This is a genomic window from Burkholderia sp. AW49-1 (assembly GCF_053427845.1).
This window is the reverse complement of record NZ_JBSAXF010000010.1, coordinates 112,669-168,420: the sequence shown is the minus strand read 5'-3', so window position 1 is coordinate 168,420 and position 55,752 is coordinate 112,669. Positions and strand designations below refer to the sequence as shown.

The 55,752-nt window shown below is 67.7% G+C and carries 55 protein-coding genes (2 of these 55 cut by a window edge); 12 read left to right on the top strand and 43 right to left on the bottom strand.

Going from position 1 to position 55,752, the window contains the following annotated elements; genetic code table 11:
• From ACV22W_RS17820 to ACV22W_RS17795, 6 genes are all read right to left on the bottom strand, one after another.
• Positions 1-1,426, bottom strand: the 5' end (the start) of a protein-coding gene (locus ACV22W_RS17820; protein WP_448020785.1) for an error-prone DNA polymerase. 1,790 nt of this gene lie to the left of the window's left edge; the window shows 1,426 of its 3,216 coding nt (coding positions 1-1,426); its start codon is at positions 1,424-1,426; its stop codon lies beyond the left edge, outside the window.
• Positions 1,427-1,432: 6 nt separating this feature from the next.
• Positions 1,433-2,929 (bottom strand): Y-family DNA polymerase, encoded by a 1,497-nt coding sequence (locus tag ACV22W_RS17815; RefSeq protein ID WP_448020783.1) that lies wholly within the window; start codon positions 2,927-2,929, stop codon positions 1,433-1,435.
• Complete coding sequence (imuA, locus tag ACV22W_RS17810; protein WP_059526176.1) at positions 2,862-3,569, bottom strand: translesion DNA synthesis-associated protein ImuA; 708 nt, start codon at positions 3,567-3,569, stop codon at positions 2,862-2,864. The genes ACV22W_RS17815 and imuA overlap by 68 nt, the downstream gene beginning before the upstream one ends.
• Before the next feature lie 244 nt (positions 3,570-3,813).
• Positions 3,814-4,608 carry an ABC transporter ATP-binding protein gene (locus ACV22W_RS17805; RefSeq protein ID WP_448020781.1) on the bottom strand — a complete coding sequence of 265 codons (795 nt, stop codon included), beginning with the start codon at positions 4,606-4,608 and terminating at the stop codon, positions 3,814-3,816.
• Position 4,609: 1 nt separating this feature from the next.
• Positions 4,610-5,506 carry an ABC transporter permease gene (locus ACV22W_RS17800; RefSeq protein WP_059526182.1) on the bottom strand — a complete coding sequence of 299 codons (897 nt, stop codon included), beginning with the start codon at positions 5,504-5,506 and terminating at the stop codon, positions 4,610-4,612.
• 139 nt (positions 5,507-5,645) lie between these two features.
• Positions 5,646-6,611, bottom strand: a complete 966-nt coding sequence (locus tag ACV22W_RS17795; RefSeq protein ID WP_175909312.1) for an ABC transporter substrate-binding protein — start codon at positions 6,609-6,611, stop codon at positions 5,646-5,648.
• Positions 6,612-6,946: 335 nt separating this feature from the next.
• Between ACV22W_RS17795 and ACV22W_RS17790 the strand changes: the two genes are divergently transcribed.
• On the top strand, positions 6,947-7,255 hold the full coding sequence (locus tag ACV22W_RS17790) for a VF_A0006 family four-cysteine protein (RefSeq protein WP_448020779.1): 309 nt from the start codon (positions 6,947-6,949) through the stop codon (positions 7,253-7,255).
• A gap of 110 nt (positions 7,256-7,365) precedes the next feature.
• Here the strand turns inward: ACV22W_RS17790 and ACV22W_RS17785 are convergent, their stop codons facing one another.
• Positions 7,366-8,181, bottom strand: a complete 816-nt coding sequence (locus ACV22W_RS17785; protein WP_059691441.1) for a MetQ/NlpA family ABC transporter substrate-binding protein — start codon at positions 8,179-8,181, stop codon at positions 7,366-7,368.
• 174 nt (positions 8,182-8,355) lie between these two features.
• Positions 8,356-9,924, bottom strand: coding sequence for a methyl-accepting chemotaxis protein (locus tag ACV22W_RS17780; RefSeq protein ID WP_448020777.1), 1,569 nt, complete (start codon positions 9,922-9,924; stop codon positions 8,356-8,358).
• 200 nt (positions 9,925-10,124) lie between these two features.
• Between ACV22W_RS17780 and ACV22W_RS17775 the strand changes: the two genes are divergently transcribed.
• A complete protein-coding gene (locus ACV22W_RS17775) occupies positions 10,125-10,415 on the top strand; it encodes a YciI family protein (protein ID WP_044848209.1) in 291 nt (96 codons plus the stop codon).
• A 151-nt stretch (positions 10,416-10,566) separates the two neighbouring features.
• Here the strand turns inward: ACV22W_RS17775 and ACV22W_RS17770 are convergent, their stop codons facing one another.
• From ACV22W_RS17770 to ACV22W_RS17750, 5 genes are read right to left on the bottom strand one after another with little or no spacing between them, the layout of a single operon-like run.
• The gene (locus ACV22W_RS17770) at positions 10,567-11,184 is read right to left on the bottom strand and encodes an SCO family protein (RefSeq protein WP_059599875.1); all 618 of its coding nucleotides are present in this window, start codon (positions 11,182-11,184) and stop codon (positions 10,567-10,569) included.
• 18 nt (positions 11,185-11,202) lie between these two features.
• Positions 11,203-12,105: a heme o synthase gene (gene cyoE / locus ACV22W_RS17765; RefSeq protein ID WP_006477738.1), complete on the bottom strand. Its 903-nt coding sequence runs from the start codon at positions 12,103-12,105 to the stop codon at positions 11,203-11,205.
• Between the two features lie 8 nt (positions 12,106-12,113).
• The gene (locus ACV22W_RS17760) at positions 12,114-13,226 is read right to left on the bottom strand and encodes a COX15/CtaA family protein (protein WP_059703318.1); all 1,113 of its coding nucleotides are present in this window, start codon (positions 13,224-13,226) and stop codon (positions 12,114-12,116) included.
• Positions 13,227-13,251: 25 nt separating this feature from the next.
• Entirely contained in the window at positions 13,252-13,878 is a 627-nt protein-coding gene (locus ACV22W_RS17755; protein ID WP_448020775.1) for an SCO family protein, read from the bottom strand.
• A 60-nt stretch (positions 13,879-13,938) separates the two neighbouring features.
• On the bottom strand, positions 13,939-14,649 hold the full coding sequence (locus ACV22W_RS17750) for an SURF1 family protein (RefSeq protein ID WP_448020774.1): 711 nt from the start codon (positions 14,647-14,649) through the stop codon (positions 13,939-13,941).
• Positions 14,650-14,733: 84 nt separating this feature from the next.
• Between ACV22W_RS17750 and ACV22W_RS17745 the strand changes: the two genes are divergently transcribed.
• Complete coding sequence (locus ACV22W_RS17745; RefSeq protein WP_044848213.1) at positions 14,734-14,943, top strand: twin transmembrane helix small protein; 210 nt, start codon at positions 14,734-14,736, stop codon at positions 14,941-14,943.
• A gap of 190 nt (positions 14,944-15,133) precedes the next feature.
• Here ACV22W_RS17745 and ACV22W_RS17740 read toward each other — a convergent pair whose 3' ends face one another.
• The 8 genes from ACV22W_RS17740 to ACV22W_RS17705 all read right to left on the bottom strand — a co-directional run bounded on the left by ACV22W_RS17740 (position 15,134) and on the right by ACV22W_RS17705 (position 22,178).
• Positions 15,134-15,991, bottom strand: coding sequence for a cytochrome c oxidase subunit 3 (locus tag ACV22W_RS17740; RefSeq protein ID WP_059819826.1), 858 nt, complete (start codon positions 15,989-15,991; stop codon positions 15,134-15,136).
• A 139-nt stretch (positions 15,992-16,130) separates the two neighbouring features.
• Positions 16,131-16,331, bottom strand: coding sequence for a DUF2970 domain-containing protein (locus tag ACV22W_RS17735; protein WP_006760730.1), 201 nt, complete (start codon positions 16,329-16,331; stop codon positions 16,131-16,133).
• 16 nt (positions 16,332-16,347) lie between these two features.
• Positions 16,348-16,956 (bottom strand): cytochrome c oxidase assembly protein, encoded by a 609-nt coding sequence (locus tag ACV22W_RS17730; RefSeq protein WP_059511915.1) that lies wholly within the window; start codon positions 16,954-16,956, stop codon positions 16,348-16,350.
• 35 nt (positions 16,957-16,991) lie between these two features.
• Positions 16,992-17,132, bottom strand: a complete 141-nt coding sequence (locus ACV22W_RS17725; RefSeq protein ID WP_006760728.1) for a cytochrome oxidase small assembly protein — start codon at positions 17,130-17,132, stop codon at positions 16,992-16,994.
• 69 nt (positions 17,133-17,201) lie between these two features.
• Complete coding sequence (gene ctaD / locus ACV22W_RS17720) at positions 17,202-18,809, bottom strand: cytochrome c oxidase subunit I (RefSeq protein WP_059451501.1); 1,608 nt, start codon at positions 18,807-18,809, stop codon at positions 17,202-17,204.
• Between the two features lie 43 nt (positions 18,810-18,852).
• On the bottom strand, positions 18,853-20,436 hold the full coding sequence (gene coxB, locus ACV22W_RS17715; RefSeq protein ID WP_448020772.1) for a cytochrome c oxidase subunit II: 1,584 nt from the start codon (positions 20,434-20,436) through the stop codon (positions 18,853-18,855).
• Between the two features lie 56 nt (positions 20,437-20,492).
• Complete coding sequence (locus ACV22W_RS17710; RefSeq protein WP_059599867.1) at positions 20,493-21,017, bottom strand: DUF2244 domain-containing protein; 525 nt, start codon at positions 21,015-21,017, stop codon at positions 20,493-20,495.
• A 195-nt stretch (positions 21,018-21,212) separates the two neighbouring features.
• Positions 21,213-22,178 (bottom strand): methyltransferase domain-containing protein, encoded by a 966-nt coding sequence (locus tag ACV22W_RS17705; RefSeq protein WP_448020770.1) that lies wholly within the window; start codon positions 22,176-22,178, stop codon positions 21,213-21,215.
• A gap of 83 nt (positions 22,179-22,261) precedes the next feature.
• Between ACV22W_RS17705 and ACV22W_RS17700 the strand changes: the two genes are divergently transcribed.
• Both ACV22W_RS17700 and trmL read left to right on the top strand, forming a co-directional pair.
• The gene (locus tag ACV22W_RS17700; RefSeq protein ID WP_448020768.1) at positions 22,262-23,074 is read left to right on the top strand and encodes a ComF family protein; all 813 of its coding nucleotides are present in this window, start codon (positions 22,262-22,264) and stop codon (positions 23,072-23,074) included.
• Positions 23,075-23,181: 107 nt separating this feature from the next.
• Positions 23,182-23,652, top strand: coding sequence for a tRNA (uridine(34)/cytosine(34)/5-carboxymethylaminomethyluridine(34)-2'-O)-methyltransferase TrmL (gene trmL, locus ACV22W_RS17695; protein WP_059691434.1), 471 nt, complete (start codon positions 23,182-23,184; stop codon positions 23,650-23,652).
• A gap of 32 nt (positions 23,653-23,684) precedes the next feature.
• On the opposite strand, the gene ACV22W_RS17690 is transcribed toward trmL, so the two are convergent.
• The 5 genes from ACV22W_RS17690 to ACV22W_RS17670 all read right to left on the bottom strand — a co-directional run bounded on the left by ACV22W_RS17690 (position 23,685) and on the right by ACV22W_RS17670 (position 26,609).
• The gene (locus tag ACV22W_RS17690; protein WP_448020766.1) at positions 23,685-24,209 is read right to left on the bottom strand and encodes an O-acetyl-ADP-ribose deacetylase; all 525 of its coding nucleotides are present in this window, start codon (positions 24,207-24,209) and stop codon (positions 23,685-23,687) included.
• A gap of 105 nt (positions 24,210-24,314) precedes the next feature.
• A complete protein-coding gene (locus ACV22W_RS17685) occupies positions 24,315-25,313 on the bottom strand; it encodes an NAD(P)H-dependent glycerol-3-phosphate dehydrogenase (protein WP_059526231.1) in 999 nt (332 codons plus the stop codon).
• 26 nt (positions 25,314-25,339) lie between these two features.
• Positions 25,340-25,822 carry a protein-export chaperone SecB gene (gene secB / locus ACV22W_RS17680; RefSeq protein ID WP_014895954.1) on the bottom strand — a complete coding sequence of 161 codons (483 nt, stop codon included), beginning with the start codon at positions 25,820-25,822 and terminating at the stop codon, positions 25,340-25,342.
• Positions 25,823-25,929: 107 nt separating this feature from the next.
• On the bottom strand, positions 25,930-26,190 hold the full coding sequence (gene grxC, locus ACV22W_RS17675) for a glutaredoxin 3 (RefSeq protein ID WP_012364773.1): 261 nt from the start codon (positions 26,188-26,190) through the stop codon (positions 25,930-25,932).
• Positions 26,187-26,609 (bottom strand): rhodanese-like domain-containing protein, encoded by a 423-nt coding sequence (locus ACV22W_RS17670; protein ID WP_050014781.1) that lies wholly within the window; start codon positions 26,607-26,609, stop codon positions 26,187-26,189. Before ACV22W_RS17670 ends, grxC begins: the two co-directional genes overlap by 4 nt.
• 136 nt (positions 26,610-26,745) lie before the next feature.
• On the opposite strand from ACV22W_RS17670, the gene gpmA reads away from it, so the two are divergent.
• From gpmA to ACV22W_RS17655, 3 genes are all read left to right on the top strand, one after another.
• Entirely contained in the window at positions 26,746-27,492 is a 747-nt protein-coding gene (gene gpmA, locus ACV22W_RS17665; protein WP_059526237.1) for a 2,3-diphosphoglycerate-dependent phosphoglycerate mutase, read from the top strand.
• 250 nt (positions 27,493-27,742) lie between these two features.
• Positions 27,743-29,284, top strand: a complete 1,542-nt coding sequence (locus ACV22W_RS17660; protein WP_448020764.1) for a S41 family peptidase — start codon at positions 27,743-27,745, stop codon at positions 29,282-29,284.
• 112 nt (positions 29,285-29,396) lie between these two features.
• Positions 29,397-30,149 carry a HesA/MoeB/ThiF family protein gene (locus ACV22W_RS17655; protein ID WP_059691432.1) on the top strand — a complete coding sequence of 251 codons (753 nt, stop codon included), beginning with the start codon at positions 29,397-29,399 and terminating at the stop codon, positions 30,147-30,149.
• Positions 30,150-30,232: 83 nt separating this feature from the next.
• On the opposite strand, the gene ptsP is transcribed toward ACV22W_RS17655, so the two are convergent.
• From ptsP to ACV22W_RS17620, 7 genes are all read right to left on the bottom strand, one after another.
• Positions 30,233-32,005 carry a phosphoenolpyruvate--protein phosphotransferase gene (ptsP, locus tag ACV22W_RS17650; protein WP_448020763.1) on the bottom strand — a complete coding sequence of 591 codons (1,773 nt, stop codon included), beginning with the start codon at positions 32,003-32,005 and terminating at the stop codon, positions 30,233-30,235.
• A gap of 201 nt (positions 32,006-32,206) precedes the next feature.
• Positions 32,207-32,476, bottom strand: a complete 270-nt coding sequence (locus ACV22W_RS17645; RefSeq protein WP_006477716.1) for an HPr family phosphocarrier protein — start codon at positions 32,474-32,476, stop codon at positions 32,207-32,209.
• 74 nt (positions 32,477-32,550) lie between these two features.
• Positions 32,551-33,021, bottom strand: coding sequence for a PTS sugar transporter subunit IIA (locus tag ACV22W_RS17640; protein ID WP_059526247.1), 471 nt, complete (start codon positions 33,019-33,021; stop codon positions 32,551-32,553).
• Between the two features lie 231 nt (positions 33,022-33,252).
• The gene (gene gshB / locus ACV22W_RS17635) at positions 33,253-34,209 is read right to left on the bottom strand and encodes a glutathione synthase (protein ID WP_448020761.1); all 957 of its coding nucleotides are present in this window, start codon (positions 34,207-34,209) and stop codon (positions 33,253-33,255) included.
• A 25-nt stretch (positions 34,210-34,234) separates the two neighbouring features.
• Positions 34,235-35,524 (bottom strand): glutamate--cysteine ligase, encoded by a 1,290-nt coding sequence (gene gshA / locus ACV22W_RS17630; RefSeq protein WP_059526253.1) that lies wholly within the window; start codon positions 35,522-35,524, stop codon positions 34,235-34,237.
• 242 nt (positions 35,525-35,766) lie between these two features.
• Positions 35,767-37,284 carry an ammonium transporter gene (locus ACV22W_RS17625; RefSeq protein WP_448020758.1) on the bottom strand — a complete coding sequence of 506 codons (1,518 nt, stop codon included), beginning with the start codon at positions 37,282-37,284 and terminating at the stop codon, positions 35,767-35,769.
• Between the two features lie 33 nt (positions 37,285-37,317).
• On the bottom strand, positions 37,318-37,656 hold the full coding sequence (locus ACV22W_RS17620; RefSeq protein ID WP_006398175.1) for a P-II family nitrogen regulator: 339 nt from the start codon (positions 37,654-37,656) through the stop codon (positions 37,318-37,320).
• Between the two features lie 354 nt (positions 37,657-38,010).
• Between ACV22W_RS17620 and ACV22W_RS17615 the strand changes: the two genes are divergently transcribed.
• Positions 38,011-38,262: an accessory factor UbiK family protein gene (locus ACV22W_RS17615; protein ID WP_059526259.1), complete on the top strand. Its 252-nt coding sequence runs from the start codon at positions 38,011-38,013 to the stop codon at positions 38,260-38,262.
• A gap of 239 nt (positions 38,263-38,501) precedes the next feature.
• Complete coding sequence (locus tag ACV22W_RS17610; protein ID WP_448020757.1) at positions 38,502-40,136, top strand: YifB family Mg chelatase-like AAA ATPase; 1,635 nt, start codon at positions 38,502-38,504, stop codon at positions 40,134-40,136.
• A gap of 333 nt (positions 40,137-40,469) precedes the next feature.
• Here ACV22W_RS17610 and ACV22W_RS17605 read toward each other — a convergent pair whose 3' ends face one another.
• Entirely contained in the window at positions 40,470-41,042 is a 573-nt protein-coding gene (locus tag ACV22W_RS17605; RefSeq protein WP_448020755.1) for a hypothetical protein, read from the bottom strand.
• 164 nt (positions 41,043-41,206) lie between these two features.
• On the opposite strand from ACV22W_RS17605, the gene ACV22W_RS17600 reads away from it, so the two are divergent.
• The gene (locus ACV22W_RS17600) at positions 41,207-41,743 is read left to right on the top strand and encodes a peroxiredoxin family protein (protein ID WP_059526269.1); all 537 of its coding nucleotides are present in this window, start codon (positions 41,207-41,209) and stop codon (positions 41,741-41,743) included.
• 109 nt (positions 41,744-41,852) lie between these two features.
• Here the strand turns inward: ACV22W_RS17600 and ACV22W_RS17595 are convergent, their stop codons facing one another.
• The 9 genes from ACV22W_RS17595 to ACV22W_RS17555 all read right to left on the bottom strand — a co-directional run bounded on the left by ACV22W_RS17595 (position 41,853) and on the right by ACV22W_RS17555 (position 54,845).
• Positions 41,853-43,208, bottom strand: a complete 1,356-nt coding sequence (locus ACV22W_RS17595) for a sigma-54-dependent transcriptional regulator (protein ID WP_448020830.1) — start codon at positions 43,206-43,208, stop codon at positions 41,853-41,855.
• 90 nt (positions 43,209-43,298) lie between these two features.
• Entirely contained in the window at positions 43,299-45,308 is a 2,010-nt protein-coding gene (locus ACV22W_RS17590; protein WP_448020754.1) for a sensor histidine kinase, read from the bottom strand.
• 4 nt (positions 45,309-45,312) lie between these two features.
• Positions 45,313-46,602: a dicarboxylate/amino acid:cation symporter gene (locus ACV22W_RS17585; protein WP_059526276.1), complete on the bottom strand. Its 1,290-nt coding sequence runs from the start codon at positions 46,600-46,602 to the stop codon at positions 45,313-45,315.
• 368 nt (positions 46,603-46,970) lie between these two features.
• Positions 46,971-48,662 carry a cation/acetate symporter ActP gene (actP, locus tag ACV22W_RS17580; protein WP_448020752.1) on the bottom strand — a complete coding sequence of 564 codons (1,692 nt, stop codon included), beginning with the start codon at positions 48,660-48,662 and terminating at the stop codon, positions 46,971-46,973.
• Between the two features lie 11 nt (positions 48,663-48,673).
• Positions 48,674-48,979, bottom strand: a complete 306-nt coding sequence (locus tag ACV22W_RS17575) for a DUF485 domain-containing protein (protein ID WP_059451527.1) — start codon at positions 48,977-48,979, stop codon at positions 48,674-48,676.
• Positions 48,980-49,081: 102 nt separating this feature from the next.
• On the bottom strand, positions 49,082-50,287 hold the full coding sequence (locus tag ACV22W_RS17570) for a CaiB/BaiF CoA transferase family protein (protein WP_448020750.1): 1,206 nt from the start codon (positions 50,285-50,287) through the stop codon (positions 49,082-49,084).
• A gap of 30 nt (positions 50,288-50,317) precedes the next feature.
• A complete protein-coding gene (locus ACV22W_RS17565; protein WP_448020748.1) occupies positions 50,318-51,463 on the bottom strand; it encodes an acyl-CoA dehydrogenase family protein in 1,146 nt (381 codons plus the stop codon).
• 14 nt (positions 51,464-51,477) lie between these two features.
• A complete protein-coding gene (locus tag ACV22W_RS17560; RefSeq protein WP_448020747.1) occupies positions 51,478-52,674 on the bottom strand; it encodes an acyl-CoA dehydrogenase family protein in 1,197 nt (398 codons plus the stop codon).
• 29 nt (positions 52,675-52,703) lie between these two features.
• A complete protein-coding gene (locus ACV22W_RS17555) occupies positions 52,704-54,845 on the bottom strand; it encodes a 3-hydroxyacyl-CoA dehydrogenase NAD-binding domain-containing protein (RefSeq protein ID WP_448020745.1) in 2,142 nt (713 codons plus the stop codon).
• A 250-nt stretch (positions 54,846-55,095) separates the two neighbouring features.
• On the opposite strand from ACV22W_RS17555, the gene ACV22W_RS17550 reads away from it, so the two are divergent.
• On the top strand, positions 55,096-55,752 hold the 5' portion of the coding sequence (locus ACV22W_RS17550; protein WP_448020743.1) for a LysR family transcriptional regulator. Its footprint extends 306 nt past the window's final position; only the first 657 of its 963 coding nucleotides appear in the window; the start codon lies at positions 55,096-55,098; its stop codon lies off the right edge, out of view.

Genomic DNA, 55,752 nt, shown 5'->3' with positions numbered 1-55,752 from the left:
ATTGCTGCAGCAGGTCGCGGCTGCCGTCGAACCAGCGATGCCCCTTCGCGACTCGATCGACCAGCATCGGATCGACGCCGAGCGCCTTGCCGGTTTCGCGCAGCACGCCGCGCGGACGATATGTCGACACGGCGGCCGCGAGCGCGGCGCGATTCTTGCCGTATTTTTCGTAGATATGCTGGATCACTTCTTCCCGGCGCTGATGCTCGAAGTCGACGTCGATATCGGGCGGCTCGCCGCGTTTTTCGCTGATGAAGCGTTCGAACAGCATCGTGCTCTGATCGGGATCGACCTCGGTGATGCCGAGGCAATAGCAAACGACCGAGTTCGCGGCCGAGCCGCGGCCCTGGCACAGGATGTTCTGGCTGCGTGCATATTTGACGATGTCGTAGACGGTCAGGAAGAACGGTTCGTAGCTCAGCTTCGCAATCAGGTCGAGTTCATGGCGGATCAGCTTTTCGACCTTCTCCGGAATGCCCTGCGGATAACGCACGGCCGCGCCCGCCCGCGTTTCCTGTGCCAGGTAGCTCGTCGGTGTGTGGCCGTCGGGCACGATCTCGTCGGGATACTCGTAGCGCAGCGAGCCGAGGTCGAAATCGCACGCGTCGAGCATCGCGCACGTCTCGGCGATCTCGCCCGGCGAAAACAACTTCGCGATCCGCCCGCGCGAACGCAAATGCTGCTCCGCGTTCGGTGCAAGCGCATACCCGCACTCCGAAACCGGCATCCCGACACGAATCGCCGTCATCACGTCCTGCAGCGGTTTGCATGAGCGCTTATGCATCGTCACGTCGCCGAGCGCGACGACGCGCACGCCGCGACGCTCACCGGCCTCGCGGATCTCGTCGCGCTGCGCGCCGTCGAGTGCCCGCTGCAACTGCACGAGCCCGAGCCGCGCGCGCTCGCCGAAGGTCGCGCGAAGCCATGCGACCTGCGCATCGAGCACGTCCGCGCGTACCGGATACGCGGGCACGAGAATCGCGAAGCAGTCGGGCATGCCGCGCAAATGGGCGAACTTGGCCGGCGGCGCCGACAGCATCCGCGGCGTCAGCTTGTACGTGCCCTTCGGCGACGCCATGCGCCGCCACGAAATCAGCTCGGAAAGATTGCCGTAGCCCTCGCGATTCTGTGCGAGCAGCACGAACCCGAACGCGCCAGGGCCCGGATCGTGGCCGGGCACGACATCATCCGGCGTGACATCGAAATACGAACCGATGACGAGCGGCAATCCTTCCGCCTTCGCCGCGACATGCATGCGCGGCGCGCCGGCAAGCGAGCATTCGTCGGTGATCGCGATCCCGCGATAGCCGAGTTCCGCCGCCCGCTCGACCAGTTCTTCCGCATGCGACGCGCCATGCAGGAACGAAAAGTTCGAACGACAGAACAACTCCGCGTAATCGGGCAACAAACTGAATTGCGCAACCATCTTCGTTCACCCGAACAGGCCGTGCAGGAACCAGTGCGGTTCGGACTCGCTCCCCGCCCGCTCCCTGAACACCCAATAGCACGCACCGGCTTCGTCCTGCGCGACGTGGTAATCGCGTGCAGCGAGCTGACCGTCGAACCACCCGGCCTCGATCCGCTCCGGCGACGACATCATCCGGAGCGGCGTATGAAATACCGGCCGCTCACCGCGCATCAGCAGCGGCAGCGGCTCGGCCAGCAGCCACGCGGGACGCGGCGGCGCGGCCGGCGGCCCGCAGGCCGGCTTGCCCGCCTGCGCATCGAGCGGCAGCCAGCGGTTCGCGGCCTCCGGACGGTAATCGGCGACGGGCGCCGCGCGCAGCACGTTGTCCGCGCCGAGCCGCGCGACCAGCAGTTCGAGCAAGCGCGCGCGCGTCTCTTTCGTGCCGCCCGGCTCGGGGAAAAGATCGTCGGCCGGCGGCGCCACCGATTCGACGCGCGTGGCCTTCAGCCGAACCGCGATCACCGCGGCCGGTAATTCGACGCGCGCGAGCCGCTCGCCGAGCAGCCGCATGAAGTGCGTCTCGTCGCGCACGGGCGCGGCGAACGCGAGTTCGAGCGGTGTCGGCGGCACGGCCTGACGGCCGCGCTCGTGCTCGAGATCGAACGTCATCGCGGCCAGCGACAGCTGCCGCGCGGCCAGCCACCCGCAGAGCTGCACGACGAGCCGCCGCGCGGCGAACAGCACGGCTTCCGCGTATTCGACGCGCTCCGGCAACTCGAGCCGCACGTCGAACACGGGCGGCACCGCCATCCACGCAAGCGGCTCGATCGCATCGCCGTACGCGCGATCGAGCGCGGCGAGCAGCGCCGGACCGCAGCGACGCTGCAGCCCCGCGCGCGGCAGGCCGCGCAGATCGGCGAGCGTGCGGCAGCCGAGGCCGTCGAACCAGCCCGCATACGGGCGCGCGTCGGGCAGCAGCGCACACGGCAGACGATCGAGCGTACGGACGAGCGAAGCCGGCCCGGCCACGCGGCGCCGGATGCGCGCACGCGCCGACATGCGTGCGAGCAGCCACGCGCCGCGCCCGGTCGGCGCGGCGGACAGGCGCGCCGCATAGCCGAGCGCCGCGAGCGTCGCGCGCACCTGGCGGCACAGCGACGGCAGGCCGCCGAACAGGCGCAGGCTCGGACCGACGTCGACGATCAGCGTCGCTTCGTCGTCGAGCGCGACGCACGGCGAGAAGCGCAGCAATGCGAGCGCGACCGCGCGCAGCGCATCGGCCTCGCGGGCGGGATCGCGTTCGACGAGCCGCGTGTCGGGCGCGAGCGTCAGCACGCCGCCGCGCTTCATGCCCGCGCGCACGCCCTGCCGGCGCGCGGGCGCATCGGCAATCAGCACGACACCTTGCTCGAGCACCGCGCAGCCTGCGTCGTCTGCGTCGTCCGCCGCGCCGTCAGACGGCGGCGGGGCGCACACGTCGAGCGGCAGGCGCGGCAGATGGATGCCGAGCAAGACGCGCATAGCGGCTCTCCACGATGGGCGACGGCAAATCGAGCGCGAGCGGCTCGCTGCGCGCGGGCCCGCGGCGCTTGACGATGTCGAGCGACACGCCGCCCGGCACCGGATGCAGCGCGACGCGCAGCACGGCCGGCGACGGCTGCCGCGCGGCCGACAGCGGGCGCAGCATCACGAACAGCGTGTCGCCGGTGCGCGCGGCCGCGAGATGCAGGCGCCGCAGCGCATCGGGCCGCGCGTCCTGCCAGAGCAGCAGCGCACCGCAGCAGCCCGTCCTGAGCGCCTGCTCGGCGGCCCACAAGGCATCCGTGCGGCTGCCGGCGCGCAGCCACAGCAGTGCGTCGGCCGGCACGCCGAGACCGGCGAGCGCCGTCGCATGCGGCGACTGAGGCGGCGCGACGAGCGCGAGCGGACGCCGCGCGCTGACGGTGCGCGCGAGCGCGGGCGCGAGCAGCCGCATCTCGCCGCAGCCCGGCTGAGCGGCCAGCAACTCGACGAGCCCGCCGACCGGCCAGCCGCCGCCCGGCAGCTCGGCGGACAGCGGCGCGAAACCCGTGTCGATCGTGCGCGAACCGCCGCGCGCGAGCTGCGAGCCGCGCCAGAGCGACGGATGAAGGGATTCGGGAGAAATGGAGGATGCGAGCATGACGCCACCCACAACTGTATGGATATACAGTATATGGCAATGCGCTCGCGTCGCACAGTCCTGAGGCGAAACCGGTTTTTCGTCAGAGGAAAAACGACGGGAAAACTGGTGCGACCGTCATGTTACTCCGCACCGGAGCGGGCGAGCCGGATCGTGTCGCCCGATTCGCCGGGCCGATGCGCCAACCTCCGGGCGAACCGACACGATGCAGTTCCCCGCACCGCACCGGCCCGCCCGCCGCGCGTCAGCCGAGCAGCAATGCGTCGTCGTCGAGCTGCTCGTGCCGCACCTTCTCGAACATCTGCAGCAGGTCCGGCACGTCGAGCCCGCGGCGCTGGTCGCCCGACACGTCGAGCACGACCTGCCCCTGGTGCAGCATCACCGTGCGGTCGCCGTAATCGAGCGCCTGGCGCATGCTGTGCGTGACCATCATCGTCGTCAGCTTGCTCTCGGCGACGATGCGCGCGGTCAGCTCCAGCACGAACGCGGCCGTCTTCGGGTCGAGCGCGGCCGTGTGCTCGTCGAGCAGCAGGATCCGCGACGGCCGCAGCGACGCCATCAAGAGGCTCACCGCCTGCCGCTGACCGCCCGACAGCAGCCCGATCCGATCGGTCAGCCGGTTTTCCAGCCCGAGGTTCAGCAGACGCAGCTTGTCGCGGAACAACTCGCGCGACGGCCGGTCGAGCGCCGCGCGAAAGCCGCGCCGGGCGCCGCGCGCCATCGCGAGCGCCATGTTCTCCTCGATCGTCAGCGCCTCGCAAGTGCCGGCCATCGGATCCTGGAACACGCGCGCGACGAGGTGCGCGCGGTCCCACGCGGCCTTGCGCGTGACGTCCGTGCCGTCGATCGCGATGCGTCCCGCATCGACGCGCTGGTCTCCGCTAACCGCATTGAGGAAGGTTGACTTGCCGGCGCCGTTCGAGCCGATCACCGCGACGAACTGGCCGTCGGGAATCTCGAGCGACAGCCCGCGCAACGCGCGCGTCTCGATCGGCGTGCCGGGGTTGAACGTGAGTTTCAGGTCGTGTGCGGACAGCATGTCAGGCCCCTCCGTTCTTGCGCGCGAACAGCTTCTTGCGCGTCGCCGGCAACACGAGCGCGATCGTGACGAGCGCGGCCGTCACGAGGTTCAGGTCCTGCGCCTTCAGGCCGATGAATTCGCTGTTCAGCGCAAGCGCGATGAAGAAGCGGTAGACGATCGCGCCGAGCACGACGGCGAGCGTCGTCAGCACGAGCCGGCGCGCGGGCAGCAGCGTCTCGCCGATGATCACCGCGGCCAGCCCGATCACGATCGTGCCGATCCCCATCGAGATGTCGGCGCCGCCCTGCGTCTGCGCGAACAGCGCACCGGCGAGCGCGACGAGCGCGTTCGACAGCGCCATCCCCGCGAGCGTCGCACGGCCCGTCGCGATGCCTTGCGCGCGCGCCATCCGCGGGTTCGCGCCGGTCGCGCGCATCGCGAGGCCGAGCTGCGACGAGAAGAACCAGTCGAGGCCGAGCTTCGCGACCACGACGACGATCGCGAGCAGCGCCGGGCGCAGCACGTAGTCGGGCATCCAGTCGGGCTGCAGCACGGTGAAGATCGTCGGCTCGGTGATGAGCGGCACGTTCGGCCGGCCCATGATCCGCAGGTTCACCGAGTAGAGCGCGATCATCATCAGGATACTGGCGAGCAGGTCCATGATCTTCAGGCGCACGTTGAGCCAGCCGGTGACGAAGCCGGCCAGCGCGCCCGCGACGATCGCGATCACCGTCGACGTGAACGGGTCGTGGCCGGCGGAAATCAGCGTCGCGGCCACGGCGCCGCCGAGCGGAAAGCTGCCGTCGACGGTCAGGTCGGGGAAGTTGAGGATGCGGAATGAAATCAGCACCCCGAGGGCGACGAGACTGAAGATCAGGCCGATCTCCAGCGCGCCCAGAAACGAGAACAGAGACATGATGGGGAAATCCTGTTGCTTCCCGGCCGGACGTGTACGGCCGGGCGAAGCGGACGGGCGGCCCCGGGTGGGAGCCGCTCGCCCGGCGGTTTCGTTCAGGCCCGGATCGGGCCCGCAAGCGCGGCGCTCGGGCCGCGGCTTACTTGATGACCGTCTTCGCTTCCTTGAGCAGATCCGGCGACAGCGTCACGCCCTGCTTCGCGGCCGCGCCCGTGTTCGCGAACAATTCGAGGTTGCTGCTCGTCTCCGACGCGATCGCGCCCGGCTTCTCGCCCTTCAGGATGCGCGCGACGACCTTGCCGGTCTGCCGGCCGAGGTCGCCGTAGTTGATGCCGAGCGCCGCGATGCCGCCGCGCTTCACGCTGTCGGTGTCGCCGGCGACGAGCGGGATCTTCGCTTCGTTCGCGACCTTCACGAGCGCTTCGTACGCGGACACGACGTTGTTGTCGGTATTCGTGTAGATCACGTCGACCTTGCCGATCAGGCTCTTCGCGGCCGGCCCGATGTCGACGGTGCGCGGCGCGGCCGCTTCCTTCAGCGTCATCCCCTGCTTCGCGAGAATCTCCTTGAGCTCCTTCACGACCACGACCGAGTTCGCCTCGCCCGGGTTGTAGACCATGCCGACCGTCTTCGCCTTCGGCACGACGCGCTTGATCAGCGCGACCTGGCGGTCAAGCGGCAGCTTGTCGGAGACGCCCGTCACGTTGGTGCCCGACGCGCCCCAACCCTTCACGAGCTGGGCCGCGACCGGATCGGTCACGCCCGAATAGACGACCGGCACGCTCTTCGTCGACGCAACCACCGCCTGCGCGGCCGGCGTCGCGATCGCGACGATCACGTCGGGCTGGTCGCCGACGAACTTGCGCGCGATCTGCGCGGCCGTGCCCGTGTTGCCCTGCGCGCTCTGGTATTCCCACTTGAGCTTGTCGTCGCCGTAGCCTTCCGCCTTCAGTTCGGCGCGCACGCCGTCGCGGATCGCATCGAGTGCCGGGTGGTCGACGATCGACAGCACCTTGACCGTCTGGGCGTGCGCGGCGCCTGCCAGCGCGAATGCGGCGACGCCGGCCGTGATCGAACGGATCGCGAAAGTCTTGAAACGCTTCATGGGTGAGTCTCCCCCGTATTTGTGTCGGTTCTGGATGATGGATTCCCGCCGCCGTCATGCAGGTGCCTATGCGCGCGCGATACGGCGGCAGCAGCCCCGCGCGGGCCCCGGGAAGGCGCGCGGCGGCGAACGTACGAGGATACCATTTCCGCAGACCACCGCCTGACTCCGAGCTTTCGGGCAAGCGGCCGGCACAGGCGGCCGCCGCGCCGCCGCGAAACGCTCGGGAAACCCGGCCGGGGGCGCTCCGCGCCGGTCCCGGCGCAACGCGTCAACCGCGTTCACAGCTTTACGTTATGCTGTCCGCCGACTCAGTCCACACCATCGGAGGGCGCATGAAACGGGAACGCCACGCGATCGCGTGCGCGGCCGTCGCGCTGGTGCTGCCAGGCGCGGCATTCGCGCTGACCGACGGCAGCGCGCAATACGACGACTGCATGCTGGGCGCGCTGCGCGAGAGCCGCAACGGCGTGGCCGCGCAATTGATCCAGCGCTCGTGCGACGCGCTGTACCGCAACAACGCGATGCTGCTGCCGCGCGAGCGGCGCTTTCACGAGTGCGTCGTGCAGTCGTTGCCGGGCGTGCGCGACAACTACGCGATCCAGCAGATCATGGCGATCTGCTCGCGGCGCGGCGAAATGTGAGCCGGCGCTGAACGCCGGGCGCCGCGCGGTTGCATGCCGGCCGTGCCAATGAAAAAGGGCCTGCGCGAGGCAGGCCCTTTCGTCTCAGCAGTCCGACCGGAGTGCGGCGTTCAGAACGATGCGACCATCGAGCCCTTGAACTGCTTCTTGATGAATTCCCGTACTTCCGCCGACTGGTACGCCTTCACCAGCTTCTTCACCCACGGCTGATCCTTGTCCTTCGCGCGCACGGCGATCAGGTTCGCATACGGGCTCGTCAGCGATTCGAGCGCGATCGCGTCCTTGGTCGGCTGCAGGTTCGCGGCGAGCGCGTAGTTCGTGTTGATCACCGCGGCGTCGACATCCGACAGCACGCGCGGCAGTTGCGCGGCGTCGAGCTCGGAGATCTTCAGCTTCTTCGGGTTCTCGGCGATGTCGAGCACCGTCGCGTTGTTGCCGCCCGTGCCGGCGCCGGCCTTCAGCTTGATCACGCCTTGCGTCTGCAGCAGCAGCAGCGCGCGATTCTCGTTCGACGGATCGTTCGGCACCGCGAGCTTCGCGCCTTGCGGCAGGTCCTTCAGCGCCTTGAACTTCTTCGAGTACACGCCGATCGGCGAGATGTAGGTCAGGCCCGCGCTGACGATCTTGTAGCCGCGCTGCTTCACCTGGCTGTCGAGGTAGGGCTGGTGCTGGAAGCTGTTCGCGTCGAGGTCGCCCGCATCGAGCGCCGCGTTCGGCTGCACGTAGTCGTTGAACTCGATGACCTTCACGTTCAGGCCTTCCTTCTCCTTCGCGACCTTCTGCACGAGCTGCCACACTTCCGCATCCGGGCCGGCGACCGTGCCGACCTTGATGACCTTGTCCTCGGCGTGCGCGCCCGCCGACAGCGTCAGCGCGGCACCGGTGGCCAGCACGGAAAATACCTTCAGGAGACTGCGACGCTTCATCTGTTTCTCGCTTGCTTGCTAACTGAAAATGGGGCGCGATCCGGGTATCCCCGAACTCGCAGGAAGGGGCAAATGGTGTCACAGGATCGGCCGGAAGTGAAATACATCCCGCTCATATGGGTATGCACCGCGGCAGTGCCGGCAGTCGATGCGCGGCTCGGCCGTTAGTTGCGTTCAGTGCGCGCGGGCACCGGCGTCGACGACCCGGAACGCGCCGATCGCGTCGCGCAGCCGCCCGGCCTGCTCCTGCAGCGACGCCGCGGCCGCGGTGGCCTCCTCGACGAGCGCCGCGTTCTGCTGCGTGACCTGATCCATCTGCGTGACTGCGCGCCCGACCTGCGTGATGCCGCTCGCCTGCTCTTCTGACGCCGCCGCGATCTCGCCCATGATGTCGGTCACGCGCGCGACCGCCTGCAGGATCTCGCCCATCGTCGTGCCGGCCTGGCCGACCAGCGTCGAGCCGTTGCGCACGCGCTCGACCGAATCGACGATCAGTTCGCGGATTTCCTTCGCCGCCGTCGCGCTGCGCTGCGCGAGCGATCGCACCTCGCCGGCGACCACCGCGAAGCCGCGCCCCTGCTCGCCGGCCCGCGCGGCCTCGACCGCCGCGTTCAGCGCGAGGATGTTGGTCTGGAACGCGATGCCCTCGATCACGCCGATGATGTCGGCGATCTTGCGCGAGCTGTCGTCGATCTCGCCCATCGTGCCGATCACGCGACTGACGACGTCGTTGCCCGCCCGCGCGATCTCCGATGCGTTGTTCGCGAGCCCGCTCGCCTGCCGCGCGTTGTCGGCGTTCTGCTTCACCGTCGCGGTCAGCTGCTCCATGCTCGCGGCCGTTTCCTCGAGCGATGCGGCCTGCTCCTCGGTGCGCTGCGACAGGTCGTCGTTGCCGGACGCGATCTCGCGACTCGCCGACGCAATCGACTCGGCCGACTGGCGGATTCCGCCGATCGTCGCCTGCAGGCGCGCCTGCATGTCGCGCATCGCCGCCATCATGCTCGTGTCGTCGCCCGCACGCACCGGCACCGGCCGCGTAAGGTCGCCCTGCGCGATGCGCGTTGCCAGCGCGGCCGCTTCGTCCGGCTCGCCGCCGAGGCTGCCGCGGACGTTACGGATGATCACGAGCATCGCCGCGCTGATCACGAAGCCGATCACGAACACGACCGCGAGGTGGCCGAACAGCGTCCGGTAGTAGACGGTATCGATGTCCTTGAGGAACACGCCGCTCGAGATGTTCCAGTCCCACGGCGCGAAGCGCGCGACGTAGCTGATCTTCGGCACGGCGGTCTCGCTGTGCGGCAGCCGCCCGCGATACTCGGCGAAGCCGCTGCCGGTCGCCTTCGCCGCGTTCAGGATCGTGACGAAGAGCGGCTTGCCGTCCGGGTCGAGATAGTCGCCGACCTGCGTGCCGACCAGCTTCGGCAGCGTCGGGTGCATCAGCACGACGGGTTTCGAATCCATCACGAACACATAGCCGGACTCGCCGTAACGCATCGCGGCCAGGCTCGCGAGCGCGTCGCGCTTCGCGTCGGCCTCGGGCAGCGTGCCGCTCTGCGCGAGCGCGTGATATGCGTTGACGATGCCGGTCGCCGAGTCGACCAGATTGGCGATGCCGGCCTTGCGTTCGGCGAGCATCGTCGCGCGCGTCTCGTATGCGCTCCATGCGCCGACGCCGAGCAAGCCGATCCATACCAGCGCAAGCGCGAGCCACAGCTTGCGATTCAAACTCATCCTGCTCATCTGCGTGCCTCGTTGTCGAAGTCGATTCCCGCATACGCGCGAACGGCCGGTCGCGCGCAAACGGTTGCCCCCCGTATTTACGGCAGCGAGACTTACAACTTGAATACACGCGCGACGGCCGGCACGACACGGGACGGCCGCTGTGCTAAAAAGACCGGCTGACCGGCACACGACGCGCCGGCGACATTCCAGGGCCATCCATGTACGTCATCGACATCCACTACAACGCGTCGCTCGAGCGCATCGACGATGCGCTCGAACGCCACCGTGCGTATCTGCAGCCGCTGTTCGAGCGCGGCATCTTCATCGCGGCGGGGCCGAAGGTGCCGCGCGAAGGCGGCGTGATCCTCGCGGCCCGCATCGACCGCGACGAACTGGACGCGATTCTGGAAACCGATCCGTTCGTGACCGAAGGGCTCGCGACGTACCGCGTGACGGAATTCCGGATCACGCGTGCCGCGCAGGGCTTCAACGTGCCGGCACTGCCGTAACGCGCGCCGGCGCGCGAATACGCGCACACACGCCGCCTCGCGAGGCGGCGAATGCAGATCGAGGGGAAACGGGAAGAATGCGTGACGGCGCGTCGCGGCCGTCACGCGTTTCGCCGGGCGAACGCCCGGGCGAACATGCGGTGCGCGCCGCTCAGTCGACCAGCAGCTTCAGGTCGTGGACCCACGGGCCGGGGCCCTGGCCGTCGCGCACGAACAGGCGCAGCTTGCCGTCGCGGTCGAACACGTAGCTCGCCGCGGTGTGATCCATCGTGTAGCTGCCGGGCGTCTTGCCCGGCACCTTCGCGTAGTACACGCGGAAATCCTTCGTGACCTTCTTGAGCGCCGCTTCGTCGGCCGGCCGCAGGCCGATGAACGACGGATCGAACGCGGGCACGTACTGGCCGAGCAGCGCGGGCGTGTCGCGCTCCGGATCGACGGTGACGAACAGCACCTGCACGCGTTTCGCGGCATCGGGCCCAAGCTGCTTCAGTGCCTCGGACAGTTCGGCCATCGTCGTCGGGCAGACATCCGGACAGTGCGTATAGCCGAAGAACATCACGACCGCACGGCCCTTGAAGTCGGCGAGCGTGCGCACCTTGCCCGTCGTGTCGGGCAGCGAGAAATCGCTGCCGAACTGCGTGTTGCCGGTGATGTCGAGATTCTGGAATTTCGGCGCGTTGTCGCAGCCGGCGAGCAGCGTGGCTGCCGCGAATGCGCACGCGAGCATCCAGCCTTGGCGCGCGCGGCGCCCGAACCATGAATGGAGCATTGCGTTCAAACCGTGCGGTTACACGCCGAGCAGCGGGCGTGCATAGTGATCGACGAGCAGCGCGGCGAACAGCAGCGACAGGTAGACGATCGAGTAACGGAAAGCCTTGCGGGCGAGTTCGTCCGAATAGTCGCGGTGGATCTTCCATGCATACGCGAGGAACACCGCGCCGAGCAGCACCGCGCTCGTCAGGTAGACGGCCCCGCTCATCCCGGAGATGAACGGCATCAGCGTGACCGCGAACAGGATCACCGTGTACAGCAGGATGTGCAGCCGCGTGAATTTCTCGCCGTGCGTGACGGGCAGCATCGGCAGGCCCGCGTTTTCGTAATCCTTGCGGCGATACAGCGCGAGCACCCAGAAATGCGGCGGCGTCCACACGAAGATGATCAGCACGAGGATCCATGCATCGCCGGGCACCGCGCCGGTGACCGCGGCCCATCCGAGCGCCGGCGGCATCGCGCCCGATGCGCCGCCGATCACGATGTTCTGCGGCGTCATCGGCTTGAGCAGCAGCGTGTAGATCACCGCGTAGCCGACGAACGTCGCGATCGTCAGCCACATCGTCAGCGGGTTGGTGAACGTATAGAGTGTCCATGCGCCGACGCTGCCGAGCACGGCCGAGAACAGCAGGATCTGCGGAGTCGTGATCTCGCCGCGCGCGGACGGACGCCATGCGGTGCGCCGCATCATCGCATCGATCTTCTGTTCGACGAGGCAGTTGATCGCGAACGCCGCGCCGGCCAGCAGCCAGATGCCGACCGTGCCGCCGATCAGCACATGCCACGGCACCATGCCCGGCGTCGCGAGAAACATGCCGATCACCGCACAAAACACCGCGAGCTGCGTGACACGCGGCTTCGTCAGCGCCATGTACTGCGAGAACCGGCTACCGGGCGATTGGGAAAGGGTGCTTTGCATGGGGACGGTCACGCCGGGGCGGCGTCGCGCGCGGGCTGCACGACACGGCCGGGGCGGCTTGAAAGGATGCGAAAGTTTAACATGACGACGAGCAGCAGGAGGATCGCGGCGCCGCCGTTGTGCGCGACGGCGACCGGCAGCGGCCACTGCAGCACGATGTTGGTCAGGCCCGTCAGGAACTGCAGCAGGACCACCAGCAGCACGCCGTTCGCGGGCCGCCGCAACGATTCGAAGCGGCGCATCTTCAGCGCGAACGCGACCAGGTATGCGACGACGACGAACGCGAACGTGCGGTGGGTCCAGTGGATCGCGACCAGCGCGTCCTGCGTGATTGCATCGCCATCCTTCGTCATGCCGAGCGCGCGCCACAGATGGAAGCCCTGCTCGAAGTTCATCGGCGGAATCCACTGGCCATTGCAGGTGGGGAAGTCGGTACACGCGAGCACCGCGTAGTTGGTGCTCACCCAGCCGCCGAGCGCGATCTGCACGACCAGCAGCACCAGCGCCGCGAGCGCGGCCGCGCGGTAGCGGCCGGCCTCCGGGTCATGCGACGGCAGCGGCGTCTGCCGCGCCGCGAGCCAGCCGAGCGTGCCGAGCAGCGTGAGGCCGAGCAGCAGGTGGGTCGTGACGATCACCGGCTGCAGCTTCATCGTGACCGTCCACGCGCCGAACACGCCCTGCACGACGATCAGCAGCAGGAGGCTCGTCGGCCACCACGGCGACACGTGCAGCGGGCGGCGGCGCAGCCGCGCGGACCACGCAATCACGACCTGCGCGATGATCAGCACGCCGATCGCCATCGCGAAATAGCGGTGGATCATCTCGATCCACGCCTTCGTCATGCTGACGGGGCCGGTCGGCATCGCCTGGTGCGCGGCCGTGATCGCGGCGTGCGCGATGAACGGCGACGATGTGCCGTAGCAGCCGGGCCAGTCCGGGCAGCCGAGGCCCGAATCGGTCAGCCGCGTGAAGCCGCCGAACATCACCAGATCGAGGGTCAGGAACGTGGTGATCCACACCAGCTTGCGGAACTTGTCGTCGTCGGCCTTCACCCACACGTACGACAGCGGCAGCAGCGCGATGCAGAGGCCGATCAGGCCGAGTTGCAGTAGATACGACATCGAATGGTTGCCTCGCCGTCTCGCCTTAGCCGATGCTCGACCACTTCAGCAGCTTCGTGACGTCCGTCTTGATCTTGCTGGGGTTCGGGTTCTTCGGGAAACGCATCATCAGATTGCCGTTCGGATCGACCATGTAGATGTGGTCGCTGTCCCTGGTGCCGGCTTCTGCCGGCAGCCACGCGGCGACCGCGGCCGGATCGGCGACCAGCCGACGCGTGTCCGGGTAAGCCTCCAGCACCTTCGGCGGTACCGCGCCCGCATCGCTGCGCAGCCATACCATCGTGATCCGGTGCCGCTCGCCCGCCTGCGTGACGCGGATCTGACGCATGAAGTAGAGCTTCTGCGCGCAGGCGTCGTCGCACGCGCTGCGATCGGTCATCACGAACAGCCACACGCCGCGCAGCGACGACAGCGGCACCGTCTTGCCGGTTTCGTCGGTGACCTGCAGGTCGGCCGGGATCGGCCGCTGCGGCTCGATCAGCGTGCCGTAGTTGGTCGAACCGCCCTTCGGCTTGATCACGTAATAGGTGAAGTACGACGCGATGATCGGCGCTGCGCACACGAGACCCAGCAGCACGAGCATCCAGCGGCCGCGCTTGCGGGCCGCGGGCGAGATCGGCGCTGCGGCCGGACCCTGACGGGAAGATTGCATGGACAAATCAGACCTCTCGAAACGAACCCGCGGCGCTTGCGCCGCGTCCTGGCATGGCGCTCACGCGCCGGCCGACTTCTTCGCCGCACGCCGCGCGGCGTACAGGCCGAAACCGAGCGCGGCCGCCGCCATGGCCCACCACTGAAACATGTAACCGTAATTGCGCTCGACGCCGGTCGTCGCCGCCGGCCAGTCGCGCACGAGCTTGTCGCCGTCGTCGCTCGTCTGCTGGATCACGAACGGCTGCAGCGGCAGCCCCGTTTCCTTCGCATACGCGGCGACGTCCAGGTTCTGCCGGATCTTCTGGTGCGCGGCCGAGCCACCCTCGCCAAGCTCGAACGCGCGTGACGCATCGGCGCGCGCGATGCCTTCGATCTCGATGTCACCGTCCGGCGTCGAAAACGGCTCGATCGCGGTGCGATCGGCGATGTTGCGCGGCAGCCAGCCGCGGTTCACCAGCACGACGCCGCCGCCCGAGAGTTTAAACGGCATCACGACGTAAAAACCCGGCTGGTCGTTATACGGCCGATTGTCGAGAAACACCGCCTGCTCCTGAAGGAAGCGGCCCCGGGCCCGCACGCGGTGGAATTCGATCGACACGAGCGGAATCGGCTGCGCACCGACGTCGACGGGCGCCGCGTGCTCGTAGCGCACGATGCTCGCCTGCAGCGCTTCCTTCTGGTGCGCGCGGTCGCGCTGCCAGAACCCGAGGCGAATCGTGACCGCGACGACGACGAGAATCAGCAGCGCAGGCAGCAAGCGGATCTTCATCGGGCCACCCGCGAGGCGCATTCGCGAAAGCGAAGTGCGATAATTATCCTCTTCCTTTCGAATTGCCGTCGTCCGGTTCGTGTCATGCACATCCTCGTTCCCATCGCCTTCGTCCTCATCGTCGCCAGCATGGGCTCGGCGCTCTACTTCATGATGCAAGACCGCGGCCATACGAAACGCATGGTGTGGTCGCTTGCCACCCGCGTCGGGCTGTCGATCTCGCTGTTCCTGTTCATCCTGTTCGCGAACTGGATGGGCTGGATCCATTCGACCGGCCTGCCGATCGGGCGTTGATGCATTCGTTCGTACCGGCGGTCGCCGCGACCGCTGTGACATTTCGCCGCACACCGGCACCACCAAGCAAAAGCGCCGCCTGACGGAGTCGCGGCGGCGCCGGGTTGGCGTTGAGCGCAGGCAACCAGCCGCTGCCCCGTCCCCGCCAATGAAAACGGCCCGCGCATCGCTGCGCGGGCCGTTCCTGCATTTACAGCCAGTAGACGACGACGTACAGGCCGAGCCAGACGACGTCGACGAAGTGCCAGTACCACGCGGCGCCTTCGAATGCGAAGTGGTGATCCGGCTTGAAGTGGCCGCGGATCATCCGCACCAGCACCACCGCGAGCATCGTGCCGCCAAGGAACACGTGGAAGCCGTGGAAGCCCGTCAGCAGGAAGAACGTCGAGCCGTACACGCCCGAGTTCAGCGTCAGGTTCAGTTCGTTGTACGCGTGGTAGTACTCGAAGCCCTGCATGAACAGGAAGCAGACACCGAGCACGAGCGTCGCGGCCAGCCAGGCGATCGCCTTGTTGCGGTGATCGTCGCGCAGCGCATGGTGCGACACCGTCAGCGTCGCACCCGACGCCAGCAGGAATGCGGTGTTCAGCGTCGGGATCGGCCACGGGCCCATCGTCTTGAAGTGACCGGCGAGAGCAGCGGGGCCTTCGTTCGGCCACACGGCGGAGAAGTCCGGCCAGATCAGCTTGTAGTCGAGGCTGCCGAGCTGGTGCAGCGCGATTTCACGCGCATAGAACAGCGCGCCGAAGAATGCGCCGAAGAACATGACTTCGGAGAAGATGAACCAGCTCATGCTCCAGCGGTACGACTTGTCGACGTTCTTGCCGTAATGACCGCCTTCCGACTCGGCGATCGCGTCGCCGAACCAGTGATACAGCGTGAAGAGCAACCACAGCAGGCCAAGCAGCGCCGTGTACGGAGCCCAGTCGTGACCGTTGATCCACAGCGCCACCGACGCGAGCATGACCAGCAGGCCGATGGCCGCGCTGATCGGATGCTGCGACGGATGCGGCACGAAATAGTACGGGGTCTGGTTTTGACCGCTCATGCTTGATTCTCCACTTCAGTCCAATTTGTGTACCGGAAACCGCTCCGGCTTTATTTCTTGCACGGCGCGTGCCGCCGCCGCTCTTTCCCGCACGCGGCGCCCGGGCGCCACGCACTGCATTCTTTCGTGGCCGCGGGCCTCAACCCACGACCGCGCGCACGATCAGGATCAGCACGCCGATGAACACACCGGCCGCGATCAACGCGACGATCAGCACGTGCAGCGGATTGAGCTGCGTCGCATCGGCCTCCAGGTCGCGCCGCTTGCGCACCCCGAAGAACGACCACAACACCGCTCGCAACGCCTGGCCGAACGACCCGCTCCGCTTGGTCTCTGTCACCGCCCCGTCTCCATCGTCATGCGTCCGGCTTCGCCGCGCCCTGCGCCGCCGTCTTGCGCGGTGCCGGCGCCGGCGCGGCCGGCGTGTTCAGCTCGAAGAACGTGTACGACAGCGTGATCGTCTTCACGTCCTTCGGCAGCTTCGGATCGATCACGAACACCACCGGCATCTTGCGCGACTCGTTCGCGGCCAGCGTCTGTTGCGTGAAGCAAAAACACTCGATCTTCTTGAAGAATTCCGTTGCCTGCTTCGGCGCGTAGCTCGGAATCGCCTGCGCCACCATCGGCCGGCCCTGCCCGTTGGTCACGTCGTACACGATCGTCGTCAGTTCGCCCGGATGCACGTCGAGGCTGTTGTGCTCCGGCTTGAACCCGAGCGGGCCGCGCGCATTCGCATCGAACTCGACCGACACCGTGCGGCTGTAGTCGACCTGCGAGTTTTTCGCCTCGCGTTCGCTGACATCGCGCTGCACCAGGTTGTTGATGCCGGTGATCTGGCAAATCGCGCGATACATCGGAATCAGCGCGAAGCCGAAGCCGAACATCAGCCCGGCCACGACGAAGAGCTTCATCAGCATCGAACGATTGAACGCGCGATCGACGGCGCCCTCTTCCGGCTTCGACATACGACTACTTCCTCGCTACTGCGTCAGTTGCTGCATCAGTGAGTGGACAGCCACCACTGCTTGATCACGACACCCACAAAAAAAACGGCGGCGATGACGAGCAGGATGAGGCCGAGCCGCTTGTTGCCCGCGCGAATCTGCTCGGGCGTTCGTCTTTCTTGTGGATTCCGGTTCATCTGAAACTTCGGTTCCGCGCCCGCCGCGCCTGCCTGCGCGGCAGGCAGCGGCGGTACGCTGGGTGAAACTTATTCGACGTGCGGCGGTTGCTCGAACGTGTGGAAGGGAGCCGGGCTCGGCACCGTCCACTCGAGGCCCGTCGCGCCATCCCACGGCTTGTCCGACGCCTTTTCCAGCTCGCCGCCGCCACGGTAGGCCGGCAGCGCGACTGCGAACAGGAAGTACACCTGCGCAAGGCCGAAGCCGAATGCACCGATCGTCGCCACCTGGTTGAAGTCCGTGAACTGCGCCGGGTAGTCCGCATAGCGGCGCGGCATGCCCGCGAGACCGACGAAGTGCATCGGGAAGAACGTCAGGTTGAAGAAGATCATCGACGCCCAGAAGTGGATCTTGCCGCGCGTCTCGTTGTACATCCAGCCCGTCCACTTCGGCGCCCAGTAGTACCAGCCCGCGAACAGCGCGAACAGCGACCCGGCTACCAGCACGTAGTGGAAGTGCGCCACCACGAAGTAAGTGCCGTGGTACTGGATGTCGAGCGGAGCCATCGCCAGCATCAGGCCCGTCAGACCGCCGAACGTGAACACGAACAGGAAGCCGATCGCGAACAGCATCGGGGTTTCGAACGTCATCGAGCCGCGCCACATCGTCGCGAGCCAGTTGAACACCTTCACGCCCGTCGGCACCGCGATCAGCATCGTCGCGTACATGAAGAACAGCTGACCGGTGACCGGCATGCCCGTTGCGAACATGTGGTGCGCCCAGACCATGAACGACAGGATCGCGATCGAAGCCGTCGCGTACACCATCGAGCTATAGCCGAACAGCGTCTTGCGTGCGAACGCAGGGATCACCTGCGACACGATCCCGAACGCCGGCAGAATCATGATGTACACCTCGGGGTGGCCGAAGAACCAGAAGATGTGCTGGTACATCACCGGGTCGCCGCCGCCTGCCGCGTTGAAGAACGACGTGCCGAAGTGGCGGTCGAACAGCACCATCGTGATCGCGCCCGCCAGAACCGGCATCACGGCGATCAGCAGGTACGCGGTGATCAGCCAGGTCCATGCGAACATCGGCATCTTCATCAGCGTCATGCCCGGTGCGCGCATGTTCAGGATCGTCACGACGATGTTGATCCCGCCCATGATCGACGAAGCGCCCATGATGTGGACCGCGAAGATCGCGAAGTCCATGCCCGGGCCCATTTGCGTCGACAGCGGTGCGTACAGCGTCCAGCCGGCGGCCGTCGCGCCGCCCGGCGCGAAGAACGAACCGACCAGCAGCACGGCCGCGACCGGCAGCAGCCAGAAGCTGAAGTTGTTCATCCGCGCGAACGCCATGTCGGACGCGCCGATCTGCAGCGGAATCATCCAGTTCGCGAAGCCGACGAACGCCGGCATGATCGCGCCGAACACCATGATCAGGCCGTGCATCGTCGTGAGTTCGTTGAAGAACTCCGGACGCATGATCTGCAGGCCCGGCTCGAACAGCTCGGCACGGATGCCGAGTGCCATCACGCCGCCCGACAGGAACATGATGAACGAGAACAGCAGGTACAGCGTACCGATGTCCTTGTGGTTGGTGGCGAACAGCCAGCGACGCCAGCCGTGCGGGGCTTCGTGCGCGTGGTCGTCGTGCGCGTGGTCCGCGGCTACGTCGTGCCCGATGCTAGACATGAGAATCTCCTAATGCGAATACGTCGACTAACTCAGCGACACGTCAAGCCGCCGGCCCGATCTCGACCCGCCGGGCTTCCTTGGCGTCAGCCCCGCCCGTGATCGTTTCCGGCTTTTTGAGAATAATGTGGTCTTCCGCCACGCCTGCTGCCTTCAGCGCGTCGCGCACGGCCTGTGCACGATGCTTGGCGAGCTCGGCGTTCGCGTCGGCCGAGCCCGTCTTGTCGGTGAAACCCGACAGTGCGAGCTTCGCGTCCGGATGTGCCTTCGCATAGTCGGCCGCTGCGGCGATCGCCGCTTTCGCGTCGGCCGGCAGCACGCTCTTGCCCGTCTCGAAGTAGATCGTCGACAGCGCAGCCGATGCTGCCGCCGGTTCCGCGCCCGACGCGGCTTGCGCCGGTGCCGAGGCCGCTTCGGCCGGGGCCGCCGCGCCTGCCGCGTCTTCCGGCATCTTGCCGTTGCGCGCGTCAGCCACTTGCTTCGGTTGCAGCAGGTCGTTCTTGTGGTTGCCCCACGAATTGCGCTCGTACGTGATGACCGATGCGATGTCGAGATCCGACAGCGATGCCCACGACGGCATTGCACCCTTGCCGTGCAGCACGCGCTCGACGTGACCGGCGATCGGGCCGTTCACGATCTGGCTGCCGTCCATCGCCGGGAAGGCGCCGAGGCCCTTGCCGTTCACCTGGTGGCAGGCCGCGCAGTTCGCCTTGTAGACTTCCTCGCCGTGCGCGACGAGTTCGGCCATCGTGTAAACCTTGTTCGGATCGACCGAAGCGCTGGCCAGCTTGGCCTTCTGCGCGGTCACCCACTTCGCGTAGTCGTCATCCGACAGCACCACGACCACCACCGGCATGAACGCGTGTTCCTTGCCGCACAGTTCGGTACAGAATCCACGGAACGTGCCGACCTTGTCGGCCTTGAACCACGTGTCGCGCACGAAGCCGGGGATCGCATCCTGCTTCACGCCGAACGCGGGCACGTACCACGAGTGAACGACGTCGTTCGCGGTCGTGATGATGCGGATCTTCTTGTTGACCGGCACGACGAGCGGATTGTCGACTTCCTGCAGGTACGTCTCGGTGATCGGCTTCTTGCCCATCACTTCGTCACGCGGGGTGCTGAGCGTCGACAGGAAGCTGATGCCCTCGCCCGGGCCCTTCACGTAGTCGTAGCCCCACTTCCACTGGTAACCGGTGACCTTGATCGTGAGATCGGCGTTGGTCGTGTCCTTCATCGCGACGACGGCCTTCGTGGCCGGCAGCGCCATCAGCACGACGATGATGAACGGTACGATCGTCCAGATGATTTCGACGGTCGTGCTTTCATGGAAATTGGCGGCCTTGTGGCCTTTGGATTTGCGGTGCGCGAAGATCGAATAGAACATCACGCCGAACACGCCGACGAAGATCACCGTACACAGGATCAGCATCATCGTGTGGAGATCGTAGAGCTCCTCGGCGATCTTCGTGACCGGCGGCTGAAAGTTGATCTCGTTGACGCGGGGGCCGCCCGGGCTATCACCGACCGCCAGAGCAGCGCCGGCAAAGAGCAATCCGCTGCATGCCAGCACGCCCGTGAGGGCTCGCTTGATTGTTTTCATAGCATCCTTACCCAAAATTTCCATTCAAACCCTCCCCCGTCGCAAGCCGTCGGCCCGTTCCGGCCGATGCCCGCGCCTCGTCAGCCGCAGCGCCTGAGCGACACGCGCAGTTCGTCGGCGAACTGCGCACGCTTGTGCTGCGCGAGATGCTGCCCAATTACGACGGTCTGCCCGCGCGATACCAGTCGAATCGGATCGCGTGGCGTCGCACCCGGCTCGACCCGCACCCAGCGCGGGTTGAATTCGATCTGCGTGAACCGCTCCGCATCCATCCGCTCGATCACGAGCCGGTGCGGAAATAGCCTGATGCGCTCGTAATCGACTGCATGACGGGCATAGACCGCAAACGCGACGCCTACCGCCAGCAATTCGATTCCGGTGAAGGGCATGACGAGCCAGGCCCCCCGCCACATCAGCAATGCCGCGATCACCAGCGAGAAGCCCGCGAGCGACGCGTAAAACAGCACGAACTGGCGCGGCGACACCGAACAGTTGCGTTTCATGAGCCAGTCTTCGAGGACCGGCTCACCGTTCGTCGTCTCCGCCAAAACCCTCGCTGCTTCCATCGCCGCCTCACGCGAATGGCATGCGATGCATGCCTGCATCGGACTCGTCAGCCCGTATTGCGGGGACCCCGGGACGACAAGCTGACGCATTATAGGCGGGTTCAATGGCATCCACAAGCAAGCGGCTATCGGCCCGCGAGCCAAGCGCCACAAGCTTCCCGGCCGTTTTTCGCGTCAATTCGACCCCGCTTTGCGCCGCTAATTTCGGACATAACAAAACCCCTCTTTACCGCTTTACCGATTCTTCGGACGCCCCTTTCCGATATCTTCGATGCGCACGATCCCGTGCCCCTCGGCGGTCGTGCGCGGCACGGCCTTCCACGCGTGGCCGTAGATCACTTCGAACGTCAGCGGAATCGTGCCGTCCGCACGCCGGCGCGCTTCCAGCGCGTCGCCGAGCGCCGCGCGAAAGCGCCGCGCCGCATGCAGCGGCACCGCGCGGTCGAACGGATAGGCACCCCAGCGGCGCACGTCGGCCAGCAGGGAATCGGGGGTCTTGTACGTGACGGTCAGCACTTCCTGGTCCATCACCGGAATCTCGAAGCCGCTCTCGACGAGCATGTCGCCGAGGTCGTGCATGTCGACGAAATCGACGACGCGCGCGGCGGGCGGCGCGATGCCGAGCGCCGCTTCGGCGTCCGCGCAGGCCGCGCGCAGTTCGCGCAGCGTGTCCGGGCCGAGCGTGCTGAACATCAGCAGGCCGTTCACGCGCAGCACGCGCTGCCATTCAGGGAACACCGCATCGGGACGCGAATGCCAGTGCAGCGCGAGATTCGACCAGATCAGATCGAACGCGCCGGCCGCGAACGGCAGCATCGAGAAGTCGGCTTGCGCGACGCGCGGGCCGCGCTGGCCCAACGCCCGGCCGAGCGACGCGGGCAGCCAGCGGCGCCAGCTCGTCTGCTCGACCTCGCGCTGGCCCGCCCGCGCGAGCATCGCGCCGGACAGGTCGACACCGAACACCGGAGCCTCGGGAAAGCGCGCGCGCAGCGCCGGCAGGTCGTCGCCCGGACCGCAGCCCGCGTCGAGCACCGCCGCGGGGCTCACCTTGATGTATTCGAGGCGCTCGTTCATCCGCTGCGCGATCTCGCGCGGCAGGAACGCGACCGCGTCGAACGCGGCGGCGCGGCGATCGAAGATCCGCCGCAAACGCCGGGCGTCATTGGCCGGACGGCCGGTTGAAGTCGAAGCTGGGGACATGTCAGGCACACTGGCGAAGAGCCCGAAGTATACTCGCTCGCCTTGCTGCCTTCAGCGAGACGGGGCCGCCAGGAGTGTTCGCGATGGATCGCCGTTTCGCCCCGCGCCCGATGCGCGTCGTTTTGTCGCAGGTTCGTGCGCTGGCCGTGCGCGTCGTCGCACTCGCGTTGCCGAATCGGTGCGCACTGTGCGGCAATTTGTCACATGCGGTGATGTGCAGCGCCTGCGACGTCGCTTATTGGAACGAAGCGCGACTGCGCTGCGACGTCTGCGCGGTGCCGCTGGGCGTCGGGCAGCCGCGGCCGCGCGAAGCGCGCGGCCGGCACGGCGGTGCCGGTTCCGCGTCCGCGTACCGATGCGACGCATGCCGCGCGACTCCGCCGCCGTTCGATGCGACGCTCGCGCTCGCCGATTACCGCGCCCCGCTCGACGGGCTCGCGCGCGGTCTGAAGTTTCATGCGCGGCTCGCGCTGGGTGCGGAATTCGCGGCCCGGCTCGCGCAGCGGGTCGACGACACGGATGCGATGCGCACCGCCGGCGGCTTCGACGTGATCGCACCGGTGCCGCTGTCGCGCGGACGGCTCGTCGCGCGCGGCTACAACCAGGCGTGGGCGATCGCGCGGCCGCTCGCGCGCCGGCTCGGCGTGCGCGCCGACGCGGCGTTGCTTGCACGCGTGACCGAAACCGCGCCGCAGTCGCGGCTCGACCGGCGTGCGCGGCGCGACAACGTGCAGGCAGCATTCGCGGCGGCGGGCGACCTCACCGGCCGCCACGTGGCGCTCGTCGACGACGTGATGACGTCCGGTGCGACGCTCGCGGCAGCCGCGAATGCATTGAAGGCGGCGGGTGCCGCGCGCGTGACGAATCTGGTTGCGCTGCGCACCGCCAGAGATTAATTAGTTAGAGAGGCCGGCCGCCCGCACGCGGCGACGGCCGTCACGAACCGGCCGGCCGGGACGGAATGCACGCTGCTCCGCCCCGGCCGGCCCAGCCAGAACCAACCATGTTCAACGTCGTCCTCGTCGCCCCAGAAATTCCGCCGAACACCGGCAACGTGATCCGCCTGTGCGCCAATACTGGCGCCCGCCTGCATCTGATCGAGCCGCTCGGTTTTCCGCTCGACGACGCGAAGATGCGCCGCGCGGGCCTCGACTATCACGAGTACGCGGAAATGCGCGTGCACCGCGACTGGGACGCGTTCGTCGCCACCGAAGCGCCCGATCCCGCGCGGATGTTCGCGTTCACGACCCGTGGCTCGGGCCGCTTCCACGACCATGCGTTCGTGCCCGGCGATTGGTTCGTGTTCGGCTCCGAGACGCGCGGCCTGCCTGCCGAATTGCTCGAACGCTTCCCGAACGAACAGCGCGTGCGCCTGCCGATGCGGCCGGGCAACCGCAGCCTGAACCTGTCGAATACAGTGGCCGTGGTCGTGTTCGAGGCGTGGCGCCAGGCCGGTTTCGAAGGCGGCGCCTGACGCGCGCCCGGCCCGAACCGCATCGCGCAACGTTAGCTGTGCGCGAGCCGCACGCGATACAGGTCGTAGATATCGGATGAAAAACACGCGAATATCACGCGTGCGAGGTTCGGCGCCTGCGGCAGCATTTCGGCGACCGTGCCGACGGCGATGTCGACGGCCTCCTCGGCCGGATAGCGGTACACGCCGCAACTGATCGCCGGGAATGCGATCGAGGTCGCTGCCACTTCCTCGGCCAGCTCGATCGCGCGCCGGTAGCATGCCGCGAGCAGTTCGGGCTCGCCGCGCCCGCCGCCGTGCCACACCGGGCCGACCGCATGAATCACGTACCGCGCCGGCAACGCGTGGCCGCGCGTGAGCTTCGCGTCGCCGGTCTCGCAGCCGCCGAGCGTGCGGCACTCGGCCAGGAGGCCCGGGCCGGCCGCGCGATGGATCGCGCCGTCGACCCCGCCACCGCCGAGCAGCGAACCGTTCGCGGCGTTGACGATCACGTCGACGTCGAGCGTCGTGATGTCGACGCGTTGCGCGTCGAACATGGTGGAACCGATCTGCAGCATGACACCCTCCCGAAACGCCGGAGACCGTTCAAGCGTAGTGCGCTTTGGCGCCGCCCGCTTTGCGCGGGCGCGCCCGGCTGCAAAAATCGGTGTGATTCGTCAGCGTTATTCGGCGCGCGCGTCGCGCCGCAGCAGGCCGCTGACCGCATCGCGCGGTGCGACGCCGTCGAACAGCACGCCGCATACGGCTTCGGTGATCGGCATTTCGATCGCTTGCGCGCGCGCGAGCGCGAGCACCGCCTGTGCGCAGCGCACGCCTTCGGCCACGTGGCCGAGCGCGCCGAGGATGTCGTTCAGCGAGCGGCCGGCCGCCAGTTGCAGGCCGACCGTGCGATTGCGCGACAGGTCGCCCGTCGCGGTGAGGATCAGATCGCCGAGGCCCGTGAGGCCCGTGAAGGTTTCCGCACGGCCGCCGAGCGCGACGCCGAGCCGCGACATTTCGGCGAGGCCGCGCGTGACCAGCGCCGCGCGCGCGTTCAGACCGAGCCCGAGGCCGTCCGAGATGCCGGTCGCGATCGCCAGCACGTTCTTCACCGCGCCGCCGACCTCGACGCCGACCACGTCGTCACCCGTATAGATACGCATCGCGCCGTGATGGAACGCGGCGAGCGTGCGCTCGCGGCACTCGGCGGAGGTGCTGGCGACCGTCAGCGCGACGGGCAGCGCGAGCCCGACCTCGCGAGCGAAGCTCGGCCCCGACAGCACGCCGTTGCTGTGCTGCTCCGGCAACTCGGCCGCGATCACCTGGTGCGGCAGCAGGTGCGTGTCGGCCTCGAAACCCTTGCAGACCCACACGATGTGCGCAGGTACGCAGCCTGCGTCGCGCATCGCGCCGAACAGCGTGCGCAGCCCGGCCACGGGCGCAGCGATCACGCACAGCGCGTCGTCCGCGGCGCCATGCGCGAGCGCGGCGCCGAGATCGGCGTCGTAGCGCAGCGCATCGGGCAGCGCGATGCCGTCCAGATAGCGGGAATTTTCGTGCCGGGCCTGCAGCCCGGCGATCAGCGCGGCGTCGCGCGCCCAGAGAAGCGTATCGTGCCGCGCGGCCAGATGGCCCGCGAGCGCGGTGCCCCAGGCACCGGCGCCGAGAACGGCTACTTTCATACCCAGCACCGGTCCGGAGTGAAGCGTCAGTTCAGCGTCGTGCCGTTCGGCGCGCCTGCCGCACCGGCCTGCTGCTGCTGAAGCTGCGCGAGACGCTGCTCGTACAGCGCCTGGAAGTTGATTTCCGCCAGGTGGATCGGCGGGAAACCCGCACGCGTGATCGCGTCGGCGATGTTCGAGCGCAGGTACGGGAACAGGATCGTCGGGCAGGCGATGCCGACGAGCGGGTCGAGCTGTTCGTCGGGAATGTTGCGAATGTCGAAAATGCCGGCTTGCTTCGCTTCGATCAGGAACGCGACCTTGTCCTTCACCTTCGCGGTGACGGTACCCGACACGACGACCTCGAACACGCTTTCCGCGAGGCGTTCGGCCTTGACGTCGACTTCGACTTCAACCGACGGCATGTCCTGCTCGAGGAAGATCGCCGGCGAATTCGGCTGCTCGAGCGACATATCCTTCAGGTAGACGCGCTGAATGTTGAAGAACGGTTGGTTTTCGACGTCGGACATGGTGTTTCCCTAAAAGTGGTGACGGGGCGGCCGGGCTTCACGCCGGCCGCCTCGGTTGAATCCTGCGCGCTCGGGCCGCGGCGCGACCGGCGGCCATTCTGCCCTAATCAGGCCGCTTGCAGAAGCGGCAAGAGGCCGCCTTCGCGGTCGAGCTTCGACAGATCGTCGTAACCGCCGACGTGCGTGTCGCCGATGTAGATCTGCGGCACCGTGCGACGACCCGTGCGCGTCATCATTTCCTCACGCCGGGCCGGATCGCGGTCGATCAGCACCTTTTCGATCTGCTCGACGCCGCGCAGCTTCAGCAGGCGCTCGGCCTGAATGCAATACGGGCACACCTGCGTGCTGTACATCAAAACCTTGCTCACTTCGCCACTCCTTGTTTGACGACCGGCATCCCGGCCTGCTGCCACGCGGCGACGCCGCCCTCGAGCACGTGCACCTCGGCATAGCCCGCCGCCTCGACCTCGCGCGCCGCCTTCTGCGACTGCTGGCCGTTCTGGCAGACGAGCAGCACGGGGGTGCTCTTGTTTTTCGCGACCTGCGCGATCTTCGCGCCGATCTCGCCGGCGGCGACCTGGCGCGCCGACGGCAGGTGGCCGGCGGCGAAGTCGGACGCGGTACGCAGGTCGATCACGACCGCGTTACGGCGATTGATGAGCTGCGTCGCCTCCGCGGCCGACAGGCCGCCACGGCCGCGGCGCAGGGCCGGCCATGCGAGCAGGCCGCCGGAAACCAGCAGGATCGCGATAAGGGCCAGGTTCGTGTAATTGGTAAAGAACGTCACGGAATGCCGCCGGAAAAAGAGAAATCGGAAAAGGACAATCTCGCCATTATAAAATAACCGTCTTGCGCGATGGCGGGCCCCGATCGGGTACCGCGCGACGCGCCCCGCTTCCCTATCACTACCGACCGCAAGATCCATGTACAAACTCGTTCTCATCCGCCACGGCGAATCGACGTGGAACAAGGAAAACCGCTTCACCGGCTGGGTCGACGTCGACCTGACCGAACAGGGTCGCAACGAGGCCTACCAGGCCGGCGAATTGCTCAAGGAGGCCGGCTACACGTTCGACATCGCGTACACGTCGGTGCTCAAGCGCGCGATCCGCACGCTGTGGCACGTGCAGGACAAGATGGACCTGATGTATCTGCCGGTCGTCCACTCGTGGCGGCTGAACGAGCGCCACTACGGTGCGCTGTCGGGCCTGAACAAGGCGGAAACGGCCGCCAAGTTCGGCGACGACCAGGTGCTCGTGTGGCGCCGCAGCTACGACACGCCGCCGCCGGCGCTCGAGCCGACCGACGAACGCGCGCCGTTCGCCGACCCGCGCTACGCGAAGGTGCCGCGCGAACAACTGCCGCTCACCGAATGCCTGAAGGACACGGTCGCGCGCGTGCTGCCGCTGTGGAACGAATCGATCGCGCCGGCCGTCCGTGCGGGCAAGCAGGTGCTGATCGCCGCGCACGGCAACTCGCTGCGCGCGCTGATCAAGTACCTCGACGGCATCTCGGACAGCGACATCGTCGGCCTGAACATCCCGAACGGCGTGCCGCTCGTGTATGAACTCGACGAGAACCTGAAGCCGATCCAGCACTACTACCTGGGCGACCAGGACGCAATCGCGAAGGCACAGGCCGCCGTCGCGAAACAGGGCAAGGCGGGCTGATACCCGCGATGCCGGGCATGGCGCCACGCGCGCGGCCTGCCCGGCCCAACCCGGCGTGCGGCGCGAACCTTCGCGGCCCCGGTGCGGTCGAATCCGCTTTCGAATCCGCTGCGCGTCCGGCGGCACCCCGCCGGGAACCAGGGCTCCGGGGCCATTTCGCACCGTTCCACTGGGCAATCGGACGAACAGTTATACTTGTCCGCTACATCCCCGCTACCGCCACGCGCTTCCCGACCGCACCAGACTCTCTATGCGAATGAAATTGAAGAACATCGGCCTGATTGCCGCGGGCCTCGCCACGGGCGTATTCGCCACGCTGCAGGTTTCGGCGTCGGCCGAGCAGACCGCCACGGCGCCGCTTCCCCTCGACCAGCTCCGCCTGTTCGCGGAAGTGTTCGGCCAGATCAAGCGCGAGTACGTCGAACCGGTCGACGACAAGAAGCTGCTGACGGCGGCGATCAAGGGCATGGTGTCGAGCCTCGACCCGCATTCGTCGTTCCTCGACAAGACCGACTATGACGAACTGCAGGAGCAGACCAAGGGTCGCTTCGCGGGTCTCGGCATCGAGATCTCGCAGGAAGACGGTCTCGTCAAGGTGATCTCCCCGATCGAAGATACCCCCGCGTTCCGCGCCGGCATCCGTCCGGGCGACCTGATCACCCGCATCAACGACAAGCCCGTGCGCGGCATGACGCTCGACAAGGCCGTCAAGCAGATGCGCGGCGAGCCGGGCACCAAGGTCACGCTGACGATCTTCCGCAAGAGCGACGACCGCACGTTCCCGATCACGGTCACGCGCGCGATCATCAGGGTCCAGAGCGTGAAGATGAAGCTGCTCGACCCGGGCTACGCATACATCCGGATCACGAGCTTCCAGGAACGCACGACGCCCGATCTCGCCGCCAAGCTGCAGGACATCGCACGCCAGCAACCGAATCTGAAGGGCCTGATCCTCGACCTGCGCAACAACGGCGGCGGTCTGCTGCAAAGCGCGGTCGGCGTCGCCGGCGCGTTCCTGCCGCCCGACTCCGTCGTCGTGTCGACCAACGGCCAGATCCCGGATTCGAAGCAGGTCTACCGCGACACCTACGACAACTACCGCCTGCCGTCCTTCGACGGCGATCCGCTGAAGAGCCTGCCGCCGGTCTTCAAGACCGTGCCGATGGTCGTGCTGACGAACGCGTATTCGGCGTCCGCGTCGGAAATCGTCGCCGGCGCGCTGCAGGATTCGAAGCGCGCGCAGATCATGGGCAAGACGACGTTCGGCAAGGGCTCGGTGCAGACGGTCCGTCCGATGACGGCCGACACCGCGCTGCGCCTGACGACGGCCTATTACTACACGCCGAGCGGCCGTTCGATCCAGAACAAGGGCATCACGCCCGACGTGCCGGTCGATCAGTACGCGGACGGCGATCCGGACGACGTGCTCGTGACGCGCGAGGTCGACTACACGAACCACCTCGCGAACACGCAGGATCCGAACGAGAAGAAGGAACAGGAAGAACGCGAGCAGCGCCGGATGGACCAGCTGCGCGTCCTCGAGGAGCAGAACGACAAGAAGACGCCGGAGCAGCGCCAGAAGGACCGCGATCGCAAGCCGATCGAGTTCGGCAGCACCGACGACTTCATGATGCAGCAGGCGCTCAACAAGCTCGAGGGCAAGCCGGTGCAGGAATCGAAGTCGCTGCTCGCCGAAAGCACGACGAAGAGCCCGGCAGCCAAGGCCGCGTCCGCCACGAAGGCATCGGGCGCGAAGGCGGCCGCACCGAAGCCCGCGTCGGCACCGCAGTAAGCGCCGGCCGGCATCCGACGGGCCATCGCGGGAAGACCGCGATGGCCCGTTTTTCATGTGCGCCTAGAATGAATCGATACGCCAGCGCTTCCGCCCCGCTCACGACTTCCCCATGAACGACGATCAACTCCTCCGCTACTCCCGCCACATCCTCGTCGACGAAATCGGCATCGAGGCGCAGCAGCGCTTTCTCGACGCGCATGCGATCGTCGTCGGCGCAGGCGGTCTCGGCTCGCCGGCCGCGATGTATCTCGCGGCGTCCGGGGTCGGCACGATCACGCTCGTCGACGCCGACACGGTCGACCTCACGAACCTGCAGCGGCAGATCCTCCACGCGACCGCATCGGTCGGCCGCAGCAAGGTCGAATCGGGGCGCGACGCGCTCGCGCGGCTGAACCCGGAAGTGACCGTGCATGCGGTCGCGGCGCGCGTCGACGATGCGTGGCTCGACGAACACGTGCCGCAGGCAACCGTCGTGCTCGACTGCACCGACAACTTCGCGACGCGCCATGCGATCAACCGCGCGTGCGTCGCGCACGGCGTGCCGCTCGTGTCGGGCGCCGCGCTGCGCTTCGACGGCCAGATCAGCACGTTCGACTTCCGCGACCCGGCCGCGCCCTGCTACGCGTGCGTGTTTCCGGAAGACCAGCCGTTCGAGGAGGTCGCGTGCGCGACGATGGGCGTGTTCGCACCGACGGTCGGCATCATCGGTGCGATGCAGGCCGCCGAAGCGCTGCGCGTGATCGGCGCGATCGGCACGACGCTCAACGGCCGGCTGATGATGCTCGATTCACTGCGGATGGAATGGACGACGATGAAGATCGCGCGCCAGGCCGACTGCCCCGTGTGCCAGGGCCGGCACTGACGCGCGCGGGATGCATGCGCCGAACGGCGCATGCGTGACGTTTCGCAACCTTCGCGGCGGTTCTGCGGGGCTGCCGGCGCCGCTTAGGCGGCCGCGTCCGCGCGCGGCTCCGCGACCGACAGGCGCTTGAGCGCCGCCTGCACTTCCTCCGGCTCGAATGCGGCCAGCACGTCGGCCGTGGGCTTCTCGAGTGCCTTCAGGTGCGCACGCAGGATCTCCTGCTTCACGACCAGCAACTGGCTCGGGTGCATCGAGAACTCGGTGAGCCCCATCCCCAGCAACAGGCGCGTGAGCGCCGGATCGCCCGCCATCTCCCCGCACACCGACACCGACACGCCGGCCCGCTTCGCTTCGCGCAGCGTATAGGCGATCAGGTGCAGCACCGCCGGATGCAGCGGGTCGTACAGGTGCGCGACCGCATTGTCCGCGCGGTCGATCGCGAGCGTGTACTGGATCAGGTCGTTCGTGCCGATCGACAGGAAATCGAAGCGCTTCAGGAACAGCGGCAGCGCGATCGCCGCGGCCGGAATCTCGATCATCGCGCCGATGCGCACGTTCGGATCGTACGCAAGCCCCGCGTCGTCGAGCTGGCGCTTCGCCTCGCGGATCAGGTCGAGTGTCTGGTCGATCTCCTGCGCGTGCGCGAGCATCGGGATCAGGATCTTCACCTGCCCGAACGCGGACGCGCGCAGGATCGCGCGCAGCTGCGTGAGGAACATCTGCGGCTCGGACAGGCTCCAGCGGATCGCACGCAGGCCGAGCGCCGGGTTCGGCGCCGTCTCGTAGCCTTCGTCCAGCGCCTCGAGCGGCTTGTCCGCGCCGACGTCGATCGTGCGGATCGTCACCGGCATGCCCTTCATCCACTCGACAGCGCGCTTGTACGCGGCGAACTGCTCCTCCTCCTCGGGCATCTCCTTCTGATGCATGAACAGGAACTCGGAGCGGAACAGCCCGACGCCGACCGCGCCGGCCTCGACCGCCGCCTTCGCGTCGTCGGGCAGCTCGATGTTCGCGTACAGCTCGATCTTCGTGCCACACAGGGTTTGCGTCGGCGAGAACTTCAGCCGCTGCAGCTTGCGTTGCTCGAGCAGTTTCTCGGACTGACGGTACGAATATTCCTCGAGGACGATCGGCGCGGGATCGACGATCACGATCCCCTGATCGCCGTCGACGATGATCAGGTCGTCCTGGCGGATCAGCGAGCTCGCGTGCTGGACGCCGACCGCGGCGGGAATGCCGAGGCTGCGCGCGACGATCGCCGTGTGCGACGTGCGGCCGCCGAGATCGGTGACGAACGCCTGGAACGACTGCGACTTGAACTGCATCATGTCGGCCGGCGCGATGTCGTGCGCGACGACGATCATCTCGCTCTGGCCATGCGCGGCCGCGCCATCGAGCGCCTGCGACGCCGACGGCGCACCGGCGAGCGCTTTCAGCACGCGCTCGACCACCTGCTCGATGTCGGCCTTGCGCTCGCGCAAGTATTCATCCTCGATGTCGTCGAAGTGGCGCGTGAGCAGCTCGAGCTGCTCGGTCAGCGCCCATTCGACGTTGTAGCGGCGCGTGCGGATCAGGTCGATGGTTTCCTGCACGAGCATCGCGTCGCTCAGGATCATCGTGTGGACGTCGATGAACGCGCCCACTTCGGTCGGGGTGTCGTCGGTCAGGTCGGCGCGCAGCGCCTCGAGTTCGTGATGCACGACCTCGCGCGCCGTGTTGAAACGTGCGACCTCGGCGTCGATCTGGTTCGCCTCGACCAGGTAATGGGCGACGTCGAGCGCCGCCGGCGCGATCAGATACGCTCGCCCGATCGCGATACCACGTGAGACGGGAATGCCATGCAGCGTGAAGGACACGCGCACCTCCTCTGTACATGTAAAGCCGCGGCACACTGCTGCGATGCGCTTATGACCCCGGTTAGCGATTATAAATTCCGTACCTCCATGCTGACAGCGTGCAGCGCAGCATTGCCATTTCCGCATCAATGCCGCGGACGAAAAAAATGCCGCGACAAACGCGGCATTCTGCTTCGAAACGACAACGATCCCGCGCGGGGATCACTGACCTTCGCCGAACTTGTCCGCGATCAGCTTGAGCAGCGCATCCATCGCCTCGCGTTCGTCGGGACCTTCGGTCTCGATCGTCACGGTGCTGCCGATGCCCGCCGCGAGCATCATCACGCCCATGATGCTTTTTGCGTTGATCTTGCGTCCGTTGCGCGTCATCCAGACTTCCGACTGGAAGTTGCCGGCCAGTTGCGTAAGCTTGGCCGATGCGCGTGCATGGAGCCCCAATTTGTTGACGATGGTGGTTTCTTGTTGAAGCATGGTTCTCGGTCGGGTCGGTCGCGGCCGCCGGCGACGTGCGTCGGCGGGTCGGTCTAAAACGGAAAACGGGGCAGTTAGTGCGATTCGGTGCGCGGTTGCGGCTCGGGCGGAATCGGCGCGCATTGGCCGCAGCCGACTTCGGTCGGCGGCGGCGGTGTGCCGGCCGCGACTTCGTGGACGCCCTTCGCGCCGCCGGACAGCGCCTTGTCGACGAGCTTGTCGAGCGGCACGGTCCGGTAGCAGACGGCCCGCACCAGCATCGGCAGGTTCACGCCCGCCAGCACGCGCACGTTGTCGAGCTTCGCGAGCTGGCCCGCGATGTTCGCGGGCGTCGCGCCGTACATGTCGGTCAGCACGACGACGCCATTTTCTTCCCTGAGCCGCGCGAGCTCCGCGTGCGCGAACGCCATCACCTGGGTGGGATCGCTGTCCGCCAGCACGTCGATGCAGCCGATGCGCGCGGGCACGCCGCCGTAGATGTGCGCGATGCAGTCCCGCAGCGCGGTGGCGAGCGGTGCGTGCGCGATGATCAGAATCCCGGCCATGTCAGACTGCCCCCGGCCGCCCCTGGCGGGCCGACGCCCTGCAGCGGGGCAACGAGCATAGCGAGTGAGGGAATCGTTTCATGTTCAGCCTTGCAACGGTTTCGGCCCGACCGCCGGGCCTTCGGCGCGCTGGTCGCGGCACCGGGCAAGCGGGCATTGTAGCAGGCCGGTCGAACCGCTCCGGCGACGGGGGACCTGCGCGGCCGCCGCCGGGCTTGCGCGGAAAGCGGGCTACGCGGCCGCCCGCTCCAGCGCGTCGATGAACATCGCGGCGACGTCGAAACCCGTCTGCTCCATGATTTCGCGGAAGCACGTCGGGCTCGTCACGTTCACCTCGGTCAGCCAGTCGCCGATCGCGTCGAGCCCGACCAGCAGCAGCCCGCGCGCGGCGAGCACCGGCCCGAGCGTCTCGGCGATCTCGCGGTCGCGCGCCGTCAGCGGCTGCGCGACGCCGAGCCCGCCCGCGGCGAGATTGCCGCGCACTTCGCTGCCTTGCGGAATCCGCGCGAGCGAATACGGCACCGGCTCGCCCGCGATCAGCAGAATGCGTTTGTCGCCGGCCGTGATCTCGGGGATGAACTTCTGGATCATCAGCGAGCGCGTGCCGTCGTGGCCGAGCATCTCGATGATCGCGCCGAGATTCATCCCGTCGGCCTTCACGCGGAACACGCCCATCCCGCCCATGCCGTCGAGCGGCTTCACGATCACGTCGCCATGCTCGGCGTGGAACGCACGCAAGCGCGCGGCGTCGCGCGTGACGAGCGTCGGCGCGACGAACTGCGGAAACTCGCCGATCGCCAGCTTTTCCGAGTGATCGCGGATCGACTGGGGCTTGTTGAACACGCGTGCGCCCGCGCGTTCGGCAAGCTCGAGCATCCACGTGGCCGTCACATACTCCATGTCGAACGGCGGATCCTTGCGCATCAGCACCGCGCCGAACGACGTCAACTGACGCGATTCGTGCGCGCCCGCCTCGTACCACGGATGGCGATGCAGATCGGCGGTGTCGCCGACGATCGTCACGCGCTGCACGTCCGCCTCGACGCCCGAGCCCGTCCACGCGAGCTGGTGCGGCTGGCACGCATATACCGCATGCCCGCGCCGCGCGGCTTCCGCCATCATCGCGTAGGTCGAATCCTTGTAGATCTTGAAGCGCTCGAGCGGGTCGGCGATAAAGAGAATGTCCATGCGGGTCCTGTACGTGGCGAAGCCGTTACACCTGGATGGCTTCGGGATCGGTCTTTTCCAGTTCGATCGACGACGCGATCAGCGACAGGCGCGCGACGACGCCGTACATGTAGAAGCGGTTCGGCGGCGCGGCGCCCGGTTTCGCGCCGGCATCCGGCAGCGCGGTGTGCTCGAAGCCGAGCGGCACGTAGTGCATGCCGGGCGCGTTCAGGTTCTGGTCGCGCTCGCGGCCGCCGTGCGTGCGGTAGAAACCGCCGACCACGTAGCGGTCGATCATGTACACGACCGGCTCCGCGACTTCGTCGCCGACGCGCTCGAACGTATAGACGCCTTCCTGCACGATCACGTCGCGCACCGCGAGGCCGGCCTTCGACTCGGCCATCTGCGCGCGCTCGGCCTTCGACATGCGGCCGATCTCGGCCGCGTCGTGCACGGTCATCACGCCGCGCCCGGCGGTGCCCGCGTCGGCCTTCACGACGACGTACGGCTTTTCGCTGATCCCGTATTCGCGATACTTGCGCGCGATCTTCTTCAGCACGCCGTCGATCGCGTCGGCGAGCGCCTGCTCGCCTTCATGGCCCTGCCAGTCGACGCCTTCGACGTGCGCGAAATACGGATTCACCATCCACGGATCGACGCCGACCATCTTCGCGAACTTCTTCGCGACGTCGTCGTAGCAGGAGAAGTGCGTCGACTTGCGGCGCACGGCCCAGCCCGCGTGCAGCGGCGGCAGGAGGTACTGCTCGTGCAGGTTTTCCAGCACGGCGGGAATGCCGGCCGACAGGTCGTTGTTCAGCAGGATCGAGCACGGATCGAAATTCTTCAGGCCGAGACGGCGCTGCGAACGCTCGAGCGGTTCGAGCACGATCTTCTGGCCGTCGGCCAGCGTGATCGGCGTCATGTCGGTAATGCTCGGGTCGAGCGAGCCGAAGCGCACGTTCAGGCCGGCCTGGCGCATGATCGTCGCGAGCCGCGCGACGTTTTCCAGGTAGAACGCGTTGCGGGTCGGCAGCTCGGGAATCACGAGCAGGTTCTTCGCGTCCGGGCAGATCTTCTCGATCGCGGCCATCGCGGCCTGGACGGCGAGCGGCAGCACTTCGGACGGCAGATTATTGAACGCGCCGGGGAACAGGTTCGCGTCGACGGGCGCCAGCTTGAAACCGGCGTTGCGCAGGTCCACCGAACAATAGAACGGCGGGGTGTGTTCCTGCCATTCGAGCCTGAACCAGCGTTCGATCGCAGGCGTCGCGTCGAGGATCTTCCGCTCGAGCTCGAGCAGCGGACCGTTCAACGCGGTAACGAGGTGGGGAACCATGAATCACTCGCGAGCGGGAGAATGAAGATTGTAGAGCAATTGCTCCGCCCATTTGGGGATTGTTCCCGGCTTCGCAAGGGTTTGGAGGGAGTTTTCGGCTATTGACCCGATAGCGTGAAGGGTTATGCGCTACGGCAGCACGCGGCAGGAGAAAAAAAGCCCGCCGGGCGGGCGGGCCGAAGTCGCTGCGCTCATTCGTGGCGGGCGCCGTCTGCGCGGCGGCCCGCCGTCATCCGTACGCCTTATTCGACGTGCTCGCCGTGCAGCACCACGTCGAGGCCTTCGCGCTCTTCCTCTTCGGTCACGCGCAGGCCGATCGTCAGGTCGATCAGCTTCAGCAGCACGAAGCTCAGCACGCCGCTGTACACCAGCGTGATCAGCACGCCCTTGGCCTGCAGCAGCAGGCTGCCGTCGGCGCCGCCGATGTCCTTGACCGCGAACACGCCCGTCAGCAGCGCGCCGAGAATCCCGCCCACGCCGTGCACGCCGAACGCGTCGAGCGAATCGTCGTAGCCGAGCTTCGACTTGAGCCACGTTGCCGACCAGAAGCACACGACGCCTGCCGCGATACCGATCACGAGCGCACCCGTCACGCCCACGAAGCCGGCGGCCGGGGTGATCGCGACGAGGCCCGCGACCGCGCCCGACACGATGCCGAGCACCGACGGCTTGCCGTGCGAGATCCATTCGGCAAACATCCAGCCGAGCGCCGCGCACGCCGTCGCGACTTGCGTCGTCAGCATTGCGAAGCCGGCACGGCCATCGGCCGCGACAGCGGAACCCGCGTTGAAGCCGAACCAGCCGACCCACAGCATCGAGCCGCCGATCATCGTCAGCACGAGGTTGTGCGGTGCCATCGACTCACGGCCGAAGCCGACGCGCTTGCCGAGCATCAGGCACGAGACGAGGCCCGCGATACCGGCGTTGATGTGCACGACGGTACCGCCCGCGAAGTCGAGCACGCCGTCCGACGACAGCCAGCCGGTCGGCTCCCACACCATGTGCGCGATCGGCACATAGACGATCAGCGACCAGAGCGTCATGAACACGAGCATCGCCGAGAACTTCATCCGGTCGGCGAACGCGCCGCAGATCAGCGCCGGCGTGATGATCGCGAACGTCATCTGATAGACGAAGTAGACCGACTCCGGAATCGTCGTCGCCAGGTGGCTGACGGTCAGCGTGGTCGCCTTGTCGCCCTTCACGTAGGTCATCCCGTGCAGGAACGCGCGCGACAGCCCGCCGATGAAGCCGTTGCCCGGCGTGAACGCGAGGCTGTAGCCGACCACCGTCCACAGCACCGTGATCACCGCGGTGATCGCGAAGCTCTGCATCACGGTCGCGAGCACGTTCTTCTTGCGGACCATGCCCGCATAGAACAGCGCGAGGCCGGGGATCGTCATGAACAGCACGAGCGCGGTGGACGTCAGCATCCACGCGGTATCGCCGGCACTGATCTTCGACGAATCGACGGAGAACGGCTCGGTCGGCGCGGCGGGTGCGGCCGGCGCGGACGCGGCGGCGGCAGCCGATGCGTCGGAGGCGGCGCCCGAAGCGGGTGCGGCGGCAGCGGCAGGTGCCGATGCGTCCGTGGCGGCCGGCGCCGAAGCGGCCGGAGCGGCGGCTGCCGACGCATCGGACGCCGTTGCGGCGGGCGCGGACGCAGCCGCGGCGGAAGCCGCGTCGTCGGCGAGCGCGGAGCCGACACCGGCCGCGATCAGCGAGCCGGCCATCAGCAGGGACATCAGAAGTTTGCGCATCTCGGGTTTCCTCTTGTCGCTTGTCTTTGTCTGTTACAGCGCGTCTGCGCCGGTCTCCCCGGTCCGGATCCGGATCACTTGCTCGATCGGCGTGACGAAGATCTTGCCGTCGCCGATCTTGCCGGTGCGGGCGGCCCGCTCGATCGCCTCGACCGCCTGGTCGACGAGATCGTCGGACACGGCCGCCTCGATCTTCATCTTCGGCAGGAAATCGACCACGTATTCGGCGCCCCGATACAGCTCGGTATGCCCCTTCTGGCGCCCGAACCCTTTCACCTCCGTGACCGTGATGCCCGAGACGCCGAGCGCGGAGAGCGCTTCGCGCGTCTCATCGAGCTTGAACGGCTTGATGATTGCGGTAATCAGTTTCATGAAGTCCTCTCGCTGGGTGGTCCCGTCGAATTGGTTGGAATGGTGTAACGGTCTCTCCTCAGCAACTCGCATGCCATGTTCGTCCGAACACCGCCTCGAATGGCCCTTAAACAGGGCCGCATCCGATGCTGAAAGGTGCGGAAGCCCGGCCGAATGGCCAACATGGCCCGGTTTGCTGGCGCACCGAAAGGATCGTTGCTAGAGTGCACGCACGTCCCGGCTTACCGGGCCATTCACCCATGCGGGCGCCATGCCCGGAAATCGCGCCACGTGCGCACCATTTCCGGTCATGCGTGCATCATGGGCACGTACGCAACTGAATATGCACATTTTTTGTGCAAGGAAGGAAATCTCATGAAGCAACCCAGCGATGTTTTCAACGACCTGCAGTCGCGCGTCAGCGACCTGCTGAAAAACTCGCCGGCCAAGGATGTCGAGCGCAACGTGAAGGCCATGTTGTCGCAAGGCTTCTCGAAGCTCGATCTCGTCACGCGCGAGGAGTTCGACACGCAGGCACATGTGCTCGCCCGCACTCGCGTGCGTCTCGAGGAACTCGAGAAGCGCGTCGCGGAACTCGAGCAGAAGCTCGCAGCGTCCCAGGCCTGACGCCCCGCCCGACCGACTGGTCCGGGCGCGGGCCGCCTCGTGCGGCCCGCGCCTGTCACCCGGAAATCAGCCAATCTGCTAACTGTTCCGTCGTTCTTCGCTGTTCCTCGCTCTTCGCAGTTCGTCGTTCCTCGTTCTTTCCCGCGCCACGCCGGCAGCGCGCACCGATTCCTCCGATTCCCGCGGCATGCGGCCCCGAACGGCCGTAGCCCGTCCGATTCATCTACAGGAGCCTCGCCATGTCGCTCGCCGTGGTGCGCAGTCGCGCGCCGGCGGCCGGCCGCGCGCCGGACGTCACCGTCGAAGTTCATCTTGCCAACGGGCTGCCGTCGTTCTCGATCGTCGGCCTGCCCGATCTCGAAGTCCGCGAAAGCCGCGAGCGCGTGCGCGCCGCGCTGCAGAACTGCGGATTCGACTTCCCCGTCAGGCGGATCACCGTCAATCTCGCGCCAGCCGACCTGCCGAAGGAATCGGGCCGCTTCGACCTGCCGATCGCGCTCGGCATCCTCGCCGCGAACGGCCAGCTCCCGGCCGACGCGCTGGCCGGCCGCGAATTCGCGGGCGAACTGTCTCTGACCGGCGCGCTGCGGCCGATGCGCGGTGCGTTCGCGATGGCGTGCGGCGCCGCGCGCGACTGGCGCACGGGGCATGCCGCAGCGGACCTCGATTCCGGTCCCGATTCCCGTTTCGATTCCAGCGGCCATTCCGGCGTCGATTGCGTCGCGATATCCGGCGTGACAGCCCTGCCGCGCCCGCCCGAGCTGTACCTGCCGCTCGACAGCGCGGCCGAGGCGGCGCTGGTGCCGGGCGTCACCGTGTTCGGCGCGCCCGACCTCCCCGCGCTGTGCGCGCACCTGGCCGGCACGCCGGATGCCCGGTTCGCGCCGGTCGCGGCGCCCTGCCTCGACGGCGTGCCGGCGCCCGCCGCGCCCGATCTCGCGGACGTCGTCGGCCAGCGCGGCGCCCGGCGCGCGCTCGAAGTCGCTGCCGCGGGCGGGCACCACATGCTGATGATCGGGCCGCCCGGCGCCGGCAAGTCGATGCTCGCCGCGCGGCTGCCCGGCCTCCTGCCGCCGCTGACCGACGACGAGGCGCTGACGTCGGCCGCGCTCCTTTCCGCGAGCCGCATCGGCTTCTCGCCCTCGCAGTGGCGGCGGCGCCCGTTCCGCTCGCCGCATCATTCGTCGAGCGCCGCCGCGCTGGTCGGCGGCCGCAACCCGCCTCAGCCGGGCGAGATCACGCTCGCGCACCTCGGCGTGCTGTTTCTCGACGAGTTGCCCGAATTCGACCGGCACGTGCTGGAAATGCTGCGCGAGCCGCTCGAAGCGGGCCGCATCACGATCTCGCGCGCGGCGCAGCAGGCCGACTTCCCCGCCGCGTGCCAGCTGATTGCCGCGATGAACCCGTGCCCGTGCGGCTGGCACGGCGATCCGTCCGGGCGCTGCCGCTGCACGCCGGACGTCGCCACGCGCTACCTGCGCAAGCTGTCGGGCCCGTTGCTCGACCGGATCGACATCCAGATCGACCTGCCCGCGCTGTCGCCGGCCGAACTCGCGTCGCGTGCGACGGCACCGGGCGAGCCGAGCGCGGCGGTCGCCGCACGGGTCGCCCACGCGCGTGCGCTGCAACGCGACCGGCAGGGCAAGACCAATCACATGCTGAGCGGCCGGGAAACCGACGACCTGTGCCGGCCGACCGACGACGGCGAGCGGCTGTTGCGCGAGGCCGGCGAGCGCTTCGGCTGGTCGGCGCGTGCGTATTTCCGCGTGCTGAAGGTTGCGCGCACGATCGCCGACCTGGCCGGCGACCCGTTGCCGACGGCCGCGCAGATCGCCGAAGCGATCCGCTACCGGCGTGCGCTCACGGCGCTGTGAGCGCCTTCGGAGGACAAAATACGGCTGTCAAGACTTGACTTATGCACAATTTCACGAATCCGGCCCCCGATCATCCTGCACGGGCGCGCTTTCCTCATGAAATTCACATCCCCTTGTTTCTATTGACTTTTCTCGAACGGAGCGTGAACTATCAAATGCCCCGGAAGGCCGTCCGGTGCGGCTTTGCGGGAGATTCCATCAACTTTTCAACAAAGTTATCCACATGCGCTGTGGATAGCCGAAAAATCCCCGCAAAATCCGGCGATTAGCGGCGAAAGCTGCGAATGAACTTTCAATTGTCATGAAGCGTCCGAGCGCCCTCGCCGGCCGATGTCAGTCGAGTTTGAACGAGCCGAAAAACTGGTCGAGTTGTTCCTGCGCGAGCGGCCGGTCAGCGATCGCGACGGCCTGGTACGCGTGCCGGCCCCGCGCCACGAGCCGCGCGACGATCGTCTTGTGCGAATGGTCGCCGCCGCTGGCCGCGCCCGCGACGCGCAGTTCGAGCCCGTTCACCGCGCCGCCGGACGCGAGCGGCACCGGCACCGAGGCCGTCTGCGGCACGCCGTCGAGATTGCGCGACAACCCGGACCGCAGGAACTCGAGCGCCGCGCGGCGCGTATCGTCGCGGTCGTCGGGCAGCGTCAGCGTGCCAATCGCGAACACCGCGCCGTCGACATGCGCGGCCTGCATCCGCATCGGCATCGACGCGCCGCCGACCGCGATCGGCTGATCCTCGACGGTCGGCTTCGCCGGCAGGTCGATCGTATAGCCGGCGTCGTTGTGCAGCGTGCGCCAGTCATACGACGGCGAGCACGCGGCCAGCGCCGCGCTCACGCATGCGAGCGCGGCGAAGTGTCGCAGCGGACGAAAAAGGGGGCGCAACGAATGGAGAACTTCCTTCGGCATGGCAGTGATGGGGACAGGCAAAAACACCCATTATCCGCCGAAGCCGGCGCCCGGTATGCGTGGCCGCCGCCGGTGCGCGCGCCGCATTCGCGCTAAAATGAGCGCCGAATTTCGACGTCCTTTGCATCGACCCGCGTCATCGACCGACTCCGAGAGCACCGCAGATGAACACCACGCCTCCCGCCCAGCGCCGCACCGGCCCCGTCCGCTATATCGTCGCGGCCGTCGTCGTCGCGGCCATCGCCGTTGCCGGCTTCTTCGCGTTCAACGGCAAGTCCACCGTGCCGGACGCCACGTTCACGCTGCTGTCGGGCCAGAAGGTGTCGACGGCCGGCGACCTGAAGGGCAAGGTCTACCTCGTGAATTTCTGGGCGACGAGCTGCGCGACCTGCATGCAGGAAATGCCGCAGATGGTCGATACCTACAATCGCTTCAAGGGCCAGGGGCTGGAATTCGTCGCGGTCGCGATGAACTACGATCCGCCGATGTACGTCGCGAACTACGCGCAGACGCGCCAGCTCCCGTTCAAGGTCGCGCTCGACGACGGCAGCGTCGCGAAGCAGTTCGGCAACGTGCAGCTCACGCCGACGACCTTCGTCGTCGACAAGGACGGCAAGATCCTGAAGCGCTACGTCGGCGCCCCGCAATTCGCGGAACTCGACGCGCTGCTCAAGAAGGCGCTCGACGGCAACGCGGCCTGAGCGCCGCACGACAAGACTCGCAGGGCCGCCCACCGCGCCCTGTTCCGCGCCCTGCTCCGCACCTCGGACCGCCCGACCGGCCAGCCCGGTTCCGCGGTCCGTGTCTTTTTCAGCGCTCGGTTTCGCCTTTCGCCGACAGCCCGTAACGCTTCATCTTCTCGTACAGCGTCGCCTTGCCGACATGCAGCCGATCGGCCGTCGCGGCGACCGCGCCGCCCGTCTGGTTCAGCGCCTCGGCGATCACCGCGCGCTCGAACTGCTCGATGCGCTCCTTCAGCGTCTGGTCGCTCTCCGCATCGTCGCCGCCCGCGCCGGCTTCCTGCGGCATGTCGGCGACGCCGAGCACGAAGCGGTCGGCTGCGTTGCGCAGCTCGCGCACGTTGCCTGGCCAGTCGCGCTGCATCAGGCTCGCGCGTTGCCGGTCGGTCAGCACGGGGGCCGGCCGCTCGTAGCGCACGGCCGCGTCGAGCATGAAGTGCTCGAACAGCGGCACGATGTCCTCGCGGCGCTCGGCGAGCGGCGGCAGCGCGATCGTCACGACGTTGAGCCGGTACAACAGGTCGCGCCGGAACGTGCCGGCGGCGACGAGTTCGCTCATGTCGCCCTTCGCGGCCGCGACGACGCGGCAGTTCACGCGGATCGGCTGGTTCGAGCCGAGCCGTTCGAGCACGCCGTCCTGCAGCACGCGCAAGAGCTTCACCTGCAGCGCGAGCGGCATGCTTTCGATTTCGTCGAGGAACAGTGTGCCGCCGGATGCGTATTCGAGCTTGCCGACGCGGCGCTTCGCTGCACCGGTGAACGCGCCGGGCTCGTAGCCGAACATCTCCGACTCGAACATCGGCTCGGGCAGCGCACCGCAGTTCACCGCGATGAACGGCTTGTCGCGACGCGGCGACAGCTCGTGCAGGCTGCGCGCGATCAGCTCCTTGCCGGCGCCCGTGTCGCCGTTGATCAGCACCGATGCGTCGGTGGGCGCGACGTTCGCGATCAGCTTGCGCACCTGTTCGATCGCCGGGCTGCGGCCGATGATGCGCGGCGCGACGATGTTCTGCCCGGCCAGCTCGCGCCGCAGCGCATGGTTTTCGAGCACGAGCTCGCGCCGCTCGAGCGCGCGGCGCACGGTCTCGATCAGCCGCTCGGCCGCGAACGGCTTTTCGATGAAGTCGTACGCGCCGTCGCGCATCGCCTGCACGGCCATCGAGATGTCGCCGTGGCCGGTGACGAGGATCACCGGCACGTCGGGTACGCGCTCGCGGCACTGCGCGAGCAGGTCGAGCCCGCTCGCGCCGGGCAGCCGGATGTCGCTGACGATCGCGCCTGCGGTTTCCGCGACGATCGCCTTGTCGGCCGCCTCGGCCGATTCGAACCCGACGACGTCGAACCCCGCGAGCTGGAGGCTCTGCACGCTCGCCCGGCGAACGAGTGCATCGTCTTCGATATAGATCACTTGCAGCCGGTTGGCCATCTTGGTCACTTGCTCCTGACAGGCCGCGCGGCGCTGGTGCGCGCGGCTTCGTTGATGCCGGTCGTGCGGCGAACGGGTTTGCGACGGCCCCTAGTGCGAGCCCGCCGGTTCGGACACCGAGTCCGGATGATGCGTGCGCGCGCGCCGCAGCGTCAAGACGAACAGCGCGCCGCCGGACGGTGCATTGCGCGCGGTCAGCGCGCCGCCCGCATCGCTCGCGATCGACGACGAGATCGCGAGACCCAGCCCGAGCCCGCGCCCCATTTCCTTGGTCGTGAAGAACGGCTCGAACAGGCGCGGCAGCAAATCGGGCGCGATGCCGGAGCCGTTGTCGCGCACCTCGACCGCGAGCGTCGCGACCGACACCGCGATCGTCACTTCGATCGCCGGTGCCGCGACGCCTGCGACCGCGTCGAGCGCGTTGCCGAGCAGGTTGATCAGCACCTGTTCGAGGCGCAGGTCCTCGCAGCGGGCGACGAGTTCCGGATAGTCGCACGCGAGGTCGAGCGGGGCATCCTGCGCGGGCGACACGGTCGCATCCTGCAGCGTCAGCGTGAGCGCGACGCCGCGCAGCCGGTCGCCGAGCAGCGACAGCACGCTGCGCAGCGCGCGCACGACGAGCGCCCGTTCGTTGCGCGGCTTCGCGCGGCCGACGAACAGCTTCAGCTGATTGGTGATCTTGCCCATCCGCTCGGTCAACGCGGCGATCGCCTCGAGGTTCTCGCGCGCGGCCGCCTGCTCGCCGCGATCGAGCAGCACGCGCGTGTTGTCCGAGAAGCTGCGCAGCGCCGCGAGCGGCTGGTTCAGTTCATGCGTGATGCCGGCCGCCATCTGGCCGAGCGCGGCGAGCTTGCTCGCCTGGATCAGTTCGTCGTGCGCGGCGCGCAATTCCTGCTCCGCGCGGATCCGGTCGCCGACTTCCTTCTGCAATTGCTCGTTCGCCTCCGACAGGTCGGCCGTGCGCTCCTCGACGCGCCGGTTCAGCTCCGCATACGCCTGCTGCAGCAAGGCGCGGCCGCGGATCATCTCGCGCACGCGTGCGCGGCGCATCCGCCAGTAGAACGCGAGCAACGCGACCGAGACGAAGCCGAAGCCGGTGACGATCGTCGCGTTGCGCGCGTCGGCGTCGATGGGCGCGATCGGCGCGAGCGTCACCAGCAGCCAATCGGGTTCGCCGATCCGCCGCTTGCTCGCCAGGAAGCGCGGCGCGCGCAGGCCGGGACCGAGGCGCACGATCTCCGCGTTGGCGTCGAGCACCTGCTCGACGCGCAGCGGCAGCGGCGTGACGGGCTGCTGCGCGTACTGGCGCGTCTCGTAGATCGACGCGGCGACGGGCCCCGTCAACGGATGCAGCGTGTGATATTTCCACGCGGGCACGGACGACAGGAACACGACGCCGTGATCGTCCGCGACGACGAGCGGTTCGGACGCGTCGGCGCCCTGGAACCATTCGAGATTGAGCTTCACGACGACGACGCCCGCGATCCTGCCGTCGCGCCACACCGGCTGCGAGATGTAGTAGCCGGGATCGCGCGAGATCGTGCCGATCCCGAAGAAGCGGCCGACCTGGCCGCTCATCGCATCGATGAAATACGGACGAAACTGGTATCCGGTCCCGACGAAGCTGTCGGGCGCGCGCCAGTTGCTGGCGGCGACGCACAGGCCGTCCGCGCCGATCACGTAGGTGACGGTCGCGTGCGCGTGTTCGTTGAGGTCTTCGAGATAACGGTTCGCGCGCGCGGTGAAATCGGCGCGCTTCGGCTCGGCGAGCAGGTCCAGCACGTACGGGTGGCTGCCGAGCAGATAAGGCAGCGACTCGTAGCGGTCGAGCGTGCTCTTGAGCGCGTTGGTGGTACGGTCGACGCGCACCGCGGCGTTGCGCTGCAGCTCGGCGACGCCGCGCCGCCACGTGATGGTCCACGTCAGCGCGCACGCCGCCGCGAGCGCGGCGGCAAGCACGACGAGGATGAGCAGGCGGCGCTTCACGGACGTGACTTCCTGGCGATGCGGATCGCCTATTGTGTCATAGGGCTCCGCATCTCCGCCCGGGCCGCCGCGCGGCGCACCGCCCGCGGGCGGTGCCGCCGCCTGCTCCTTCATGACGTCAGACGCCGGCCGTCTCGGTCGTCGTGACCTCGCCGCCGCCCTTCAGCGCCTGGCGCAGCTTGTTGCGGTCGAGTTCCTTTTCCCAGGCCGACACGACGACGGTCGCGACACCGTTGCCGATGATGTTGGTCAGCGCGCGGCATTCGCTCATGAAGCGGTCGATCCCGAGGATCAGCACCATGCCCGACAGCGGGATCGTCGGCACGACGGCGAGCGTCGCGGCCAGCGTGATGAAGCCCGCGCCCGTGACGCCGCTCGCGCCCTTCGACGTCAGCATCGCGACCGCGAGCAGCGTGAGCTGCTGCATCCACGTCAGTTCGATGTTGGTCGCCTGCGCGATGAACAGCACGGCCATCGTCATGTAGATGTTGGTGCCGTCGAGGTTGAACGAGTAGCCGGTCGGCACGACGAGGCCAACCACCGAGCGCGAGCAGCCGGCCTTCTCCAGCTTTTCCATCAGCTGCGGCAGCGCCGCTTCCGACGAACTCGTGCCGAGCACGATCAGCAACTCTTCCTTGATGTACGACACGAAGCGGATGATCGAGAAGCCCGTGGCGCGTGCGATCGCGCCGAGCACGACCAGCACGAACACGACCGAGGTCAGGTAGAACGTGCCGATCAGCTTGAGCAGCGGCACCAGCGAGCCGACGCCGTACTTGCCGATCGTGAACGCCATCGCGCCGAACGCGCCGATCGGCGCCAGCTTCGTGACGATGTGCACGATGCCGAACAGCACGCGCGTGAGGCCGTCGATGAAGTCGGTCACGACCTTGCCGCGCTCGCCGAGGTGCGCGAGCACGCTGCCGAACAGCAGCGCGATCAGCAGGATCTGCAGGATTTCGCCCTGCGCGAACGCATCGACCATCGTGTTCGGGATGATGTGCATCAGGAAGTCGACCGTCGACTGCCCGTGCGCCTTCGCCGCGTACGATGCGACTTCCTTGCCGTTCAGCGTCGCCGGATCGATGTTGAAGCCGACGCCCGGGCGCAGGATGTGCGTGGCCGCGAGGCCAAGCAGCAGCGCGAAGGTCGACACGATCTCGAAGTACAGCAGCGCCTTGCCGCCGACGCGGCCGACCTTCTTCATGTCCTCCATGCCGGCGATGCCGGTGACGACCGTACAGAAGATGATCGGTCCGATCACCATCTTGATCAGCTTGATGAAGCCGTCGCCGAGCGGTTTCATGTCGGTGGCGAGCGCCGGGTAGAAGTGGCCGAGGATCACGCCGACGATGATGGCGAAGATCACCTGCACGTAGAGCACTTTGTAGAAGGGTTTCTTCTTCACGATGGTTCCTGCTGAAGTAGATGAGCCGGTGGAAACGGCGTCACGCGCGCGGAAAGATGACGCTGAAGGGGGCAATGCCCCCTAGGCCATTCGCCCGCGCGGCTGCCGTGCCGCAACAAGCGATGCCTCAGGACGTCCGGAGGGAGTGGAAGGCAGTGGTCATCGATTGTCTCCTTGGTTTAATAGTCAGGCCGGGGGGATGGCCGTGCTTTTCATATCGCAAGGTCGATGCCAGGTTTCCGGAACCCCTCAAGCCATTGTTTTCATTGTATTTCTCATAATGCGGCAGGCAAGGAAATCCGGGATTCCGGATTTCCGGAAAATATCCGTCCGGCGATCCGGACGGATGGATCGTTTCATCCGACGAATCAATGCTGCACGGCCTCACCGGCCAGCACGCCCGTCTGCGCGTAGAACTCCTGCCGCGCGAAGGCTTCGCGCTCGCGCCTCGCGCGCTCGCCGCGGTCCGCGAGCGAGCCGACGACGATCCCGACGAACGCGAGCGGCACCGACACGAGCGCCGGGTTGTCGAGGAACACCGGCGCATGCGCGTGATGCAGCACGTCGACCCACACCGATTTCGACAGCACCGTGAGCGCCACCGCCGACGCGAGGCCCAGGCCTCCGCCGAGCACCGCGCCGCGCGTCGTCATCCCGCGCCAGAAGATCGACATCGCGAGCACCGGGAAATTCGCGCTGGCGGCCACCGCGGCGACGAGGCCGACCATGAACGCGACGTTCACGTGCTCGAACAGGATCGACAGCGCGATCGCGACCGCGGACAGCCCGATCGTCGCCGCGCGCGAGATGCGCATCTCCAGCCGCTCGTCGGGCTTGCCGCGCGCCCACATCTGCGCATACAGGTCGTGCGAGATCGTGGTCGCGCCGGCGAGCGTCAGCCCGGCGACCACCGCGAGGATCGTCGCGAACGTGACAGCCGCGATGAAGCCGTAGAACCAGTTGCCGCCGACCGCCTGCGCGAGCTTCACCGCGACCATGTTCGAGCCGCCGAGCAGGTCGTGCGTCAGGTTGAAGGTGCCGTTCGCGCCGAGCCGGAAGAATTCCGGATGCTGCGCGAGCAGCACGATCGCCGAGAAGCCGATCACGAACGTGAGCAGGTAGAAGTAGCCGATGAAGCCCGTCGCGTAGAGCACCGACTTGCGCGCCTCCTTCGCGTTCGGCACCGTGAAGAAGCGCATCAGGATGTGCGGGAAGCCGGCCGTGCCGAACATCAGCGCGATGCCGAGCGACAGCGCGTTGGCCGGATCGCGGATCAGCTTGCCGGGCCCCATGATCGACAGCGCGCCCGGATGCACGGCCACCGCGCGGCGGAACATCTCGTCGACGCTGAAGCCGAATTCGCCGAGCGCGAGCAACGCGAGCAGCGTCGCGCCGCACAGCAGCAGCACGGCCTTGATCACCTGCACCCAGGTGGTCGCGGTCATCCCGCCGAAGAACACGTACACGACCATCAGCACGCCGACGATCAGCTCGGCCGTGCCGTACGACAGCCCGAACAGCAGCTGGATCAGCTTGCCCGCGCCGACCATCTGCACGACCAGGTACAGCACGACGATCGTCAGCGCGTTCGCGGACGTCAGCAGCCGGATCGGCCGCTGCGCGAAGCGGTACGCGACGACGTCGACGAACGTGAACTTGCCGAGGTTGCGCAGCGGCTCGGCGATCAGGAACATCACGAACGGCCAGCCGACCAGGAAGCCGATCGAGTAGATCAGCCCGTCGAAGCCGAACATGAACACCATCCCCGACAGCCCGAGGAACGACGCGGCCGACATGTAGTCGCCCGCGATCGCGAGCCCGTTCTGCAGCCCGGTGATGCCGCCGCCGGCCGTGTAGAAGTCGCGTGTCGAGCGCGTGCGGCGCGCGGCCCAGCGCGTGAGCGCGAGCGTCGCGAACACGAACGCGAAGAACATCGCGATCGCGACCGGGTTCAGCTCGACCTTGTCGGGCATCGGCCCCGCGACGGCGCTCGCGCGCGCGGCGGGGGTGGAGAAAACGAGAACGGCCAGCGCGCCGAGCGCGCGCGAGATGCGTCGCATGTCGGCCTCCGTCACGAACGTTGCAGGATCGCGTCGACGCGGCGGTCGAACGCACGGTTAGCGCGCAGCACGTAGCACGCGGTCAGGCCGATCGCGACCAGGATGATCGCGACGCCCGCGACGATCCCGACCGTGGTCGTTGCGCCGCGGTACAGCGGCGCGGCCAGCACGTGCGGCGCGAGCGCGACGAGCAGGATGAAGCCGTAGTAGGTGGCGATCATCAGCGCCGTCAGCGTGAAGCTGAAGCGGCGTCGCGCGCGCACGAGCTGCTGGTAGTCACGGCGCGCCGTGACCGATTCGATGACGGAATGCTCCATGGTGTCTCCGATGTCCCCTCGTCGTTCGCGAGGCGTGTCTTATGGATGGTCGGCGCGCGTCGACTGCTCCGCCCGCGCCGCGGCGGCAATACGTGAAACGCGCTACACGACGCGATCCGCGCGCAGCCGCGACAGGTCATCCTGCGACAGCCCGAGCCAGCGACCGAGCACGTCGTCCGTATCGGCGCCGAGCACCGGCGGCGCACCGCGCACCGGCAGGCGCGCGCCGTCGAAGCGATACGGCGGCGCGAGCACGTCGACGTCGCCCGCGACCGGATGCGGCTGCCGCGTGACGAGCCCCGCGCTGGTCGCGCGCTCCGACGTCAGCGCGTCGTGCAGCCCGAGCACCTCGCCGCACGGAATGCCCGCATCGGCAAGTGCCGCGAGCAGCATCGCGCGCGGCCGCCGCGCGAGTTCGCCGCGAATCTCCGGCAGCAGCGCGGCGCGGTTTTCCGAGCGGCCGAGGTTGGTCCTGTAGCGGTCGTCCGCGGCGAGATCGGGCCGCTCGATCGCATCGCAGAAACGTGCGAACTGCGTGTTGTTGCCGACCGTGATCACGAGCGGACCGTCGGCCGCATCGAACACGCCGTACGGCACGATCGACGGATGCGCGTTGCCGTAGCGCGGCGGATCCTCGCCCATCAGCAGCGCGTCGAGCCCGTAGTACGCGGTGATCATCAGCCCGCAGTCGAACAGCGCCATCTCGATGCGCCGTCCGCGCCCCGTCGCGTGGCGCTCGTACAGCGCGGCGAGGACCGCCTGCGCCGAATACATGCCGGTGAACAGGTCGACCGCCGCGACGCCGAATTTCAGCGGCGGCTGGCCGGCCTCGCCGTTCAGCGCCATCAGCCCCGCCTCGCCCTGCACGACGAGGTCGTAGCCTGGCCGTGCGGCCTCCGGGCCCGAGCGGTCGTAGCCGGAAATCGCGCAATGCACGAGCCGCGGATTCAATTCGGCGAGCGCGTCGTAGCCGAGGCCGAGTTTCTCCGCACCGCCGAACTTGAAGTTGTGGATCAGCACGTCTGCCTGCGCGGCCAGCTCGCGCGCGATGCGTCGCCCTTCCTCGGTTTGCAGGTCGACGCAGATCGACCGCTTGCTGCGATTCACGCTGTTGAAGTAGGTCGTCTCGGTCTCGCCGATTCGCAGCCCCCAGTCGCGCGTGTCGTCGCCGCGCACCGGATGCTCGACCTTGATCACGTCCGCGCCGAAATCGGCGAGCACCATCGCGCTCCACGGGCCCGCGAGCACGCGCGAGAAATCGAGCACCTTCACGCCGGCCAGCGGCAACGCGCGCGGGTCGTTCGTCATCCTTGTCTCCTCCATTCGCGTCGCATGCCTTTACTGTTTCGACAGCGCGATGTAGCGCGCGAGATGATGATCCTCGTCGCCGAGCTGGTGATCGATCATCACGAGCCGCTTCGCGTAATGCGACAGCGGCAGCTCCCACGTCATCCCGATCCCGCCGTGCAGCTGGATGCTTTCCTCGGCGACGAGCGTGCCGATCCGGCCGATGCTGTATTTCGCCGCCGCGAGCGCGCGCTCGCGCACCGCGCGCGGCGCATCGAGCTGCGCGGCCGCGTTGATCACCGCCGAGCGCGCCTGCTCGACTTCGAGCAGCAGGTCGGCCATCCGGTGCTGCAGCGCCTGGAAGCTGCCGATCGGCAGCCCGAACTGCTTGCGCGTGCGCAGGTATTCGAGCGTCGCGTCCTTCGCGACGTCCATCGCGCCGAGCGCCTCCGCCGACAGCGCCAGCAGCCCGTAGCCGAGCACGCGTTCGAGCAGCGCGGCGCCGGTATCTCCGTCCCGAGCATCCGGTGCGCCGAGCGCGGCATCGGCCGGCAACACGACGCGCTCGAAACGCACTTCGGCCGCGCGGCCGCCGTCGATCTTCCTGTAGTCGCGCAGCGACACGCCCGGCGCGTCGGCCGGCACGACGAACAGGCCGATGCCGGCCGCGTCGTCGTCATGACCGGACACGCGCGCGCTGACGACGAAGAACGCCGCCTGCGCGGCCTGGTCGACGACGCCCTTCGCGCCCGTCAGCACCCAGCCGTCGCCGTCGCGCTCGGCGCGCGTGCGCACGGTCGTCAGTTCGTAGTGCGAGCCCGGCTCATCGTGCGCGAACGCGGCGCTCGCGCTGCCGTCGATCAGCGCGGCAAGCCGTTCGCGATGCGCGTCGCCGCCGGCGAGCGACAGCGCGCGGCCCGCGAGCAGCGCGCCGAGGAACGGCTCGACGACGAGCCCGCGCCCGAGGCATTCGAACACCACGGCGATATCGAAACCCGCGCCGCCGAAGCCGCCGTCGGCTTCGGGAAACAGCGCGCCGACCGCGCCGAGTTCGGCGAAGCGCCGCCACATCGCGCGATCGAAGCCGTCGGTCGACTGCGCGATGCGGTCGCGCACCGGGAACGCATACTGTTCGGCGATGAAGCGGTTCAACGTGTCCACCAGCATCCGGCGGTCTTCTGTGTGCTGGAAATCCATCGTCGCGTCCCTCGTTACAGCCCGAGCATCATCTTCGCGATGATGTTCTTCTGGATCTCGTTCGAGCCGCCGAAGATCGACAGCTTGCGGTTGTTGAAGTACTGCTGCGCGGCGCTCGCGGCCCTGTCCGGGCCGACCGGCTCGCCGTCGTGATCGGCGTCGAACGCCTCCTCGACGAACGGCTGCGCGTACGGCCCCATCGCGCGGCGCATCAGCGCGGTGATCTCCTGGCGGATCTGCGTGCCGCGAATCTTCAGCATCGAGCTTTCCGCGCCCGGCACGCCGCCGCCCGCGACGGCGGCCAGCACGCGCAGGTTGGTCGTGCGCATGTTCTCGAGCTCGATCTCGACGCGGGCGACGCGCGCCGCGAAGAACGGATCGTCCGCGAGCGGCCGGCCATTCTTCGTCACCTTCGCGGCGACCGCGCGCAGCCGGTCGAGCGCGGCCGTCGAGAAGCCGATGCCGGCGATGTTGGTGCGCTCGTACGTGAGCAGGTATTTCGCGTAGGTCCAGCCGCGGTTCTCTTCGCCGACCAGGTTCTCCACGGGCACGCGCACGTCGGTGAAGAACACTTCGTTCACCTCGTGCTCGCCGTCGAGCGTGATGATCGGGCGCACTTCGACACCCGGCGTGGCCATGTCGATCAGCAGGAAGCTGATGCCCTCCTGCTTGCGCACGTCGGTCGCGGTGCGCACGAGGCAGAAGATCATGTTCGCGTAGTGGCCGAGCGTGGTCCACGTCTTCTGGCCGTTCACGACGTAGTGATTGCCGTCGCGCACCGCGCTCGTCTTCACCGACGCGAGATCGGAACCGGCGCCCGGCTCCGAATAGCCCTGGCACCACCAGTCGGTGCCGTCGAGAATGCGCGGCAGCCAGTGGCGCTTCTGTGCTTCGTCGCCGTACTTGATCAGCACGGGCCCGAGCATGTTGACGCCGAACGGGACGATGCGCGGCGCGCCGGCGAGCGCGCATTCGTTGTCGAACAGGAATTTCTGCGCGACGCTCCAGCCGGGGCCGCCATACTCGCGCGGCCAGTGGCTCGCGAGCCAGCCGCGGGCATTCAGGATTGCGTGCCATTCGCGCATGTCATCGCGCGTCGGATGCAGGCCGCTCTTCACCTTGCGCGCGGTGCGCGCGGGCAGTTCGGCGGCGAGAAAGCGCTGCACTTCGGTGCGGAACGCTTCCTCTTCGGGGGTGAAATTGAGGTCCATCGTAAGTCCGTTGCGAATGCGGTGGGCGTTCAGTCGATATGGTTCAGGCTCGCGAAATCCGCGCCGCGCTCGACCAGCTCGACGATCAGCGGCGAAGGCTTCCAGAACAGCGGATCCTCCTTCGCGAACGCGCGGATGTCGGCGAGCACGTTCGCGAGGCCGACCGTGTCCGCGTAGTGCATCGGGCCGCCGCGATAGCGCGGGAAGCCGTAGCCGTACAGGAACACCGCGTCGACGTCGAGCGGGCGCAGCGCGATCCTCTCGTGCACGACGTTCGCGCCTTCGTTGATCATCGCGGCGAGGTAGCGGCGCATGATCTCGTCGTCGGTGAACGTGCGCGGCGCGACGCCCTTCTTCGCGCGCTCGTCGGCGACGATCGCCTCGACTTCCGGGTCCGGCGTGCCGACGCGCGCGCCGTCCGGATACAGGTAGTAGCCGCGCGCGGTCTTCTGCCCGAACCAGCCGCGCTCGCACAGCCGGTCGGAAATCTCCACGTAGCGGGCGCGCGGGTCGCGCGTCGCCGCGCGGCGCTTGCGGGTCGCCCAGCCGATATCGCCGCCCGCGAGGTCGACGACCTGGAACGGCCCCATCGGAAAACCGAATTCGCGCACCGCACGGTCGATCTGGTAAGGCGACGCGCCGTCTTCCATCAGATAGTCGGCGGCGGTGCGATAGACCGCGAGGATCCGGTTGCCGATGAAGCCGTCGCACACGCCGGCGCGCACCGGCGTCTTCTTCATCTGTTTCGCCAGCGCGAACGCGGTCGCGACGACGTCCGCGCTCACGCGCGCCGGCACGACGATCTCGAGCAGCTTCATCACGTTGGCCGGCGAGAAGAAATGCAGGCCGACCACGTCGGACGGATGGTCGATGCTGGCGGCCAGCTCGTCGATGTCGAGATACGACGTGTTGGTCGCGAGCACCGCGCCCGGCTTGCACACGCGCGCGAGTTCGGCGAACACCGCCTTCTTCACGCCCATGTCCTCGAACACGGCCTCGATCACCACGTCGGCCTGCGCGAGCGCGTCGTACGACGTGCTGCCCTTGAAGCGCGCGAGCCGCGCCGCGTGCGCGGCCGGCGTCATCCGCCCCTTCGCGACGAGGCCGTCGTACACCTTCTCGACATGCGCGCGGCCGCGCGCGAGCGACGCTTCGTCGCGCTCGATCATCGTCACGGGCAGCCCGGCATCGAGCGCCGCGACCGCGATGCCCGCGCCCATCGTGCCGCCGCCGACCACGCCGATCCGCTCGACCGGCCGCGCGCTCGCGCGCCGCGCCTCGGGTGCCTTCGCGGCCTCGCGCTCCGCGAAGAACGCGTGCACGAGGCCCGCGCGCTGCGGGCTGTCGATGCATTGCAGGAACAGGCTGCGTTCGAGCTTCATCCCCGCGTCGAACGACTGCGTGAGCGCGGCCTCGACCGCGTCGACGATCTTCGCCGGCGAGAACAGGCCGCGCGACTTCTTCGGCAGCTCGGCGCGCGCCGCGTCGATCGCGGCCTGCGCGGCCGCGCGATCGGCGAGCCCCTGCGCATCGCGCGTGCGCCGCGCCGGCGCGCCGAGCGACACGAGTTCCTGCGCATAGGCGAGACCTTCGGCGAGCGTGTCGTCGCTGTGCGCGACGCGATCGACGAGGCCGAGCGCGAGCGCTTCGTCGGCGCTGGCGTGACGCCCCGTCAGCATCAGGTCGAGCGCGGCCTTCGCGCCGATCAGGCGCGGCGTGCGCTGCGTGCCGCCCGCGCCGGGCAGCAGGCCGAGCGTGACTTCGGGCAGGCCGAGCTTCGCGCCGGGCACCGCGAGCCGGTAATGCGCGGCGAGCGCGACCTCGAGGCCGCCGCCGAGCGTCGCGCCGTGCAGCGCGACCACGACCGGCTTCGCGCTCGACTCGATCCGCTCGCATACGTCCGGCAGCGACGGCGGCACCGGCGGCTTGCCGAACTCGCGGATGTCGGCGCCCGCGATGAAGTTGCGGCCGGCGCCGACGATCAGCACCGCGCGGATCGCGCCGTCGGCCTGCGCGGCGTCGAGCGCGTCGGCGAGACCGCGCCGCACGTCGGCGGACAGCGCGTTGACGGGCGGATGGTCGATCGTGACGACGAGCACCTTGTCGCGCCGTTCGCGCGTGACGGTGCCAGCGCCGGCGCCGGAAGGTTCGGGGGAAGCGGATGAATTCATCGTGTCTCCAGTGCGGTGCGCCGCGCGGGCGGAACCGGTCGTCGGGCCGGCGAGCGGTGCCGGCTCCCGAGCCTGGTGCCGCGCGGCGGGAAACGATCCGGCGTGCTTGCCGGGCATGACTCGATTCTCGATTGATCGAGATTCATTGACAATTCCCGCGTGCCTTTACAAGCTGTCAAGTCTGACTTGACATTGAATGCTTTCGGACCGCTTCCGGCCCTTAAGCGGGCCCGATCGGGAGACACAAGGCATGGACATGAACGCGCTGACGCTGCTCGTCGAGATCCTCGATGCGGGCAACCTGAGCAAGGCCGCGCAGCGGCTCAAGATGAGCCGCGCGAACGTCAGCTACCGGCTGAACCAGCTCGAGCGCTCGATCGGCCAGCAACTCGTGCGCCGCACGACGCGCCGCATCGAGCCGACCGAGATCGGGCTGAAGCTGTACGAGCACGGCCGGCGCATCCGCAACGAACTGCTCGCCGCGCAGGAATCGGTGACGACGCTCGGCCAGGACCTGCAGGGCCGCGTGCGGCTGTCGGTGCCGAGCGGCTACGGACAGATGGTGATGTCCGAGTGGCTGCTCGCGTTCAAGCGGCTGCATCCGGGCATCGTGCTCGACGTGGTGTTCGAGAATCGCGTGGAGGACCTGATGCGCGACGAAGTCGACATCGCGATCCGCGTGATGTCCGAGCCGCCGCAGAACCTCGTCGCGCGCGACATGGGCGCGGTGCGCTACGTCGCGTGCGCATCGCCCGCGTTCGCGGCCGCGCACGGGATGCCCGCGAGCCTCGGCGCGCTGGCCGCCGCGCCGGTCGTCACCGCGACGGTGCTGGGGCGGCAGTTGCGGATCGCCGCGTATCTCGGCGACGAGCGCCACGAGGTGCTGCTCGAACCCACGCTGATTTCG

What these genes read in the sequence shown, in the direction of transcription:
- ACV22W_RS17815 (WP_448020783.1), bottom strand. Translation starts at nt 2,929, where the DNA reads ATGCGCGTCTTGCTCGGCATCCATCTGCCGCGCCTGCCGCTCGACGTG.
- imuA (WP_059526176.1), bottom strand. Translation starts at nt 3,569, where the DNA reads ATGCTCGCATCCTCCATTTCTCCCGAATCCCTTCATCCGTCGCTCTGG.
- ACV22W_RS17805 (WP_448020781.1), bottom strand. Translation starts at nt 4,608, where the DNA reads ATGCTGTCCGCACACGACCTGAAACTCACGTTCAACCCCGGCACGCCG.
- ACV22W_RS17800 (WP_059526182.1), bottom strand. Translation starts at nt 5,506, where the DNA reads ATGTCTCTGTTCTCGTTTCTGGGCGCGCTGGAGATCGGCCTGATCTTC.
- ACV22W_RS17795 (WP_175909312.1), bottom strand. Translation starts at nt 6,611, where the DNA reads ATGAAGCGTTTCAAGACTTTCGCGATCCGTTCGATCACGGCCGGCGTC.
- ACV22W_RS17790 (WP_448020779.1), top strand. Translation starts at nt 6,947, where the DNA reads ATGAAACGGGAACGCCACGCGATCGCGTGCGCGGCCGTCGCGCTGGTG.
- ACV22W_RS17785 (WP_059691441.1), bottom strand. Translation starts at nt 8,181, where the DNA reads ATGAAGCGTCGCAGTCTCCTGAAGGTATTTTCCGTGCTGGCCACCGGT.
- ACV22W_RS17780 (WP_448020777.1), bottom strand. Translation starts at nt 9,924, where the DNA reads ATGAGCAGGATGAGTTTGAATCGCAAGCTGTGGCTCGCGCTTGCGCTG.
- ACV22W_RS17775 (WP_044848209.1), top strand. Translation starts at nt 10,125, where the DNA reads ATGTACGTCATCGACATCCACTACAACGCGTCGCTCGAGCGCATCGAC.
- ACV22W_RS17770 (WP_059599875.1), bottom strand. Translation starts at nt 11,184, where the DNA reads ATGCTCCATTCATGGTTCGGGCGCCGCGCGCGCCAAGGCTGGATGCTC.
- cyoE (WP_006477738.1), bottom strand. Translation starts at nt 12,105, where the DNA reads ATGCAAAGCACCCTTTCCCAATCGCCCGGTAGCCGGTTCTCGCAGTAC.
- ACV22W_RS17760 (WP_059703318.1), bottom strand. Translation starts at nt 13,226, where the DNA reads ATGTCGTATCTACTGCAACTCGGCCTGATCGGCCTCTGCATCGCGCTG.
- ACV22W_RS17755 (WP_448020775.1), bottom strand. Translation starts at nt 13,878, where the DNA reads ATGCAATCTTCCCGTCAGGGTCCGGCCGCAGCGCCGATCTCGCCCGCG.
- ACV22W_RS17750 (WP_448020774.1), bottom strand. Translation starts at nt 14,649, where the DNA reads ATGAAGATCCGCTTGCTGCCTGCGCTGCTGATTCTCGTCGTCGTCGCG.
- ACV22W_RS17745 (WP_044848213.1), top strand. Translation starts at nt 14,734, where the DNA reads ATGCACATCCTCGTTCCCATCGCCTTCGTCCTCATCGTCGCCAGCATG.
- ACV22W_RS17740 (WP_059819826.1), bottom strand. Translation starts at nt 15,991, where the DNA reads ATGAGCGGTCAAAACCAGACCCCGTACTATTTCGTGCCGCATCCGTCG.
- ACV22W_RS17730 (WP_059511915.1), bottom strand. Translation starts at nt 16,956, where the DNA reads ATGTCGAAGCCGGAAGAGGGCGCCGTCGATCGCGCGTTCAATCGTTCG.
- ACV22W_RS17725 (WP_006760728.1), bottom strand. Translation starts at nt 17,132, where the DNA reads ATGAACCGGAATCCACAAGAAAGACGAACGCCCGAGCAGATTCGCGCG.
- ctaD (WP_059451501.1), bottom strand. Translation starts at nt 18,809, where the DNA reads ATGTCTAGCATCGGGCACGACGTAGCCGCGGACCACGCGCACGACGAC.
- coxB (WP_448020772.1), bottom strand. Translation starts at nt 20,436, where the DNA reads ATGGAAATTTTGGGTAAGGATGCTATGAAAACAATCAAGCGAGCCCTC.
- ACV22W_RS17710 (WP_059599867.1), bottom strand. Translation starts at nt 21,017, where the DNA reads ATGCAGGCATGCATCGCATGCCATTCGCGTGAGGCGGCGATGGAAGCA.
- ACV22W_RS17705 (WP_448020770.1), bottom strand. Translation starts at nt 22,178, where the DNA reads ATGTCCCCAGCTTCGACTTCAACCGGCCGTCCGGCCAATGACGCCCGG.
- ACV22W_RS17700 (WP_448020768.1), top strand. Translation starts at nt 22,262, where the DNA reads ATGGATCGCCGTTTCGCCCCGCGCCCGATGCGCGTCGTTTTGTCGCAG.
- trmL (WP_059691434.1), top strand. Translation starts at nt 23,182, where the DNA reads ATGTTCAACGTCGTCCTCGTCGCCCCAGAAATTCCGCCGAACACCGGC.
- ACV22W_RS17690 (WP_448020766.1), bottom strand. Translation starts at nt 24,209, where the DNA reads ATGCTGCAGATCGGTTCCACCATGTTCGACGCGCAACGCGTCGACATC.
- ACV22W_RS17685 (WP_059526231.1), bottom strand. Translation starts at nt 25,313, where the DNA reads ATGAAAGTAGCCGTTCTCGGCGCCGGTGCCTGGGGCACCGCGCTCGCG.
- secB (WP_014895954.1), bottom strand. Translation starts at nt 25,822, where the DNA reads ATGTCCGACGTCGAAAACCAACCGTTCTTCAACATTCAGCGCGTCTAC.
- gpmA (WP_059526237.1), top strand. Translation starts at nt 26,746, where the DNA reads ATGTACAAACTCGTTCTCATCCGCCACGGCGAATCGACGTGGAACAAG.
- ACV22W_RS17660 (WP_448020764.1), top strand. Translation starts at nt 27,743, where the DNA reads ATGCGAATGAAATTGAAGAACATCGGCCTGATTGCCGCGGGCCTCGCC.
- ACV22W_RS17655 (WP_059691432.1), top strand. Translation starts at nt 29,397, where the DNA reads ATGAACGACGATCAACTCCTCCGCTACTCCCGCCACATCCTCGTCGAC.
- ACV22W_RS17645 (WP_006477716.1), bottom strand. Translation starts at nt 32,476, where the DNA reads ATGCTTCAACAAGAAACCACCATCGTCAACAAATTGGGGCTCCATGCA.
- ACV22W_RS17640 (WP_059526247.1), bottom strand. Translation starts at nt 33,021, where the DNA reads ATGGCCGGGATTCTGATCATCGCGCACGCACCGCTCGCCACCGCGCTG.
- gshB (WP_448020761.1), bottom strand. Translation starts at nt 34,209, where the DNA reads ATGGACATTCTCTTTATCGCCGACCCGCTCGAGCGCTTCAAGATCTAC.
- gshA (WP_059526253.1), bottom strand. Translation starts at nt 35,524, where the DNA reads ATGGTTCCCCACCTCGTTACCGCGTTGAACGGTCCGCTGCTCGAGCTC.
- ACV22W_RS17625 (WP_448020758.1), bottom strand. Translation starts at nt 37,284, where the DNA reads ATGCGCAAACTTCTGATGTCCCTGCTGATGGCCGGCTCGCTGATCGCG.
- ACV22W_RS17620 (WP_006398175.1), bottom strand. Translation starts at nt 37,656, where the DNA reads ATGAAACTGATTACCGCAATCATCAAGCCGTTCAAGCTCGATGAGACG.
- ACV22W_RS17615 (WP_059526259.1), top strand. Translation starts at nt 38,011, where the DNA reads ATGAAGCAACCCAGCGATGTTTTCAACGACCTGCAGTCGCGCGTCAGC.
- ACV22W_RS17610 (WP_448020757.1), top strand. Translation starts at nt 38,502, where the DNA reads ATGTCGCTCGCCGTGGTGCGCAGTCGCGCGCCGGCGGCCGGCCGCGCG.
- ACV22W_RS17605 (WP_448020755.1), bottom strand. Translation starts at nt 41,042, where the DNA reads ATGCCGAAGGAAGTTCTCCATTCGTTGCGCCCCCTTTTTCGTCCGCTG.
- ACV22W_RS17600 (WP_059526269.1), top strand. Translation starts at nt 41,207, where the DNA reads ATGAACACCACGCCTCCCGCCCAGCGCCGCACCGGCCCCGTCCGCTAT.
- ACV22W_RS17595 (WP_448020830.1), bottom strand. Translation starts at nt 43,208, where the DNA reads ATGGCCAACCGGCTGCAAGTGATCTATATCGAAGACGATGCACTCGTT.
- ACV22W_RS17590 (WP_448020754.1), bottom strand. Translation starts at nt 45,308, where the DNA reads ATGAAGGAGCAGGCGGCGGCACCGCCCGCGGGCGGTGCGCCGCGCGGC.
- actP (WP_448020752.1), bottom strand. Translation starts at nt 48,662, where the DNA reads ATGCGACGCATCTCGCGCGCGCTCGGCGCGCTGGCCGTTCTCGTTTTC.
- ACV22W_RS17575 (WP_059451527.1), bottom strand. Translation starts at nt 48,979, where the DNA reads ATGGAGCATTCCGTCATCGAATCGGTCACGGCGCGCCGTGACTACCAG.
- ACV22W_RS17570 (WP_448020750.1), bottom strand. Translation starts at nt 50,287, where the DNA reads ATGACGAACGACCCGCGCGCGTTGCCGCTGGCCGGCGTGAAGGTGCTC.
- ACV22W_RS17565 (WP_448020748.1), bottom strand. Translation starts at nt 51,463, where the DNA reads ATGGATTTCCAGCACACAGAAGACCGCCGGATGCTGGTGGACACGTTG.
- ACV22W_RS17560 (WP_448020747.1), bottom strand. Translation starts at nt 52,674, where the DNA reads ATGGACCTCAATTTCACCCCCGAAGAGGAAGCGTTCCGCACCGAAGTG.
- ACV22W_RS17555 (WP_448020745.1), bottom strand. Translation starts at nt 54,845, where the DNA reads ATGAATTCATCCGCTTCCCCCGAACCTTCCGGCGCCGGCGCTGGCACC.